48 protein-coding genes (1 of these 48 running past the window's edge) are annotated in these 56,788 nt (G+C 71.8%); 19 read left to right on the top strand and 29 right to left on the bottom strand.

The window, feature by feature from the left end; translation table 11 throughout:
• On the top strand, nt 1-1,459 hold the 3' portion of the coding sequence (locus ACIP9H_RS18990; protein WP_401959851.1) for an FtsX-like permease family protein. The gene continues 884 nt to the left of window position 1, outside the view; only the last 1,459 of its 2,343 coding nucleotides appear in the window; the start codon falls outside the window, past its left edge; it ends in the stop codon at nt 1,457-1,459.
• Nucleotides 1,460-1,501: 42 nt separating this feature from the next.
• Here ACIP9H_RS18990 and ACIP9H_RS18985 read toward each other — a convergent pair whose 3' ends face one another.
• Entirely contained in the window at nt 1,502-2,530 is a 1,029-nt protein-coding gene (locus ACIP9H_RS18985) for an alpha/beta fold hydrolase (RefSeq protein WP_401959849.1), read from the bottom strand.
• Between the two features lie 239 nt (nt 2,531-2,769).
• On the opposite strand from ACIP9H_RS18985, the gene ACIP9H_RS18980 reads away from it, so the two are divergent.
• On the top strand, nt 2,770-3,453 hold the full coding sequence (locus ACIP9H_RS18980) for a histone-like nucleoid-structuring protein Lsr2 (protein ID WP_401587073.1): 684 nt from the start codon (nt 2,770-2,772) through the stop codon (nt 3,451-3,453).
• Here the strand turns inward: ACIP9H_RS18980 and ACIP9H_RS18975 are convergent.
• From ACIP9H_RS18975 to ACIP9H_RS18940, 8 genes are all read right to left on the bottom strand, one after another.
• A complete protein-coding gene (locus tag ACIP9H_RS18975; RefSeq protein WP_401959847.1) occupies nt 3,432-3,713 on the bottom strand; it encodes a hypothetical protein in 282 nt (93 codons plus the stop codon). The genes ACIP9H_RS18980 and ACIP9H_RS18975 overlap by 22 nt on opposite strands.
• A 43-nt stretch (nt 3,714-3,756) precedes the next feature.
• Nucleotides 3,757-4,767 carry a LacI family DNA-binding transcriptional regulator gene (locus ACIP9H_RS18970; RefSeq protein ID WP_401959845.1) on the bottom strand — a complete coding sequence of 337 codons (1,011 nt, stop codon included), beginning with the start codon at nt 4,765-4,767 and terminating at the stop codon, nt 3,757-3,759.
• A 39-nt stretch (nt 4,768-4,806) separates the two neighbouring features.
• Nucleotides 4,807-7,083, bottom strand: a complete 2,277-nt coding sequence (yicI, locus tag ACIP9H_RS18965; protein WP_401959843.1) for an alpha-xylosidase — start codon at nt 7,081-7,083, stop codon at nt 4,807-4,809.
• Between the two features lie 173 nt (nt 7,084-7,256).
• Nucleotides 7,257-8,021, bottom strand: a complete 765-nt coding sequence (locus ACIP9H_RS18960) for a carbohydrate ABC transporter permease (RefSeq protein WP_360904035.1) — start codon at nt 8,019-8,021, stop codon at nt 7,257-7,259.
• A gap of 53 nt (nt 8,022-8,074) precedes the next feature.
• On the bottom strand, nt 8,075-8,977 hold the full coding sequence (locus tag ACIP9H_RS18955; protein ID WP_401587063.1) for a carbohydrate ABC transporter permease: 903 nt from the start codon (nt 8,975-8,977) through the stop codon (nt 8,075-8,077).
• On the bottom strand, nt 8,974-10,269 hold the full coding sequence (locus ACIP9H_RS18950; protein ID WP_401587061.1) for an extracellular solute-binding protein: 1,296 nt from the start codon (nt 10,267-10,269) through the stop codon (nt 8,974-8,976). The genes ACIP9H_RS18955 and ACIP9H_RS18950 overlap by 4 nt, the downstream gene beginning before the upstream one ends.
• A 1,544-nt stretch (nt 10,270-11,813) precedes the next feature.
• Nucleotides 11,814-12,914 (bottom strand): NADH:flavin oxidoreductase/NADH oxidase, encoded by a 1,101-nt coding sequence (locus tag ACIP9H_RS18945; protein ID WP_401959840.1) that lies wholly within the window; start codon nt 12,912-12,914, stop codon nt 11,814-11,816.
• A gap of 184 nt (nt 12,915-13,098) precedes the next feature.
• Nucleotides 13,099-13,713, bottom strand: coding sequence for a TetR/AcrR family transcriptional regulator (locus tag ACIP9H_RS18940; protein WP_401587055.1), 615 nt, complete (start codon nt 13,711-13,713; stop codon nt 13,099-13,101).
• A gap of 128 nt (nt 13,714-13,841) precedes the next feature.
• Here ACIP9H_RS18940 and ACIP9H_RS18935 point away from each other — a divergent pair, with 128 nt between their 5' ends.
• From ACIP9H_RS18935 to ACIP9H_RS18920, 4 genes are all read left to right on the top strand, one after another.
• Nucleotides 13,842-14,426 carry an ester cyclase gene (locus ACIP9H_RS18935; protein WP_401959838.1) on the top strand — a complete coding sequence of 195 codons (585 nt, stop codon included), beginning with the start codon at nt 13,842-13,844 and terminating at the stop codon, nt 14,424-14,426.
• 85 nt (nt 14,427-14,511) lie between these two features.
• On the top strand, nt 14,512-14,976 hold the full coding sequence (locus ACIP9H_RS18930) for a MarR family winged helix-turn-helix transcriptional regulator (RefSeq protein WP_401587050.1): 465 nt from the start codon (nt 14,512-14,514) through the stop codon (nt 14,974-14,976).
• Between the two features lie 163 nt (nt 14,977-15,139).
• Complete coding sequence (locus ACIP9H_RS18925) at nt 15,140-16,159, top strand: aldo/keto reductase (RefSeq protein ID WP_401959836.1); 1,020 nt, start codon at nt 15,140-15,142, stop codon at nt 16,157-16,159.
• Nucleotides 16,160-16,230: 71 nt separating this feature from the next.
• Nucleotides 16,231-16,650, top strand: coding sequence for an SRPBCC family protein (locus ACIP9H_RS18920; RefSeq protein WP_401587045.1), 420 nt, complete (start codon nt 16,231-16,233; stop codon nt 16,648-16,650).
• Between the two features lie 80 nt (nt 16,651-16,730).
• Here ACIP9H_RS18920 and ACIP9H_RS18915 read toward each other — a convergent pair whose 3' ends face one another.
• Together ACIP9H_RS18915 and ACIP9H_RS18910 are read right to left on the bottom strand one after the other, a co-directional pair.
• Nucleotides 16,731-17,738 (bottom strand): aldo/keto reductase, encoded by a 1,008-nt coding sequence (locus tag ACIP9H_RS18915; protein WP_401587042.1) that lies wholly within the window; start codon nt 17,736-17,738, stop codon nt 16,731-16,733.
• A 63-nt stretch (nt 17,739-17,801) separates the two neighbouring features.
• Nucleotides 17,802-19,028: an MFS transporter gene (locus ACIP9H_RS18910; protein WP_401587040.1), complete on the bottom strand. Its 1,227-nt coding sequence runs from the start codon at nt 19,026-19,028 to the stop codon at nt 17,802-17,804.
• A 290-nt stretch (nt 19,029-19,318) separates the two neighbouring features.
• Between ACIP9H_RS18910 and ACIP9H_RS18905 the strand changes: the two genes are divergently transcribed.
• Complete coding sequence (locus tag ACIP9H_RS18905) at nt 19,319-20,146, top strand: aldo/keto reductase (RefSeq protein WP_401587038.1); 828 nt, start codon at nt 19,319-19,321, stop codon at nt 20,144-20,146.
• A 113-nt stretch (nt 20,147-20,259) separates the two neighbouring features.
• Here ACIP9H_RS18905 and ACIP9H_RS18900 read toward each other — a convergent pair whose 3' ends face one another.
• On the bottom strand, nt 20,260-20,529 hold the full coding sequence (locus ACIP9H_RS18900) for a hypothetical protein (RefSeq protein ID WP_401587035.1): 270 nt from the start codon (nt 20,527-20,529) through the stop codon (nt 20,260-20,262).
• 201 nt (nt 20,530-20,730) lie between these two features.
• Here ACIP9H_RS18900 and ACIP9H_RS18895 point away from each other — a divergent pair, with 201 nt between their 5' ends.
• Nucleotides 20,731-21,687: a YihY/virulence factor BrkB family protein gene (locus ACIP9H_RS18895; protein WP_401959833.1), complete on the top strand. Its 957-nt coding sequence runs from the start codon at nt 20,731-20,733 to the stop codon at nt 21,685-21,687.
• Here the strand turns inward: ACIP9H_RS18895 and ACIP9H_RS18890 are convergent.
• Entirely contained in the window at nt 21,602-22,054 is a 453-nt protein-coding gene (locus tag ACIP9H_RS18890; protein WP_401587029.1) for a DUF3662 domain-containing protein, read from the bottom strand. The two genes, ACIP9H_RS18895 and ACIP9H_RS18890, sit on opposite strands and share 86 nt — an antisense overlap.
• Before the next feature lie 116 nt (nt 22,055-22,170).
• Nucleotides 22,171-23,307 carry a PP2C family protein-serine/threonine phosphatase gene (locus ACIP9H_RS18885; RefSeq protein WP_401587026.1) on the bottom strand — a complete coding sequence of 379 codons (1,137 nt, stop codon included), beginning with the start codon at nt 23,305-23,307 and terminating at the stop codon, nt 22,171-22,173.
• A gap of 156 nt (nt 23,308-23,463) precedes the next feature.
• On the opposite strand from ACIP9H_RS18885, the gene ACIP9H_RS18880 reads away from it, so the two are divergent.
• Nucleotides 23,464-24,132 carry a response regulator gene (locus tag ACIP9H_RS18880; RefSeq protein WP_401587023.1) on the top strand — a complete coding sequence of 223 codons (669 nt, stop codon included), beginning with the start codon at nt 23,464-23,466 and terminating at the stop codon, nt 24,130-24,132.
• Between the two features lie 16 nt (nt 24,133-24,148).
• Here ACIP9H_RS18880 and ACIP9H_RS18875 read toward each other — a convergent pair whose 3' ends face one another.
• Complete coding sequence (locus tag ACIP9H_RS18875) at nt 24,149-25,420, bottom strand: DUF418 domain-containing protein (RefSeq protein ID WP_401959831.1); 1,272 nt, start codon at nt 25,418-25,420, stop codon at nt 24,149-24,151.
• A 144-nt stretch (nt 25,421-25,564) separates the two neighbouring features.
• Between ACIP9H_RS18875 and ACIP9H_RS18870 the strand changes: the two genes are divergently transcribed.
• A complete protein-coding gene (locus ACIP9H_RS18870; RefSeq protein WP_401587017.1) occupies nt 25,565-26,341 on the top strand; it encodes an MBL fold metallo-hydrolase in 777 nt (258 codons plus the stop codon).
• 202 nt (nt 26,342-26,543) lie between these two features.
• Here ACIP9H_RS18870 and ACIP9H_RS18865 read toward each other — a convergent pair whose 3' ends face one another.
• From ACIP9H_RS18865 to ACIP9H_RS18855, 3 genes are all read right to left on the bottom strand, one after another.
• Nucleotides 26,544-26,810 carry a DUF4235 domain-containing protein gene (locus ACIP9H_RS18865; protein WP_401587014.1) on the bottom strand — a complete coding sequence of 89 codons (267 nt, stop codon included), beginning with the start codon at nt 26,808-26,810 and terminating at the stop codon, nt 26,544-26,546.
• 9 nt (nt 26,811-26,819) lie between these two features.
• The gene (locus tag ACIP9H_RS18860; protein ID WP_401587011.1) at nt 26,820-27,161 is read right to left on the bottom strand and encodes a hypothetical protein; all 342 of its coding nucleotides are present in this window, start codon (nt 27,159-27,161) and stop codon (nt 26,820-26,822) included.
• A gap of 157 nt (nt 27,162-27,318) precedes the next feature.
• Nucleotides 27,319-27,567 carry a hypothetical protein gene (locus ACIP9H_RS18855; protein WP_401587008.1) on the bottom strand — a complete coding sequence of 83 codons (249 nt, stop codon included), beginning with the start codon at nt 27,565-27,567 and terminating at the stop codon, nt 27,319-27,321.
• Nucleotides 27,568-27,707: 140 nt separating this feature from the next.
• Between ACIP9H_RS18855 and ACIP9H_RS18850 the strand changes: the two genes are divergently transcribed.
• Nucleotides 27,708-28,994, top strand: a complete 1,287-nt coding sequence (locus tag ACIP9H_RS18850; RefSeq protein WP_401587006.1) for a M48 family metallopeptidase — start codon at nt 27,708-27,710, stop codon at nt 28,992-28,994.
• Between the two features lie 98 nt (nt 28,995-29,092).
• Nucleotides 29,093-30,778, top strand: a complete 1,686-nt coding sequence (locus ACIP9H_RS18845; RefSeq protein ID WP_401587003.1) for a glycosyltransferase family 39 protein — start codon at nt 29,093-29,095, stop codon at nt 30,776-30,778.
• 51 nt (nt 30,779-30,829) lie between these two features.
• On the opposite strand, the gene ACIP9H_RS18840 is transcribed toward ACIP9H_RS18845, so the two are convergent.
• From ACIP9H_RS18840 to ACIP9H_RS18815, 6 genes are all read right to left on the bottom strand, one after another.
• The gene (locus tag ACIP9H_RS18840) at nt 30,830-31,753 is read right to left on the bottom strand and encodes an SAM-dependent methyltransferase (protein WP_401587001.1); all 924 of its coding nucleotides are present in this window, start codon (nt 31,751-31,753) and stop codon (nt 30,830-30,832) included.
• Between the two features lie 55 nt (nt 31,754-31,808).
• Nucleotides 31,809-32,813, bottom strand: coding sequence for a MerR family transcriptional regulator (locus tag ACIP9H_RS18835; RefSeq protein ID WP_401586998.1), 1,005 nt, complete (start codon nt 32,811-32,813; stop codon nt 31,809-31,811).
• A gap of 33 nt (nt 32,814-32,846) precedes the next feature.
• Nucleotides 32,847-33,383, bottom strand: coding sequence for a GNAT family N-acetyltransferase (locus ACIP9H_RS18830; protein WP_401587332.1), 537 nt, complete (start codon nt 33,381-33,383; stop codon nt 32,847-32,849).
• An 877-nt stretch (nt 33,384-34,260) separates the two neighbouring features.
• Complete coding sequence (locus tag ACIP9H_RS18825) at nt 34,261-35,913, bottom strand: FAD-dependent oxidoreductase (RefSeq protein WP_401586995.1); 1,653 nt, start codon at nt 35,911-35,913, stop codon at nt 34,261-34,263.
• Nucleotides 35,910-36,470 (bottom strand): DUF5987 family protein, encoded by a 561-nt coding sequence (locus tag ACIP9H_RS18820; RefSeq protein WP_401587329.1) that lies wholly within the window; start codon nt 36,468-36,470, stop codon nt 35,910-35,912. The genes ACIP9H_RS18825 and ACIP9H_RS18820 overlap by 4 nt, the downstream gene beginning before the upstream one ends.
• A gap of 113 nt (nt 36,471-36,583) precedes the next feature.
• Nucleotides 36,584-37,162 (bottom strand): hypothetical protein, encoded by a 579-nt coding sequence (locus ACIP9H_RS18815; RefSeq protein ID WP_401586992.1) that lies wholly within the window; start codon nt 37,160-37,162, stop codon nt 36,584-36,586.
• A 207-nt stretch (nt 37,163-37,369) separates the two neighbouring features.
• On the opposite strand from ACIP9H_RS18815, the gene ACIP9H_RS18810 reads away from it, so the two are divergent.
• From ACIP9H_RS18810 to ACIP9H_RS18795, 4 genes are all read left to right on the top strand, one after another.
• Nucleotides 37,370-38,062 (top strand): FadR/GntR family transcriptional regulator, encoded by a 693-nt coding sequence (locus ACIP9H_RS18810; protein ID WP_401586989.1) that lies wholly within the window; start codon nt 37,370-37,372, stop codon nt 38,060-38,062.
• A gap of 58 nt (nt 38,063-38,120) precedes the next feature.
• Complete coding sequence (locus ACIP9H_RS18805) at nt 38,121-39,008, top strand: DUF3626 domain-containing protein (RefSeq protein ID WP_401586987.1); 888 nt, start codon at nt 38,121-38,123, stop codon at nt 39,006-39,008.
• Between the two features lie 119 nt (nt 39,009-39,127).
• Nucleotides 39,128-39,598 carry a VOC family protein gene (locus ACIP9H_RS18800; RefSeq protein WP_401586985.1) on the top strand — a complete coding sequence of 157 codons (471 nt, stop codon included), beginning with the start codon at nt 39,128-39,130 and terminating at the stop codon, nt 39,596-39,598.
• A 195-nt stretch (nt 39,599-39,793) separates the two neighbouring features.
• A complete protein-coding gene (locus ACIP9H_RS18795) occupies nt 39,794-39,988 on the top strand; it encodes a DUF4236 domain-containing protein (RefSeq protein ID WP_401586983.1) in 195 nt (64 codons plus the stop codon).
• 5 nt (nt 39,989-39,993) lie between these two features.
• Here the strand turns inward: ACIP9H_RS18795 and ACIP9H_RS18790 are convergent, their stop codons facing one another.
• Nucleotides 39,994-40,596 (bottom strand): GNAT family N-acetyltransferase, encoded by a 603-nt coding sequence (locus tag ACIP9H_RS18790; protein ID WP_401586981.1) that lies wholly within the window; start codon nt 40,594-40,596, stop codon nt 39,994-39,996.
• Nucleotides 40,597-40,748: 152 nt separating this feature from the next.
• Between ACIP9H_RS18790 and ACIP9H_RS18785 the strand changes: the two genes are divergently transcribed.
• Both ACIP9H_RS18785 and ACIP9H_RS18780 read left to right on the top strand, forming a co-directional pair.
• Nucleotides 40,749-41,492 (top strand): HAD family hydrolase, encoded by a 744-nt coding sequence (locus tag ACIP9H_RS18785; RefSeq protein WP_401586978.1) that lies wholly within the window; start codon nt 40,749-40,751, stop codon nt 41,490-41,492.
• Nucleotides 41,489-43,831, top strand: a complete 2,343-nt coding sequence (locus ACIP9H_RS18780; protein ID WP_401586975.1) for a glycoside hydrolase family 65 protein — start codon at nt 41,489-41,491, stop codon at nt 43,829-43,831. Before ACIP9H_RS18785 ends, ACIP9H_RS18780 begins: the two co-directional genes overlap by 4 nt.
• A 15-nt stretch (nt 43,832-43,846) precedes the next feature.
• On the opposite strand, the gene map is transcribed toward ACIP9H_RS18780, so the two are convergent.
• The gene (gene map / locus ACIP9H_RS18775) at nt 43,847-44,614 is read right to left on the bottom strand and encodes a type I methionyl aminopeptidase (RefSeq protein ID WP_401586972.1); all 768 of its coding nucleotides are present in this window, start codon (nt 44,612-44,614) and stop codon (nt 43,847-43,849) included.
• 66 nt (nt 44,615-44,680) lie between these two features.
• On the opposite strand from map, the gene ACIP9H_RS18770 reads away from it, so the two are divergent.
• Nucleotides 44,681-44,965 carry a helix-turn-helix domain-containing protein gene (locus ACIP9H_RS18770; RefSeq protein ID WP_401586970.1) on the top strand — a complete coding sequence of 95 codons (285 nt, stop codon included), beginning with the start codon at nt 44,681-44,683 and terminating at the stop codon, nt 44,963-44,965.
• A gap of 398 nt (nt 44,966-45,363) precedes the next feature.
• On the opposite strand, the gene ACIP9H_RS18765 is transcribed toward ACIP9H_RS18770, so the two are convergent.
• The 3 genes from ACIP9H_RS18765 to ACIP9H_RS18755 form a co-directional block, all read right to left on the bottom strand.
• Nucleotides 45,364-45,921 carry a hypothetical protein gene (locus ACIP9H_RS18765; RefSeq protein WP_401586968.1) on the bottom strand — a complete coding sequence of 186 codons (558 nt, stop codon included), beginning with the start codon at nt 45,919-45,921 and terminating at the stop codon, nt 45,364-45,366.
• Nucleotides 45,922-52,047, bottom strand: coding sequence for an RHS repeat-associated core domain-containing protein (locus tag ACIP9H_RS18760; RefSeq protein WP_401586965.1), 6,126 nt, complete (start codon nt 52,045-52,047; stop codon nt 45,922-45,924).
• A 359-nt stretch (nt 52,048-52,406) separates the two neighbouring features.
• On the bottom strand, nt 52,407-56,651 hold the full coding sequence (locus ACIP9H_RS18755) for a LamG-like jellyroll fold domain-containing protein (protein WP_401959825.1): 4,245 nt from the start codon (nt 56,649-56,651) through the stop codon (nt 52,407-52,409).
• Nucleotides 56,652-56,788: the final 137 nt, after the last annotated feature.

The following is a 56,788-nucleotide window of genomic DNA, read 5'->3' as shown; positions in this document are numbered from 1 at the left end:
TCCCGTACCCGCCCTCGCCGGCCTGGTGGTGGTCGCCGTTCCCGTGGCCGCGGTCGTGGTGACGCTGTCGGCCCTGCGCGGCGTCGTGGTGGAACCCCTGGGTGTCGTCCGCACCGCGAGGCCGCCGCGGCGCCGGCTGTGGTGGCGGCTGCTGATGCCACTGGGCGGTCTCGGCCTGCTCGCCCCCATGATGGGTCAGGGGCGGAACAACGGGGACTTCAACCAGGCCATGGTCATCGGCGGCACCGTGCTGCTGCTGGTCGGAGTCACAGCCCTGCTCCCCTGGATCGTGGAGGCCGTCGTCCCCCGCCTGGGCGCGGGCTCTCCGTCCTGGCAACTCGCAGTGCGCAGACTCCAGTTGAGCAGCGGCACCGCGGCACGCACGGTCAACGGCATCGCGGTGGCGGTCGCGGGCGCCATCGCGTTGCAGATGCTGTTCGCGGGCGTCCAGGCCGACTACACCCGGCACACCGGCAACGACCTGACGCGCGCCCAGATGGCGGTCGCCCTGCCCGCCGCCGTTCCCGTGGCCGACGCGACACGCACCCTGGAGTCCACCCGGGGCGTACGGGGTGCGACCGGGCTCTCCGAGGGCGTACTCGGCGAACGGGCCACCGCCGCGCAGCGCTACGTCGAACTCACCGTCGGCGGCTGCGCCGCGCTCCGCGAGGTCGCCACGCTGCCCTCCTGCCGGGACGGGGACACCTTCGTGATCGGGAACCGGGAGTACGACCGGGACACGGCCGCTCTCGCCCGCCCCGGCAGAACCGTGTACGTGGACCCCGGCTACGGCGAGGACGCCGCCGCACTGCGCGTCCCCTGGCGGCTGCCGCGCACCCTGAAGGCGGCGTCGCTGCGCAGCGACCCCTCGGGATACGAGCGCGGCGGCGTGCTCGTCACCCCCGGCGCCTTTCCCGCCGCGGCCGGAGCGGCGCTCACCGGCAAGGTGTACGTCTCCCTCGACCCGGCCGTGCCCGACGCCCGGGACCTGCTGCGCAACGCCGCCGCCCGGATCGACCCCCTGGCGTTCCCGGCGGCCTTCGCCGCCACCGAGCAGAACCGGCGCTTCTCCACCATCCGCACCGGCCTGCTGGTCGGCGCCACGTGCGTGCTGCTGCTGATCGGGGCCAGTCTGCTCGTCTCCCAGCTGGAGCAACTGCGCGAGCGCCGCAGGCTGCTGTCGACGCTCGTCGCCTTCGGCACCCGGCGCAGCACACTGAGTCTGTCCGTCCTGTGGCAGACGGCCCTGCCCGTCGCCCTCGGCCTCGCGCTGGCCACAGCGGTGGGCATCGGCCTGGGCGCGGTCCTGCTCCGCATGGTCGACGCCGCGGTCGGCGTCGACTGGCCGGGCGTCGCCGCGATGGCCGGCATCGCGGCGGGCGTCGTCCTGCTGGTGACCGCGCTCAGCCTGCCGGCGCTGGTGCGGATGATGCGGCCGGACGGACTGCGCACCGAATAGCCCGGCGGCCGGGCCGCCCCCTCGCGGGCGGCCCGGCCGGGACTACTTCTGCAGGAAGGACTTCAGCAGGTTCGTCACGTCCTGGGGCTGCTCCTCGGTCACCCAGTGGCCCGAGCCCTTGACGACCCGGCCCTCGACGTCCACCGCGTAGGTGCGCCACTGGTCGGCGATCCTGCCGCCGAACGACGACTGGCCGCCCACCGCCAGGACCGGCATCCTCAGCTTGCCCTGGGCCAGGAACTTCTTGTTCTGCTCGACGTCCCCGCGCAACTCGCGGTACATCTTCATCCAGGCCACCGTACGGCCCGGTTCCTTCAGGTAGTGGGCGTAGAAGTCGTAGTCGGACGGCGTGAACGCGGACTTGTTCTGCAGCAGCTCCCCGACGAAGCCCTCGACGAAGACACGCTCGTGACCGGCGATCAGGCGCTCGGCGAGGGGCAGCTGGAACAGACCGAAGTGCCACATGGACGGGACCTTCGGGTTGGCGTTCAGGGCCGGGAAGCTGTACATGCCGTCGTCCGGGACGGGCGCTTCCATCACGGCCATCCGGCGCACCTCCCGCGGCCACTGGGCCGCGTAGGCGTAGCTGACCCACAGACCGACGTCGTGCCCGACGACCTGCACGCCGTTGTTCAGCTTCAGCTGCTTCAGCAGCTCGTGCACGTCCCGGGCCATCTGCGCCTTCGCGTAACCGCCCTTGGTGACCTCGGAGTTGCCGGCGCCGCGCAGGTCGACCGCGATCACCGTGTGGTTCTTGGACAACGGGCCCATCTGGTCCCGCCACTCGGCCCACGACTGCGGGAACCCGTGGATCAGGACGACCGGTGAGCCCCTGCCGCCCCGCAAGTAGTGCATGCGAAAGCCGTTCACTTCCGCGTACTTGGACGTGAACCCGGCAGGCGGCCGCCCCTGCGGGAAGGACTGCGGCGACGGGGACTGCTCCGCCGCCGTGCCCCGCCCGCGGCTGTCGCCCCTGGCTCCGGTGCCCGCGCTGAAGGAGACCAGCAGGACGACCGCCAGCGCTGCCACGAGCGCGACGAGCCTGCCGGCCCTGCCTGCGGAGGTGTCCATGATTCACCTGCCTGACGTGATACGTCTGCGGGAGCCGCCGGTGCACGCGGACGAGGCGGCCTGTGTGCCCTGGTCGCCCCCCATGGGCAGCGTGCGCTCGCGGGCACGGCTGAGCGGCGTCCCTATCGCACCATCATGGGCACAGCACGCGGGGCTGCGCCATCGGGAGGACGACCCGGCGGACCTTGTACGGGCTGCCGAAGCCCTGGTCTGTCAGTGGGCCCGCGTACGGTCACACCATGGACGATCAACGGACGTCACCCCCGACGCAGGGGACGGCAGACGTACGCGAGGCGTGGGGCCGGGTGACGGCGTGGATGCGGCGGCACGATCCCGCGGGTTTTGCCGCCCTCGGCGGTCCCGGGAGCGAGGCGGCCATCAGCCGTGCCGAACGGCGCATGGGTCTGGAGCTGCCAAGGGACATGCGGCAGTGGCTTCTGGCGAACGACTTCGACACGTGCGACGCGGTCTTCCCCGACGGCCGTCTCCTGCTCGGCCTGAAGGACATCGAGTGGGTCTACCAGAGCCGGATGGGCATGGCGGACGCCTGTCCGTCCGAGGATCCCGACGACCAGTTGTGGCGCCGTGAGTGGGTGCCCATCGCCGCGGAGACGGACGGTCACTACGGGACGTTCCTCGACACGGTCGACGGAACCATCGGCACGTGGAGCGAAGCCGAATTTCCCCATGAGGACGAGTACGCCTCGTTGTCCGCCTTCTTCCACGAGGCGGCGGACCGCCTGGAAGGGGTCTCCTCGGGAGAGTGGAGAGGCCCTGGCGGGCTTGCCCGGGCCCGCGCGCTCGAACCCCGTCCACAGGACGTGCCGGTACGCCTCTGGGCCCACGCCAACGGCTACCTCGTCAATGAGCGTGGGCGTGTCCCCGCAGCCATCCGCGAGGCCTACGAGGCGTCACGGAGGTAGTCGCGCAGGGCGGCGCGCCTGGTCGGGATCTTCCACCGGCGCATGCCCTCCTCGACTCCGAGCGGCCAGGGAGAATCGCGCTTGCCCTGGTGCACGATGTGGTGCGCGAGCTGCCCGATCGGCGGGTACTGGCCCTCCCACACCCCGTCCCCCCGCATCGCCCGGAGGTGTCCGGGGACGTCGTCCGCCGTGCCGTAGGAGTGCCGCAACCGGGCCCAGGGCACCTCGTCCAGGCCGGCCGGCGGGTCATGATCCGTCACGACGGCAGTTCCTGGCACACCAGGACGCCGGCCTGCGGCCGGACTACCCGGCGGGTGGCGGTGCCGTGGTGGCCCGAGGGGTGAGGTGGGCGGGGAGGACCGTGATCTCCGGGGTCTCCTCGCCCGTGAGCTTGGCGATGAGCAGGTTCACGGCGCGCGTGCCGATCTCCGCCGTCGGGAGGGACACGGACGTGATGGGCAGCGGGGTCTGCTCGGCGATCTCGTCGGGGCAGATCGCGGTGACGGAGATGTCCTCGGGCACCCGCAGTCCCATGGCGGTGAAGGCGTCGATGAGCGGCTGGGTGATGGGTTCGTTGTGGACCACAACGCCTGTCAACGACGGCTGTTCCCGGAGCAGTTGCTCGGCCATCGCCCGGGCCGCGGCCGGTGTCTCCGGGCACGGGTGCACGCAGGAGCGCAGGCCCAGCCGGTCGGCGGCGGCCGTGAAGCCGGCCGCGACCCGGCGGGCGAAGCCGGTGCCGCGGACGTAGACCTCGGGGGGCGAGCCGACCAGCGCCACCGTGCGGTGGCCCAGCGAGGCCAGGTGCTCCACGCAGGCCTCGCCGGCCCCGGTGAAGTCCAGGTCGACGCAGGTGAGTCCGGCCGGGTCGGACGGGAAGCCGATGAGCACCGACGGGCGGTCCATGGTCCGCAGCAGCGGGAGCCTGCGGTCCTCCAGTTCGACGTCCATGATGATGAACGCGTCGGCCATGGCGCTCTCGGCGACCCGGATGATCCCCTCCTCACCCTCGCTCTGGGTGAGGAGGAGGACATCGTGGTCGTGCTCGCGGGCGGCGGTGAGCACGGAGGTCGCGAACTGCATCACCACGGGCACGTGGATGCCCTTGCGCAGGGGCAGGACGAGACCCAGCACCCGTGACCTGCTGCTGGCCAGCGACCGGGCACCGGCGTGCGGCCGGTAGCCCAGTTCACGGATGCTGTTCTCGATGCGCTCGCGGGTCTCGGGCGAGATCGGCCGTTTGCCGCTCAGCGCGTAGCTGACGGTGCTCGGTGACACCTGCGCATGCCGCGCGACATCGGTGATCTTGACCATGAGACTCCCTTGCCCCTTCTCCCCCTGTCCCCTGTCCGGCTAGACGGACAGGTCCAGCGTGAGCACCGTCGTGCCCGCGGCCGCGCGGGCGGCCGGCCCGCCCGCGACCTCGACGCCCCACGGGTGGCGGGCGTCGGAGGTCTCCGCCCGCAGGGTGGCGCCGTCGCGCACGATGGTGATCTCGGCGGCGGCCGGGCCGTCCTGGCCGGGGACCCGGACGGTGGTTCGGGAGCCGTCGGCGGGCTCGAAGACCCGGACGGTCACGTCGTCCGCCCACACGTAGTCGGGGCGGTCGTCGACCGCGCCGACGGCGATGGCGGAGCCGGGCCGGGCCAGCAGCGGCATGCTCAGGTAGTCGTGCGTCTCGCGCACCCACCTCGGTCCGGTGACCCGCTCGCCGGTGGTGAAGTGCGTCCAGGTGCCCTCGGGCACGTAGTACGACACCTCGCCGTCCTCCGAGAACACCGGCGCCACCAGCAGGTCGCCGCCGAGCATGTACTGGCGGTCCAGCGGCGCGCAGCCCGGGTCGTCGGGGAACTCCAGCACCATGGCCCGCATCACCGGGACGCCCTCGGTGTGCGCCTGGTGGGCGGCGCCGTAGAGGTAGGGCATCAGGCTCAGCTTGAGCTTGGTGAAGTGCCGCAGGACGTCGACCGCCTCCTCGTCGAACAACCACGGCACGCGGTAGGACGAGGAGCCGTGCAGCCGGCTGTGCGAGGAGAGCATGCCGAACGCGGTCCAGCGCTTGAACAGCCCGGCGTCGGGCAGGCCTTCGAAGCCGCCGATGTCGTGGCTCCAGTAGCCGAAGCCGGACAGGCCGAGCGACAGGCCGCCGCGCAGCGACTCGGCCATCGACTCGTACGTGGACTCGCAGTCGCCGCCCCAGTGCACCGGGAACTGCTGGCCGCCGGCCGTCGCCGAGCGGGCGAAGACCACGGCCTCGCCCTCGCCGCGGTGCTTGCGCAGCACGTCGAAGACGGTCTGGTTGTACAGCTGGGGGTAGTAGTTGTGCATGCGCTCGGGGTCGGAACCGTCGAAGTACGCGACGTCGGTGGGCACGCGCTCGCCGAAGTCGGTCTTGAAGCAGTCCACGCCCATCTCCAGGAGCCCTTCGAGCTTGGAGGCGTACCAGGCGCGGGCGTCGGGGTTGGTGAAGTCGACCAGGGCCATGCCGGGCTGCCACAGGTCCCACTGCCAGACACTGCCGTCGGGGCGCCTGAGCAGGTAGCCGGCGGCCCTGCCCTCCGCGAACAGCGGGGAGCGCTGCGCGATGTAGGGGTTGATCCACACACAGATGTGCAGGTCGCGCTCCTTGAGCCGGCGGAGCATCCCCTCGGGGTCGGGGAAGACCCGCGGGTCCCACTCGAAGTCGCACCAGTTGTACTCGCGCATCCAGAAGCAGTCGAAGTGGAAGGCCGACAGCGGCAGGTCGCGCTCGGCCATGCCCTCGACGAATCCGGTGACGGTCTGCTCGTCGTAGGAGGTGGTGAACGAGGTGGTCAGCCAGAGACCGAAGGACCAGGCGGGCGGCAGGGCCGGCCGGCCGGTGAGCGCGGTGTACTTGCGCAGGATCTCCTTCGGCGAGGGGCCGTGGATGACGTAGTACTGCAACTGCTGGCGCTCGGCGCTGAACTGGACGCGCGAGACCTGCTCCGAGGCGACCTCGAAGGAGACCTTGCCGGGGTCGTCGACGAAGACGCCGTACCCGGCGTCGGTCAGGTAGAAGGGGACGTTCTTGTAGCTCTGCTCGCTGCTGGTGCCGCCGTCTGCGTTCCAGATGTCCACGGTCTGGCCGTTCTTGACCAGCGGCCCGAAGCGCTCGCCGAGGCCGTACACGGAGGTGCCGACGCCCAGGCGCAGCTGCTCGCGGACGTGGTGGCCGCCGTCGGCGGTGCTCATCAGCGCCATCGCCTTGACGTCGCTGCTGGTAATCGTGCGGCCGTCGGCGTCGCGGAACTCCATCCGCCAGTCGCCGTCGCGGGCGAAGCGCACGCTCAACTCGCCGGAGCTGAGGACGGCCTCCTTGTCGTCGACGGTCACGACGGGCTCGTGCGGCTGCTCGTGCAGGGCGAAGTGCGGGCCGGCGTCGACACCGCCCTCGAAGTGGGTGATGCGCACGCCGATGACGCCGGGCATCGGCGCGGTGCAGTCGACGGTGACGACCGGGCCCTTGAGGGTGTCGCCGCGGTGCCGGATGTGCTGGGTGGGTGCGTAGATCCGCAGCGTGCCGTTTCCGGGGACGGCATCGAGGACCTCTGCCGGATACGCCGCCGTGACGCCTTCGCGCAGCAGCCAGTACCCGTCGGTGAACTTCATGGCGATGCCTTTCCCGGTGGATGCCCACCGGCGTTCTCGGTACGTGTGGGAAGCATGGGGGGCTCTGCCTCCGGCCCGGGGAGGCGGGGCGGGAGGCAGAGCGGCGGGGGGCCCGCGGGGCGGTCAGCCGCCCCGCGGGCGGGCGGTGGTGGCGGAACCGGCCGGCGGCCGGGTCACTTCACCGCGCCCACGGCGATGCCGCGGGTCAGGGTCCGCTGGAAGACCAGGAAGAAGACGATGGCGGGCAGTGCGCCGAGCAGGCCGGCCGCGTTGGTCATCGTCGCGTCCATCAGCCGCTGGCCCTGGAGGACGCCGAGCGCGACCGAGACGGTCTGGTTGTCGTTCGACGGCAGCATGACGAGGGGCAGCAGGAACTCGTTCCAGGTCCAGATGAAGAAGAACACCATCAGGACGCCGAGGGTGGGCCGGCTCATCGGGACCACCATCCGCCACAGGACCTGCCAGCTGTTCGCGCCGTCGATCCGGGCGGCCTCGATGACCTCCTTGGGGAAGGCCCCGAGCACCGAGGAGAGCAGATAGGTGCCGAACGCCGCCTGGATGACGCTGAACACGATGATCAGGCTGACCCGGGTGTCGTACAGCCCGACCTGCTTGGACAGGTAGTACAGCGGGTAGACCAGGGCCTCCTGCGGCAGCACGTTGGCCAGCACGAAGAAGCCGAGGATCCACGCGCGTCCCTTGATCCGGCCGATGCCGATCGCGTACGCGTTGAGCACCGAGAGGATCACGCCGAACACCGCCACCAGGCCGGAGATCAGTACCGAGTTCAGCAGCATCTGCCCGAAGTCGACCCGCGTCCAGAAGTCGGAGATGGCGTCGAAGTGCAGGCCGTGGGGCAGGGCGAGCGGGCCGTGCGCGGAGTAGTCGGCGGGCGACTTCAGCGCGTTGTTGAGCACGATCAGGAGCGGCAGCACCATGAAGATCGCGCCGAGGATGATCGCCACCAGTACGGGGTAGCGCTTTGCCGCGGTCACTGGGCGTCCTCCGCGCGGGTCTGGAAGCGCAGGCCGACCATGGTCAGCGCCAGGATGAGCAGGGTGAGCACCGTCGCGATCGTCGAGCCGTAGCCGACGTCGGTCTTCTCGAAGAACGTCGCGAACGAGAAGTACGACGGGACGATGGTCGCGTCGGCCGGTCCGCCCTTGGTGAGGACGTACACGGCGCCGAAGACCTTGAGCGCGGCGATGGTGCACCAGAGCATCACCACATAGATCTCGGGGCGGATCTGGGGCAGCGTCACGTGCCAGAAACGCTGCCACCAGTTCGTCCCGTCCAGCTCGGCCGCCTCGTACAGCGCCGGATCGGCCCGCTGGAGCCCCGCCATGAAGATCACGACGGGGAAGCCCAGCTGCACCCACACCATCACGGCCATCACGCTCCACAGCGCGAACTTCGGGTCGCCCAGCCAGTCCTGCTGGAGCGAGCCCAGGCCGACCGCCTTCAGCACCTCGTTGAGGGAGCCGTTCTCGGGAGCGAGGATCCAGCTCCAGACGATGCCGGCGACGGTGATGGGCAGGACCTGGGGCAGGTAGAAGCAGGCGCGCAGCACGCTGGCCAGCTTCGATCCGAAGTGCTTGCCGATGAAGTCGAACAGGGCCGCGGCGACGACGAGGCCGATGGCGGTCGGGACCACCGCCATCGCCACGACCATGGCGAGGCTGTGCCGGAAGGACTCCCAGAAGCGCTCGTCCTTCATCAGTTCCCGGTAGTTGGCCAGGCCCGCCCACTGCGGGGAGCCGACGCCCTGCCAGTGCGTGAAGCTGAACCAGATGTTCATCACGAACGGCACGACGATGACCGCCAGGAAGGCGATGACACCGGGGATCAGGTAGAGCGCGTAGGGGTTGCGCAGCCGAAGCGGTCGGGCACTCATGACGTGGGCGCACCCGCGTCATAGGCCTTCTGGAGGTCGTCGAGCACGTCGTTGGGGCTCGCGCTGCCGGTGATCAGCTTCTGGGTCTCGGTGACCAGGACGTCGTAGAAGCCGGGGACCGGCCAGTCCGGGTAGAAGGCCAGACCGTCCTGGGACGAGACCTTGTTGAAGTTCTCGATCAGCTCCTTGGAGCTGGGGTCGGTGATCGCCGTGGGCTCGGCCGCGACGGGCACACCGCCGTTGTTGCCGAGGGTGTTCTGGATCCCCTTCTTCATCGTGATGTCGATGAAGTCGTAGGCCAGCTGCTTGTTCTTGGCGTTCTTCGGGACGACCCAGAGGTTGCCGCCGGAGCCGAGGGTGAGCTTGGAGCCGGGGAAGAGGAACGAGCCCCACTGGAACTTGTTCTCGTCACGGAAGCGGCCGTACCACCAGCTGCCGGAGAAGAAGATCGGGGACTTGCCGCTGATGAAGGAGACACCGGCGTCCTCGGCCTTGGCGCCGCTGCTCGTCTTGGCTATGTAGCCCTTCTTCACCCAGTCCGAGAGGGTGTTGGCGGCGTACGTCCAGGCGGCGTCGTGGAAGTCGGCCTTGCCCTTGTAGAGCTCGAAGGCGTCGACCCAGCTGCGGTCGGCCTTGGTCAGCGCCAGCTGGTACAGGTACTGGTGGGCCGGGTACTCCGCGCCTCCGTTGGCGAGCGGGGTGATGCCCTTGGCCTTGAAGGCGGCCAGTGCCTGCTCGAACTCCTCGAACGTGGTGGGGACCTGGACGCCGTTCTTCTGGAACAGGTCCTTGTTGTAGTACACCATCGTGTACTCGCCGAAGTTGGGGACGCCGTACCAGTTCCCGGAGCCCATGACGCCCTTGGCGTCGTAGCGGCTGGTGGTGGTCACGCTGGGGCTGAGCAGCTTGTCCCAGCCGTGCTTGGTGACCTCCGGCGTGAGGTCGGTGAGCAGGCCCTGCTTGGCCAGCAGGCCGGCGGTGGCGTTGCCCTTGTTGTACTCCATGAGGTCAGGGGCGTTGCTGGAGTTGAGCACCATCGAGGCGGTCTTCTGGACCTGCTCGAAGCCCTTGGCCTCGAACTCCACCTTGACTCCGGGGTGCGACTTCTTGAACTCCGCTATCGCCTGGTCCCAGGCGACACCCATCGCGCTGTTCGGGGCCTCGTAGTGCCAGAGCTTGAGGGTCTTGCCGTCGCCTTCCTCACTGCCGCCGGAACTGCCGCACGACGTGATGAGCAGGACGCCCGCCAGGGCAGCTGCCGCGAGAGCTGCCGGTCTGCGCACCTTCAACATTGAAGTGACCTCCACCTGGGCTGTACGAACGGAGAGACGCCTCATCGAATGGATTCGATGCGACGCGTCGAAGCGCTTCGACGCAGGACCGTATGAGGGGGCGGGTCATATGTCAATGGTGTTAACAAATGAACGACCAGTGCTTGCCGGCGGGCAGCCGGAAGCAGGTGAACGGCCTTGCCGGCATCGGGGCCGCCCGTGGGGAGCGCCGTGCGACGCGCTCCCCGGCGGCGGCGAAGCGCTTGCCGTCCGGCGCGGCACGGGGGCACGGGCGCACCCCTGAGTGGGCGGCGAGGCCGCCGATCGGCCCAACGCGATGGTCCGGCCGGGTAGTTGGGGGCCCTCCGGCGGCGCCACCGAGAGGCCGCCCGGACCGTTTCGCTGCGCGCGGGCCAATCCTTCCCGGCGGAGCCGTACGGGGTCCTCGCCATGGGCCGACTTCCCGCCGGAACGGCAGTGGGGAGCCGGCGCCGACGCGAGCAAGGCCGCGATGCCTCATGGACCGCGACGCCGCGCGCCGGCCGACCTTTCCGACGCAGCCGCGCAGGGTCCACAGGGGGCGGCCCGGAGGAGCAGTCGGCGGCCGTCGGCGCTACCTGCTGGTCAGCCTTCGTGCCGGCATCTGCCCGAGCCGGGCAAGGGTCGCAGGCTCGCCGCCGGGACCGGCTTCACGTCGACTCGGTGATCTGGGCAGCCCCACGCGGCAGGCGGGCGCCGAGGAGTGCGTGCGGACAGTCGGCAAAGACCGCCCCCAGGGCGTGCCGTCCGCAGTCCCCGCCGGAACGGCCGGCGGGCCGAGGCCCGTGCCGGCAACAGCACGCGGCAGGCGGGCGCCGCTTCCCGGAGCGGCAGTTGTGGCCCGGCGCCGACGTCGTCGCGGGCGAGGGCACGGCGCCCCACGGGCCTGCGGCGCTGTGGCCCGGCCAACCTCTCCGAGCGGAGCCGTACGGGGTCCACGAGTTCACCGTGGGCGGCCCGGACCGGCGCCCGGCTGCCCGGAGGAGCAGTTGGAGCCGGCGACGTTCCGAGCAAGACGCAACGCCCAACGGGCCGGCGGCCACGCTGCGTGCCGGTCAACTTCTTCCGGCGCAGCCGCGCGAGGCCCACGGTCCCGCCCTCGGCCGCAGACTCACCCCCGAAGCAAGCCGGACGCAGTCCGCGCCACAACGGCCCACGGGGCCGAGGCCCGTACCGGCGACGGCACACGGCGCGACCCACTGGGCGCAGCACACGACAGACCATGCACCTCCTCCGGCGCAACCGCGCAACGCCCACGGACCACCGGAACCACCCCCCGGGGCAAACCGGACGCAGTCCACGCCACAACAGCCGGCGGGGGCCGAGGCCCGTACCAGCGACGGCACACGACAGACCATGCACCTCCTCCGGCGCAACCGCGCAACGCCCACGGACCACCGGAACCGCCCCCCGGAGCAAACCGGACGCAGTCCCCGCCGCAACGGCCGACAGGGCCGAGGCCCGTACCGGCGACGGCATGGGTGGGGGGCGGAGCGTATCCCGCGCTCCGCCCCTCGCACGGCGACCTACGCCCGGTGGTACTGCACGGGCGTGGCGACCTCGCCACCGAGCTTTCGCGCGGCGTGGCGGGCCCAGTACGGGTCGCGCAGCAGTTCCCGGCCGAGGAGCACGGCGTCCGCGCGGCCCGAGGCGACGATGGCCTGCGCCTGCTCGGGATCGGTGATCAGGCCGACGGCCGCGACCGGCATGCCGGTCGCCGTGCGCACCTGCTCGGCGTAGGGCACCTGGTAGTCGGGGGCGGCCTCGATCCTGGCGTCCGGGACGTTGCCGCCCGTGGAGACGTCCAGCAGGTCCACACCGCGGGCGTGCAGTTCCTTGGCGAAGCGGACGGTGTCCTCGCCGGTCCAGCCCTCGCGGTCGTCGTCCGCGTTCTCGGCGAGCCAGTCGGTCGCGGAGGTCCGGAAGAAGACCGGCAGTTCCTCGGGCCACACGGACCGGACCGCGTCGACGACCTCCAGGGCGAAGCGCGTGCGGCCCTCGAACGAGCCGCCGTAGGCGTCGGTGCGGCGGTTGCTGTAGGGCGAGAGGAACTGGTGGATCAGATAGCCGTGGGCTCCGTGGATCTCGGCGACCTGGAAGCCGGCGGCCAGCGCCCTGCGGGCCCCGTCGGCGAACTGCCGGACGATTTCGGCGATCTCATCGGTCGTCAGCTCCGCCGGGGTGGTCGAGCTCTCGGCGAAGGGAACGGGGCTCGGACCCACGGGCGTCCAGCCGTGTCCCTCGCCGGGCGGGATCGGCGCGCCCCGGTCGACCCAGGTGCGCTCGGTCGAGGCCTTGCGGCCCGCGTGGGCGAGCTGGATGCCGGGGACGGTGCCCTGGGACTTCAGGAAGTCCGTGATGCGCCGGAACGCCGCGACCTGCGTGTCGTTCCAGATGCCGAGGTCGTAGGGGCTGATCCGCCCCTCGGCGGCGACAGCGGTGGCCTCCGTGATGATCAGGCCGGTGCCGCCGGCCGCGCGGGCCGACAGATGGGCGAAGTGCCAGTCGTTCGGCATGCCGGCCTCGGGGCCGTCCGGTGCGGCACTGTACTGGCACATGGCCGCCATCCAGACGCGGTTGGGGATGGTCAGCGACCTGAGGGTGTACGGCTCGAACAGGGTGGTCACGCGGGGTGTCTCCTCTGATGGCGTCGGGGGGCCTGGGGCATTCGGCGCGGGCGTCCAGGCCGCCACATCAGTGCAACAGCGCCTTACAAGCAGAGACAATAATTGCACGCGCCTATAAATGCAAGCGCATGATAATTGCACGCACAACCAAACCGCCCCAGCCGCCGGCGGCCGCGGCGAGCGGTCAGTAGAGGGTGGCGACGGCCGTGCGGTGCAGCATGTCCTCGGCCCGCTCCCACGGCCAGCCGTTCTCGACGACGAGGGTGCGCCAGCCGGTGGGCCCGAACCAGAACCACAGAAGGTCGGCCGTCTCCTCGACGGCGCAATGGCACGGCGGCTCGTCGAGCCCGTGCAGATGGACGGCGACGGTGCGCAGCGCTTCTCGGTACGCGGCGGTGGCCCGCTCCCACAGCGCCTCGCCGTTCTCGTGCACCGGCAGCGCCTTGCGGATGGCCTCGTGGACCCGGAACTGGCTCTCGTTGCCGGCCCGCGTGCCGTGGGCGACGGCGCGCAGCGCCTCGGCGGGAGTGCGCAGCGCGAGCACGTGGGCGACGGCGTCCCCGTACCCGGACTCGACGACGGCGGTGTCGACGATCCGGTCCAGGATGTCGCCCTTGCTCCCCACGCTGGCGAACACCGTCTTCGCCGCCACACCGGCCGCCGCGGCGATGTCCGCGACGGTCACGCGCGCGTAGCCGCGGTCGGCGAAGAGCGCGGCGGCCCGGTCGAGGATCAGTTCGCGAGTGCGTGCCGCGGCCTGCTCGCGGAGCGGTGAGACGTATGCGCGCTTCTGGGTCACGGGGATCATCCTAGTCAAAATGAGACCCGCTTTGACCTATTCATTGGGCGCTCAGTAACCTCAATATGCGCGGGCCCGCGATCACCCGCGCCACCGAACCGACCGACGCGGGCGAAAGGCACACGACAATGGCGATGGACGCCGTGGAACTGGCACACGGGCTCTTCCGGATACTCGAGACGGGCGACGCCGCGCTGGCCGCCGAGGTCGTCGGCGCGGACAACCACAACCGCGAGGCCGCGGTCGCCCCCGCGGCCTGCGCGATCCCCGGTCCCGCAGGAACCCTGGCCTCGGGCGTGTGGCTGCGGTCCGCCTTCGACGGCCTGCGCTTCCCGATCCTCGGGGTCGCGGCCAACGACCACCAGGTCTGGGTGCGGCTGCGCATGCAGGGCAGGCACACGGGCCCGTTCGTCCGCTTCAAGGACGGGACGCTCGACCAGGCCGTCCCGCCCACCGGCCGGGAGGTCGACTTCGAGCAGGTGCACCTGCTCGACATCCGCGACGGCAAGGTGGTCCGCCACGAGGCCCTGCGCGACGACCTGACGATGCTCGGCCAGCTCGGCGTCTTCCCGCCCTCGCCGGCCGTCGCGCTGCGTGTCGCGGGGTGGAAGATCTCCGGGCGTGCCGCGCGTGCCGCCGCGGAGGTCACGGCGGCGGCCGAGAGGGCGGCACGCGCCCTGGACACCGCGGGCGCCGCCGGCGGCCGGGGCTGACCAGGATGCTTGCGCCGCGGCAAGGCGACGTTCACAATAGTTGCAGACGTTGACTATTGCAGATGTAGATGACTGGGAGGCCGCGATGACCGCGACGGATCCGGCCCTGACCGCGCTCTCGCAGAGCTGGTACGCCCTCTCGGCCCTGCACGGCAGGATCGAGGCGCACATCGAGCGTGCCCTGCAGGCGGGACACGAGCTGAGCGTGCGCGAGTACTCCCTGCTGGAGGTGCTCAGCCGCCAGCACGACGGACCGGGCGGCCACCTGCAGATGAAGCAGGTGGCCGAGGCCGTCGTGCTCAGCCAGAGCGCGACGACCCGCCTGGTGACCCGCCTGGAGGACCGGGGGCTGCTCAGCCGCTACCTGTGCGTCACCGACCGCCGCGGGATCTACACCGACGTCACCGAGCCCGGCCTGGCGCTGCTCGCCGAGGCCCGGCCGACCAACGACGGCGCGCTGCGCGACGCGCTGGACGAGGCGGCGAAGAACCCCGACCTGGCCCCGCTGGTCAGGACGGTCGAGGGGCTGCACCTCCCGGCCTCCGTCTGAGCCCCGGGCAGCACGCGGGAGGCCGGTCGCGTTGCGCGACCGGCCTCAACTCACCGTGAGAAGCGCTGCCGTTCGCGGCACGATCAGGCATGAAGTCCCTTTTGCGATCGTTTGTTCAGTCGTGTCAGGCTGGAATGTCCGGACATCGCTGAAGGGACACGTCATGAGGCTTGCCTCGATCCTTCCCGACCGCATCGGCTTCGGCACCGCCCCGCTGGGCAACATGTTCCGCGCCGTACCGGACGAGGAGGCACGGGCGACCCTCCGCGCGGCCTGGGACCAGGGCATCCGCTACTACGACACGGCGCCGTTCTACGGAGCGGGCCTGGCGGAACTGCGCCTCGGTGAACTCCTGTCCCGGCAGTCCTCGGACACCTACGTGCTGTCCACCAAGGTCGGGCGCGTCGTGTTCGACGAGATGGGCGACCCCAGCGCCCGCGAGCACGAACTGGGCGACAAGGGCGGCCTGTTCGAGCACGGCCGGCCCAAGACGATGGTGACCGAGTACACCGCCGACGCCACCGAGCGCTCGCTCGACGACAGTCTCAAGCGGCTGGGCACCGACCGCATCGACATCGTGTGGGTGCACGACATCGCCCAGGACTTCCACGGCGACGCGTGGCTGGAGAAGTTCGACGAGGCGCGCACCGGCGCCTTCCGGGTGCTCACCCGCCTCCGCGACGACGGTGTCATCAAGGCGTGGGGCATCGGCACCAATCGCGTCGAACCCATCGAGCTCGCCCTGGACTTGCAGGAACCGCAGCCCGACGGCTTCCTGCTCGCGGGCCGTTACACGCTCCTGGACCACGAGCGCGCCCTGCAGCGGCTGCTGCCCACCGCCCGGGAGCAGGGCCTCGGCATGGTCGTCGGCGGACCCTACAGCTCCGGAGTGCTCGCCGGCGGCGACCACTTCGAGTACCGTCCCGCCTCCGCCGAAGTGCTCGAGAAGGTCCGGCGGATCAAGGAGATCGCCGACCGGCACGGCGTGGGGATCAAGGCGGCCGCGCTGCAGTTCCCGCTCGCCCATCCGGTCGCCTGCGCCGTCGTACCCGGGGCGACCCGGCCGAGCCGCATCGCCGAGGACATCGCGGCGGCCCGGGAGGAGATCCCGGCCGCGTTCTGGCACGACCTGCGCGAGGCGGCGCTCGTCAGCCCCTTCGCGCCCCTGCCCGGCGGCGCCTGAACCGCCCGCCCCGCCGGACGTCCCGTCCCCGTGCACCGGTGCACCCAGCCGACGACACCAGGAGAACCCCCATGGCCTCGACTTCGGTGAGCCAGGTCGTCCCCGCGTCCCCCGAGCGCGTGTGGCAACTGATCGGCGGCTTCGGCTCGCTGTCCGAGTGGAACCCCTCCATCACCGAGACCGTCCTCATGGAGGGCGGGCGGGTCCGCCGCCTCCGCACCGCCGACGGCGAGGTCGTCGTGGAGCGCATGGTGTCCTTCGACGAAGAGCAGCGGACCTACGCCTACACCTTCGTGGAGACCCCGTTCCCCGCCACCGGGTACCTGGCCACACTGCGGGTGCACGCGGTCCCCGGCGAGAAGGACGCGGCCGAGGTCCAGTGGTCCGGCCGCTTCGTCCCGCAGGGGGTCGCCGACGACGACGTGGTCGCCCTCTTCACCGGGATCTACCGCGACGGCGTGGACGCCCTCCTCAAGGCACTCCAGGGCTGACCGGCCCACGGACCACCCCGAAGCGGGGCGGGCACCGGCGGTGTGTGCCCGCCGGGGCCCGCCCCGCCGTACGCCGCCGGTCAGGCGGCGGGCAGCGGTGCGTCCTGCGCCACCAGGCCCTGCGCCCGCAGGTCCCGCCAGAAGGCGGCGGGGACCGGCTCGCGGAGCGCGGCGAGGTCCTCGGCGATGCGGCCCGGCTTCGTGGCGCCCGGGATGACCGCGGCGGTCGCCGGATTGGCGAGCGCGAACTGCAGCGCCGCGGCCTTGATGCCGATGCCGTGCCGGTCGGCGAGGTCCCTGATCCGCCCGACCCTGGCGAGGATCTCCGGGGAGGCCTCCGCGTACTCGAAGTGCCGGCCCCCGGCCAGGACGCCGGAGCTGTACGGGCCGCCGACGACGATGCCGACTCCGGCAGCCGCGGCGGCGGGCATCAGCCGCTGCAGGGCCCGTTCGTGGTCGAGCAGGGTGTAGCGGCCGGCCAGCAGGAAGGCGTCCGGGCGCGGTTCGTCGAGTTCGAGGGTGGTCTCCAGCGGCTCGACGCGGTTGACGCCGATGCCCCAGGCCTTGATCACACCCTCCTCCCGCAGCCGGGACAGGGCGCGGAAGGCGCCGGTGCGGGCCTGTTCGAACTTCTCCAGCCAGGCGTCGCCGTAGAAGTCCTGCGCGATGTCGTGGACCCACACGATGTCGACACGGTCCGTGCGCAGGCGCTTGAGGCTCTCCTCGACGGAGCGCAGCGTGGCGTCCGCGGTGTAGTCGTTGACGATCGTGTTGGGGCGGCCGTGCTCGAAGAGGTTGCCCTTCTCGCCCAGTTCACGGGCCGCCGGCTCGACCTCGTCGAGGATGATGCGGCCGACCTTGGTGCTCAGCACGTACTCATCGCGCGGCTTTCCGGCGAGGGCGTCGCCGAGCCGGATCTCGGCCAGGCCGGCACCGTACAGCGGCGCGGTGTCGTAGTAGCGGATGCCCTGGTCCCAGGCCGCCTGCACGGTGGCGGCGGCCTCGTCCTCGGGGATGGCCCGGAACATGTTGCCCAGCGGGGCGGTGCCGAAGCCGATCCGGTCGGTGAGGATGCGGGTGATGTTCATGGGGTCCTTCCGGGACGCGGTGGGGGTGCGGTGGCGCGGGCGCGGCGCCCGCGGTGGGCGGGGTCAGTGCCGGCCGGCGAGCGAGGGCCGCTCGTGGCCGTGGGAATCGGCGACGACCCCGCCGCGGGCGGCCCGGCCCTGGCCGCCGCGGCGCCGGTCGAGGCGCGCGGAGACCACGGCAAGGACCAGGGCGGAGCCGGTGAGGGCCGCGCCGACCACGTTGGGCGCGGTGTAGCCGAGCCCCGCGGCGATGACGATGCCGCCCAGCCACGCGGACAGGGCGTTGCCGAGGTTGAAGGCGCCGATGTTCACGGCCGACGCGAGGGTCGGCGCCCCGGACGCCTGGTCGAGGACGCGCTTTTGGAGCGGCGGCACGGTGGCGAAGCCCAGGGCGCCGATCAGGAAGATGGTCACGGCGGCGGCGGGCCGGCTGTGCGCGGTGAGGGTGAACAGGGCGAGCACGGCGGCCAGGGAACCGAGCGCCGAGAAGAGCATCGGCATCAGGGCCCGGTCGGCGTACCTGCCGCCGATCAGGTTGCCGACGACCATGCCCGCGCCGAACAGGACGAGCAGCCAGGTGATCGACGAGTCCGCGAAGCCGGCCACGTCGGTCATCATCGGCGCGATGTAGGTGATGGCCGCGAAGACGCCGCCGAAGCCCAGCACGGTCATGGCCATGGCCAGCACGACCTGCACGTTGCGGAAGGCGCCCAGTTCGTGCCGCAGGCTCACGCCTTCGGGCTTGGGCAGGTCGGGGACCAGCTTGGCGACGCCGGCCAGGCCGAGGACGCCGAGGGCCGCGACGAGCACGAAGGTCACCCGCCACCCGGCGCTCTGGCCGATGAACGTCCCGAGCGGCACGCCGACGACGTTCGCCACGGTCAGCCCGGTGAACATCAGTGCGATGGCGCGGGCCTTCTTCTCCGGCGCGACCAGTTCGGCGGCGACCACCGAGCCGATGCCGAAGAAGGCGCCGTGGGTGAAGGAGGCCAGGATGCGGCCGGCCAGCATGACGCCGAACACCGGGGCGAACGCGGACACCAGGTTGCCGGCGACGAACAGCGCCATGAGCAGCATGAGCATGTTCTTGCGCGACATCTTGGTGCCCAGCAGCGTCATGATCGGCGCGCCGAGCATGACCCCGAGGCCGTAGCCCGTCACCAGGAGGCCTGCGGTGGGAACGGACACGCCGAAGTCGGAGGCGACCTGCGGGAGCAGGCCCATGATCACGAATTCGGTGGTTCCGATCCCGAAGGCCCCGATGGCGAGGGCCAGGAGCGCGATGGGCATGGTGGGGACCTCTCAAAGGTTGCGATGACGCCTAGCGTGCGTCCACAATATTTGCACACGCCACATAACGTCAAGCGCGGCCCATTCATGCCGGCACGGAGGGTCCGTACGCGGACATGCGGCGTGCGCTCCCTTCACACCCTCCCACATATGCCGCGTTTGCAAATACCTTTGAACGCAAATAGCGTGAGGGGCGGAAGCGCGGAAGGTTCCCCCCTCCGCCCGGACGTTCACCCGTCCGCACTCGCCCCCACGGCCCCGCCGGGCCGTGACGCGAAAGGATCAGCGCCATGACCACACCCGTCCCCCACATCACGCTCAACAACGGCGTGACCATGCCGCAGCTCGGTTTCGGCGTCTTCCAGGTGCCCGACGACGAGACGGCCGCCGCCGTCACCACCGCCCTGGAGAGCGGCTACCGCAGCATCGACACCGCCGCGATCTACGGCAACGAGACCGGCGTCGGCCAGGCGCTCGCCGCCTCCGGCATCCCCCGCGACGAGCTCTTCGTCACCACCAAGCTGTGGAACGCCGACCAGGGGTACGACAGCACCCTGGCCGCCTTCGACGCCTCCCTCGCCCGGCTGGGCCTCGACCACGTGGACCTCTATCTGATCCACTGGCCCGCGCCCGCCCACGACCGCTACACGGACACCTGGCGCGCCTTCGAGAAGATCCGCTCCGAGGGGCGGGCGCGCGCCATCGGCGTCTCCAACTTCGAGCCCGCCCACCTGCGGCGCCTGATGGACGACAGCGGCGTCACCCCGGCGGTCAACCAGGTCGAGCTGCACCCGCGGCTGCAGCAGCGCGAACTGCGCGCCTTCCACGCACGGCACGGCATCGCGACCGAGGCCTGGAGCCCGCTCGCGCAGGGCGCGCTGCTCGGGGACCCGGCCGTCACCTCCATCGCCGGCCGCCTCGGCAGGACGCCCGCCCAGGTGATCCTGCGCTGGCACCTCCAGCTCGGCAACGTCGTCATCCCGAAGTCCGTGACGCCCGAGCGCATCCGCGAGAACCTCGACGTCTTCGGCTTCGAGCTCACCGACGCCGACATCGCCGCGATCGACGCCCTCGACGACGGCGGCCGCATCGGGCCGGACCCCGACACCTTCAACTGACCGGCGAGAGGCCCCGCACGGGGCAGCCCGAGCGCTTCCGCCACCGACGACGTGCCGCCCGACCCCGACGGCGGGCGGCCGTCGTTCCGGCGCCGCAGGGTGCGCGGCTGCGGTCACCAGCGCAGCGCGTCCTGTCCGCCGACGTGTCCGACGCGACGCTGGTGCGGGATCTGATCAGGACGCCGGGCCCGCCGCGCGGGGCGGCGGCGCGACCCGCCGGCCCCGTGCGAAGGGGCGACGCCGGCGACCGCGGTGGCGGCACAGAGCAGCGCGGCGGAGAAGGTGTTGACCAGGCCGCCCGTCAACACGGCGCCGATGAGGGCACCGAGCGCACCGCCGGTCAGTGCCGCGCCGAAAACGATCCCGCGAGTCTTCAATTGCACGAAGAATCACTCCCTTTCGCTTTCGTCACCACATTTGCCCCGCTCTGACACCGGTTATTCCAAGGATCGTCTCCCCGGGTGAACCGGTGGGCGACGCCCGTCGAACGGGGGAAACGGCGCATGCCGCACCCCGGCCAGGGCAGACGCGTCACGCGGGACGGGCCCGCCCGGAGCCCCGGAACACAGCGGACGGGAAACGCGATGGCGGAGCAGCGGACGGTGACGGGCGGCGGCCTCCCCGGAAGCCGGGGCCCGCGGCCGGCGGACGGCCGGTACAGGGCGGCGGAGTTGCTGGTCGTCGCACGCCGCGCCGCCGTGGCACTGTGGGACGAGGACGCCTCGGAGAAGGCAGCCGCCCTCACGTACTACGGCGTGCTGACGCTCTTCCCCGGCATGCTGCTGACGGTGTCGGTCATCGGCCTGGCCGACGCGTCGGCCACGGGCGACCTCATCGCGCGGGTGAGCGCCCTCGCCCCCGCCGGGTCCGGGGAGATGCTGGCGCACACGATGCGGGACGTGGCGCGGGAGCGGTCGGCGGCCTGGGTGCTCGCGATCGCCGGCGCGGCGGCCGCGTTGTGGTCCGCGGTGAGCTATCTCGCCGTGTTCCGGCGGGCGTTGCACGCGATGAACCGGGTGCGGGACCACCGGCCGTCCTGGCGCACGGCACCGCGCATCGCGGTGACCGCCTCGGTGCTGCTGGCCCTGCTGGCGCTGGGCCCGCTGACCCTCATGCTCACCGGGCGGCTGGCCCGGCGGTCCGGGGAACTGCTCGGGGTGTCCGGGATGGCGGTGACGGCGTGGAACGTCCTCAAGTGGCCGCTGCTGCTGTGCCTGACGACGCTGCTGGTGCTGGTGCTGTTCCGTTCCGGGCCGCCGCAGGTCCGGCCGGTGCGGGTCATGCTGCCCGGCGGTGTGCTCGCGGTCCTGCTGTGGCTCGCGTCGACCCCCGTGCTGACGCTGTACGTGTCGCACGTCGGAACGTACAGCCGCCTGTACGGGCCGCTGGCCGGCACGGTGGTGTTCCTGATGTGGCTGTGGGTGTCCAACCTCGCACTGCTGAGCGGCGCCCACTTCAACGCGGAGCTGCGGCGCCACCGGACGGCCGCAGCCGGGTCCGCGTCGGCGCCCCGGGACGCGGCGCGATCACGTCGGCCCTGATCTGCCGCATGGGGCTGCTGACCACGCGGTAGCGGCCGTTGGGCAGCCGGGCGGCGCGGGTGATGTGCACGGCGAGCGGGCCCGCCCACTCGTAGTCCCGGCGTTCGGCGTGCCGCTGGAGCGCGTCGGTGAGCGCCTCCCCCACCCGTTCGCGGTCCGAGCCGAGTTCCTCGTGGACGGGGGCCGCCAGTTCGACGGTGTAGACGTTGGGCACCACCACCCGGCTGGCACTGCACACCACGGCGTGCCCGTCGCACTCGCGCCGCAGCGCGTCGAGGAGTTCCACGGGCTCGTGATCGAAGACCTTGGCGTACAGCGCCTGCTCCCAGCGCTCGATCGCCCTTTCCCAGCGTCGCAGCATCCCCATGTCCTCGCGCCTGCCCGGCAGAGCGGTCCTGATGCCGCCGGCCCGCGACAGCGGCCGGAAACGGGCGGTCGTACGGAACGGGCGTCCGCGGCCGCCGGGGGGCCACGGGCGGGGCGTCAGTGCTCGCGCCGGAGGGCGACGACGGCCATGTCGTCGCCCAGCGGACCGTGGGCATGGCCCAGCAGGTCCCTGGTGACCGCCTGCACGAGGGTCGCCGGGCCGCCCGAGCAGGTCAGGCCGGCGGCGCGTTCCAGCAGCGGGTAGAAGCCGCCCTGGGCGTCGCGGGCCTCCGTGAGCCCGTCGGTGTAGAGCAGCAGCTGGTCGCCGCGGACGAAGGGGAAGGTGCTGGGGGCGTACGTGCTCTCGACCAGGGCGCCGAGGCCGAGCGGTGGGGCGGGATCCTCGACGGCGAGGAGGGTCGCCCGGCCCTCGTGCAGCAGCAGCGGGGGCAGGTGGCCGCAGCTGACCACATGGACGTACGGCTCGTCGTCGGGGATCTCGACGACCGCGGCCGTCACGAACCGCTCCCCCACGTCGGCCTCGGCCGAGGCGTCGCAGAACTCCGCGAACCCCCAGCGCACGCTGCCCTCCAGCGAGGCGACGAGTTCCGGCAGCGGCTCCTGGCGGTGGGCGGCCGCGCGGAAGGCGCCGAGCACGGTCTCGGTCTCGCCCAGCAGGTTCAGCCCCTTGCCGCGCACGTCGCCGATGAGCAGGCGCGTGGCGTTCGCGGTGCGGGCGACCGCGTACAGGTCGCCGCCGACCCGGGCGCCGTCGTCGGCCGAGCGGTAGGCCGAGGCGATCGTCAGTGGTCCCGAGCGGCCGGGCAGGGGCCGCATGACGACCCGGTGGGCCGCCTCCGCGATCCGGCGTTCACCGGCCAGCTCGTGCCGTCCCCGCTCGGTCGACAGGGCGAAGACCACCAGCAGCACCGACACCATCACCAGGGACGCCAGCTGAACCAGGACGTTCTCGGTGGTCAGGGCGGACCGCTCGGCGCCGGCGGCGATCAGGGCGAGCACCGCGAGCAGCGCGGTCAGCGCGCCGCGCAGGGGCCCGGCGAAGGCGGCGACCAACGCCACCGGCACGACCAGGACGTGCGCGATGTGGATGTTCATCGGAAGGAAGAGATCGGCCACCGGTACGGCCACGATCAGCAGCGCGGCCATGACGGTGATGACGCCGTCACGGGGGCACACGACGGCGGCCTCCCCGCTCCCCGCGTCACGGGGACGGTCACGCCACCACGCGTCCATCCTGGCTCCTTCCCCGCCGGTCCGGCCCGGCCCGGACCCGGTACGACGGCACCAACCATCGTGCAGGGCATGCAACACATTGGCCAAATGTTTCTGTTCCCGGCAAAAAACACCATATCCGGCAGCCCCGGGAGCGCGGCGGGGTAGGGATCGACCGTGATCCGGGTACTGGTGGTGGACGACGAGGCACTGATCCGCACGGGTTTCCAGCACATCCTCGACGCGGCGGACGACATCGAGACGGTCGCCGCGGTGCCCGGGGGACGGGCCCTGCGGGCGGTGGACGAGCTGCGCCCGGACGTCGTGCTCCTCGACATCCGCATGCCCGACGTGGACGGGCTCACCATCCTCGCCGAGATCCGCAGGATGCCCGCGCCCCCCGTGGTGGCGATGCTGACCACCTTCGACACCGACGAGTACGTCACGGCCGCCCTCCGGGCCGGGGCGGCGGGCTTCCTGCTCAAGGACACCGACCCCGAGCAGCTGGCGTACCTGGTGCGGAACCTGGCCGCCGGCGGGGTCGTGCTCGCCTCCGAGGTCACCCGCACCGTCGTGGACGGCTACCTGGAGGGCGAGGAGCAGACCACCGCGGCGCACGCGGTGGCCGGGCTGACCGACCGGGAGCGCGATGTGCTCGTGCTGGTCGCCGAAGGGCTGTCCAACGCCGACATCGGCAACCGGGTCCACCTGAGCACCGGCACGGTGAAGGACCATGTCAGCGCGATCCTGACCAAGCTGGGGGTGGGCAGCCGTGTGCAGGCAGCCCTGCTGGCCGAGCGCGCGGGACTGCTGCGCCACCGGCACGGGGAAGGGCGCACACCGTGAATCAGACTGCCGGCACTCAGGCCACGTAGCGGCTGATGCGGGTCGCCCCGTGCAGGGCGTACTCCAGGGGCCCCCGCCGGAAGAAGGACGACCAGACCACGGCCAGCAGCATGGCCGCGACGGCGAACGCCAGCAGGACGGCCATCGGCGGGCCGGGAAGGTCGCCGAGGTCCAGGCCCAGTGCCTTGACGACGAGGATGTGCAGAACGTAGACCGTCAGCGGCATCGAGCCGACCGCGATCACCGGCATCGCCACCCGCCGAACGGCGCGCCACCGGGCGACGGCGTCCGTGCAGACGACGAGCACCAGCAGGGCGACACCCGTGCCGGCGATCACCGAGAGCGTGGTCTCGCTGTGCGGGGAGGCGGCCCACAGCCACGACGCGCTGTCCCCGTCGCCGCTCGGGAAGCCCGCGGCGTCCGACCACCAGGCCGACCGCGCGCCGCCGCGCACCGCGTCCTGCCCGAACATGGAGATTCCCGGCACCACGCCGGGAATCAGGTGCAGCGCCAGCCATGATCCGCCGTAGCCGACCAGGGCCAGCGCTCCACCTGCCATCGCCAGCCGCGCACGAACGGCCGCCGACCTGAGGTCGAGACGGGCAACCGCCATGCCGGCGATGAGGAACGGCACCCACGCGAGGACGGGATAGTCACCGGTGAACATCAGCCCGATGACACCGTCCGTGCCGCCGACGTGGGCCAGGGGGTCGTGCCGCGTGACCGCCTCGGCCCACGAGCCCTGATCGATCGAGCGCTGCACCACGAAGAGCACCTGGGGCAGCACCAGCACACTGCCCGCCGCGATCGCCGCGAGAGCGGCGGGGCGCAGCCGGTACAGCGGGAGAACGAGCAGGAAGCACACGCCGTAGTACGCCAGGATCACCTCGATCGAGGTGCCGAGCATCGTCAGCGCGGTGCCCAGGGCCACCAGGACCACCGCGCGGATCACCACCCGGACGACCGCCTGCCGGCCGGCCCTGCCGGTCGCGGGGGTCCGCCGTCCGGTGAGGAGGACGATCGAGAGACCTGCCAGGAAAGCGAAGAGGGCCGACGACCGGCCCTGCGCCAGTTCCATCAGCCAACCCCGGAATCCGCCGATCTCGGGATCCGGGCCCACATGGGCCGCGTACATTCCGAGGACCGCGAGTCCACGCGCGAGGTCCACCCCCACCATGCGCCCCACCGGAACGTTCCGGGAGATGGCTTCCGGGGCGCCGGTGGGAGCCGCCCGCTCCGCTACCGGTCGCCCCGGGGCCGACACGGTGAAGAGAACATCGTGCGCCATGTCTCGATGGTCCCCGGGCGGGACCGCCGGCCGGTATCCGGCAGGCGTCCGGTCCTGCCCCGCCGGGCGGAGGGTGCGGGCCCCCCGCCGCCTGGCGGGACCCCGCGGCGGGGGCCGGGCGCACGCCGGGCAGAATGGCCGCGCATGAGCCCCTGGTTCGAGCAACAGCCGTACGGGGACGGCCTGATCCGCCTCACCGAACCGCATGTCCACGAGATCCTCAAGGCCAATGTGTGGTGGCTCCGGGGCACGGACCGCGATGTCGTGGTGGACACCGGGCTGGGCGTCGTCACGCTGCGTGAGGAAGTGCCCGCGCTCTTCGCACGCGACCCGCTGGCCGTTCTCAGCCACGCGCACCTGGACCACGTCGGCGGGGCGCACGAGTTCCGCGAGCGGGCCGGGCACCCCGCCGATGCCGCCGCCCTGGCGGCGGGCGTCCCGGCGAGCCTGGACGGGCCGGAGCTGGCCCGCCTGCTCGGCGCCGGCGAGGTGGGGGCGGACTTCCCCGGCCGGATGATCGACGCCCTCCCCGGGCCGGGGTACGACCCGGCGGCGTACCGCGTCGCCCCGGTGACGCTGACCCGCCCGGTCGAGGACGGGGACCGCATCGACCTCGGCGGCCGGTCGCTCACCGTCCTGCACCTGCCGGGGCACACCCCCGGGTCCGTCGCGCTGCTGGAGGAGCACACCGGGGCGCTGTACCCCGGTGACGTCGTCTACGACGGGTACCTGGTCGACGATCTGCCCGGGTCCGACGTGGCCGCCTACCGGCGCAGCATGGAGTTCCTGTGCGGGCTGGACGTGTCCGTGGTGCACCCGGGGCACGGCCGCAGCTTCGACCGGGCGCGGCTGCACGACATCGCGCGGACGTACCTGCGCCGGACGGCCGGGGACGGCGAACAGCCCCTGACCGCGCGGTAGGCCGTGTCCTCACTCCCCCAGCTACCGCTGGGAGGTGCCCCCACCCCAGCTACCGCTGGGAGGTGCCCCCACCCCAGCTACCGCTGGGAGGTGCCCGTGCCGCACCGTGCGCGCGGCCGGACGACCGCGAGACGGCTCTGCGTCCTGCGATGCACCCCCGCTGGGGGCAGCCCGGAGCTCCTGTGCCGGCACGGCCTCACCGTCACCCGGGCCAGGTCCCTGTGAGCCGCCGCACGCCCGCCGCGCCGGCCCGGTCGACGGCGGCCTTGACCGTGGCGAAGATCGCGCCGTGCAGGGCGGCGGCGATCAGGATTTCCCGCCATCGGCGGTCCTCGTCGGTGGGCTTGGGCGCCTCGGTCTCGTCGCCGAGGAGCTTCCACGCCCTCGTGAACAGCGCGCCGGCGACTGCGCCGCCGAGCGCGCCGAGGGCGAGGCCCACCGGCCGGTACAGCATCCGGGACGCCCTCATGGCCGGGGTTCACCGCCTGGTGCGGCGCACGGCCAGGTAGATCAGCACGATGCCCGAGACGACGGCGAGAATCTGGTCGCGGTTGCGGCCCGCGACCACGGCGGCCTTCCGGGCCCGCTGCCGGACGGGGGCCGGGGTGCGCTCGTGCACGTGCTCCAGTCCACGTGCGGCCGTGTCCTTGGCCTGCGCCGTCCGTGCGCCGATCCGCTGCCGCGCGGCGGCGGCCCGTTCCCGCGGGTGCACCCTCGCCTCGGTACGAGCCGCGAACCGGGCGACCGCGCCGCCGAGTTCCCGCCGGGCCCGCGCCGCGTCCGTGCGCCACTGCCCGGGCGCCTCTTCCCTGTCCGGCATCGCTCCGCCCTTCCCGTGATCCCGGCCGAACCGGCCCTCGCACCGCGGACTGCACGGTGCTGACGGATCGCCGGCGGAGATTCCCCGCCCCTCGGCCCTCACTGCCCGGCTACCCCTGGCCGGGCACGGCATGCGGGGGGGGCGGCGGAAGCGCCGGTTACGGGCGCAGCTCCGGCGGCTCCTTCTCCCGGCCGAGGTCGGTCTCCACGTCGTAGCCGACCGGCCCGTGCCCCGCGCCGGGGTGGGCGATGTCCGCGCCGAGGTCGAACGCGGCCTCGTCGACCGTCTCCGTCAACTCGTCCTCCTCGTGCTTCCGCACGGCCTCCCAGTGGTGCTCGGCGATCCGCGCGACGAGGCCGCGGACCCCTTCGTGGTGTCCGTCGGCGGGGCGTTCGTCATGGCTCATGCCCCCATGTTCCGTTGCGGCGCCGGAGCGGAACAACCAATCCCGGGTGAACCTCCCTTCCGCGCCCGTCCCTTGCGCGCGCGGCGCCGGTGGCGTGGCCTACGCTCACCACGCAGAGATGATCAAGGGGAGGGCCAGGGGTGGGGAACGACGTGAGCGGGCGGTGCCCGCAGTGCGGGGCGGTACTGCCGTCCGACGACCGGTTCGTGACGTGGTGCGTGGAGTGCGCCTGGAACGTGCGGGGCGGCGCCGACGAGTCCACGGACGACGCCGGCCGCATCGACAGGTTCCGGCGGCGACTTTCGCGGACCTACGGCGAGGAGTTGTTCGGCCGGATGACGTCGGCGCACCCGCCGCGCCCAGGACGAGGCGCCACGTACGCCGCGGCACTCGCGCTGGCGGGGTCGGTGCACCTGCTGACGCTCGCGATCGCGGTGTGTGGCGTGTGGCTCGCCCTGACGGGCTGGGAGGCGGTCGTCCCGGGCGTGGTGGGGATCCTGCTGCTGGTCCTCGCGTGGCTGATGCGCCCGCGGCTGTACTCGGTGCCGCGGGAGGGCGTGCGGGTGGAACGCGCCGACGCGCCCGCGCTGTACGGGCTCCTGGACGAGGTCGCCGACACGCTGGGGGCGCCACGGGCCCATGTGGTCGTGGTGGACGAAGGGGTGGGCGCCTCCGTCGGGGTGGCGGGCCTGCGCCGCCGCACCGTACTGAGCATCGGGCTCGGGCTGTGGGAGGCGCTCACCCCGCAGCAGCGCGTCGCCGTGCTCGGCCACGAGTTCGGCCACCTGGTCAACGGGGACGCCCGGCAAGGGCTGTTCGTGGGCTCCGCGGGCCGCGCGCTCGCCCAGTGGTACGTGTTGCTGCGCCCCTCGGACGACACCCGGGGGCTGGGCCCGGTCGAGACCGTCGCACGGCTGCTGATGTTCCCCCCGGCGTACGTCGCGCTCCTGCTTCTTCGTGTGCTGGAGCACCTGACGCTGCGCGCCTCCCAGCAGGCCGAGTACCTCGCCGACGACCTCGCGGCGCGCATCGGTTCGTCGGCGGCGGCCGTGGAGGTCATGGACTTCCTGCTGCTGGCCGACGCCGCCTCGTTCTGGCTGCACCAGCAGGGCGTCTCGTCCAGGACCCTGCACCGCGGCAGGGGCGGTACCCAGGACCAGGGGTCCGGCGAGGCGGTCTGGGAACGGCTGTGGGAGTACACGGCCTCGATCCCCCCGCACGAGGTCGAGCGGCGCCGCCGGGTGTCGGTCCTGACCGCCCACGCCCAGAACAGCACGCACCCGCCGACCCACCTGCGCAGGGCCGCGCTGGCGGCCCGCTCGACCCGGGAGGCCGGTGTCGTCGCGGACGTCGCGCGGGCCAAGGAGATCGACGCGGGGCTCGCTCCGGCGCGCCGGGAGCTCGGCCGGAAGGTGCTGCGCGGCTGAGAAGGCGGGGCGCGGCCGGAACCCGTGCCATGATGCGGGGCGGAAAGGCACAGGGACGGCCCTGTGCGGCGCGCGGCATTGCACGGGGTGCGGACATCATGGGACCAGGGCCGGCACGACGACAGCCCCTGGCGGCCCCGGACGCGGCCGCGCCCCCCGCCGCCGCACCGGAGCCCGGCCGGACGCGGCGCCCGTGGGACCGGAGGCGATGGCGGCAGTGGCTGTTCGTCCTGGCCGTGGTCGCGCTGCTGGCGCAGATGGCCTTCGCCATGGTGACGACCGCCGTGCAGCAGACCCCCACGATCGACGAGCCGGTGTACGTGGGCACGGCCGAGGTCTACCTGCACGAGCACAGCCTGCGCTTCAACCCCGAGCACCCGCCGCTCGGCAAGCTCGTCGTGGCGAGCGGGCTGGCGTTCACCGACGTGCACTTCGACCGCGGATTCACCGGGAACCAGACGCAGTTGGGACGCCATGTCCTGTACGAGTCGGGCAACGACCCGTGGCGGGTGATGCTCGCGGCGCGCCTGCCGGTGATCGTGCTGACGCTGCTGTTCGGACTGGTGGTCATGGCGTTCGCACGGGACCTGTTCGGCCCTGCGGGAGCGCTGCTCGCCGTGGCGCTGTACGCCTTCTCGCCCGACGTCGTCGCGCACGGCTCGCTGGCCACCCTGGACGTGCCCGCGGCCGGTTTCGTCCTGACGGCGGCGTGGTGCCTGTGGCGCGCCCGCGAACGGCCGCGCCTGTGGCTGCCGTTCGCCGGTGCGGCGCTCGGTGCGGCCCTCGCCACCAAGATGAACATGCTGGCCGTGGTACCGGTGGTGCTGCTCCTGGCCGCCGTCGACCAGGCAAGGAAGGGGCGCTGGGCACGCGGTCTCGCGGCGGCGGCAGGCGTCGCCCTGGTCGCGGTGGCGGTGGTGTGGGCCACCTATCTCGCCGTGGACCCGCGGCTGCGGTGGACGACGCCGGACGGGGTGCCCGCGGTCCACGGACTGCGCGGGCTGGTGACGTCGCTGCTGCCGTTCCCCGAGGCCTACCGGGACGGCATGCGCCTCCAGTTCGGCTTCGAGAACGCGACTTGGGACGGCTTCCTCTTCGGCCGGCACTATCGCGGGGCACTGTGGTACTACCTGCCGGCGGCGCTGCTGGTGAAGACGCCGCTCGGGATGCTGGCCCTGTGGGCGGCCGGTGCGGGCGTGCTGCTCGCCGTGCACCGGCTGCGGCCCGCGGCGGCCTACGTGCTGCTGCCACCGCTGGTGCTGCTGGCCGCGGCGATGACCGGGTCGCGGGACCTGGGTGTCCGCTACGCGGTGTTCGTTCCGGTGTTCGGGGCGGTGGCGGCCGCGGGGGTCACGGCCGTACGGCGGCGGTGGGTCCGGGCGGCGGCCGTCGCGCTGGCCGCCTTCGCCGCGGTCAGCTCGCTGCGGACGTTCCCCTTCTACCTGCCGTACTCCAACGAGGCGTTCGGCGGTCCTGCGGCGACACATCGGCGCCTGCACGACTCCAACGTCGACTGGGGCCAGGACCTCGGGCGGCTCGCGGACCGGCTGAGGGAGCGCTATCCGGGCGAGCGGGTCTGGCTGGTCTACAAGGGCAGCGGCGTGCCGTCGTACTACGGCATCACGTCACGGTACGCGTTGTCCGTGCCCGCTGACGACGTGCACGGCCTGCTCGTCGTGTCCGACTCCGCGGCCGCCAAGGCCGAGGGGCCGCTCGCCGCGCTCCTGGAGAGTGCCGTTCCGGTCGACGAGGTCGGGCACTCCATCACGATCTACCGGCGCTGAACGCCGGGCCGTGGGCCCGGCGTCCGACGTCCGGTTTCGGGGCCGCTCGGCTCAGGGCTTGCGGGCCACCATGCCGTAGACGTTGATGTCGGCGTCCGTCACGTCGTTGATGTCGTTGTAGCGGATCCTGTCGATGTCCTCCATGCCCTCGATGAACGCCGGGTCCATGTCCGCGGTGGAGGCACCGGTGTCCGGGGAGTGGTCCGGACGCCAGTGGTGGACGGGGACGAGCCCGGGCTCGATCAGTTCGAGGCCGTTGTCGCTCACGAAGCGCAGGACCTCGGCGTGCGGCCGGAGCACGAAGGAGAAGCCCCGGTCCTGGTAGGTCTTGGCCACCTTGGCGATCTGCTCGGCGTTCAGGTCGGAGGTGAGGTGGGTCAGGACCACATGGCTGCCCGAGGGCAGGGCGTCCACGAGGTGCTTGACGACTCCGTACGCCTCGTCGTCCTCGACGAAGTGCAGCACGGCCACCAGCACCAGGGCGATCGGCTGGTCGAAGTCGAGGGTTCGGGCGGCCTGTTCGAGGATGGTGGCCGGGTCGCGGAGGTCCGCGTCGATGTAGTCGGTCCGGCCCTCGGGGCTGGAGGCGAGCAGGGCGCGGGCGTGCGCGAGGACGACGGGGTCGTTGTCGACGTACACCACGCGGGCGTCGGGGCTGATCCGCTGGGCGATCTGGTGGACGTTCTCCTGGGTCGGCAGACCCGTGCCGATGTCCAGGAACTGGCGGATGCCCACCTCGCCCGCGATGTGGTTCACCGCGCGGCGCAGCAGGTCCCGGTTGTGCCGGACGTCGAGGTAGCCGCGCGGGTTGGCGGCGAGGGCGGCCGCGGCGGCGTCGCGGTCGACGGGGTAATTGTCCTTGCCCCCGAGGAACACGTCGTAGACGCGGGCCGGGTGGGCCCGCGTGGTGTCGATGCGCTTGCGGAGCTGCTCGGCGGACTCGTAGGCGGTGGAGGCCTCGCTGTCGTTGCCCATGGGACCATCCCCTGAAACTCGAGAAATCGAAAAACCGATCCGATCAATGGACAACTTACCGGGTCCGGCCGCGAGTTGGTGCCCCGCCTCCCCCACTGGTCACAGCGGTGCCCGCCCGATCCGCGGCACCGGCACGACGGGCGGCGAGGGCCTTCAGCGACCAGGCCAGTTCCGGGGCGGCGGACTCCGGTGCCGGCCAGCCGTTGACCGTCGCCAGCAGCACGGCGTAGCGCTCGCGGCGCGGGTCGTCCGCGGCCGCCAGCAGGGCGGGCAGCCGGCCGCTCAGGACGTCGTCGTCCGCCGTGCCCAGCGCCTCGGCGCAGCCGGCGGTCAGCGCCGCCACGACCGGCTCCGCACCCGCGGACAGCGGATCGACTCCGGCCGCGACCGCCGCGCCCACCCGGTCCCGGACCACCGCGACCAGGTCGCGGCGCGGCAGCCCGTCGCCGTCGCGGGCACGCCGGGCCGTCAGGTCCTCGGCCAGGGCGCGCAGACGCGTACGGAAGGCCTCGTCCTCGGCGAGTTCGGCCAGTTCCACCCACGCGCGGAGCTGCTCCGGAGCGGGGTCTTCGGGCAGTTCGGGCGTCAGCGTGCGGCGGATGCCGGGAACCGCGGGGTCGGTCAGGCCGCCGAGCACGGCGTCCAGGAAGCCCTCGATCACCCGGCGCCGCTCCTCGGCGGTCAGCATGGCCAGTCGGTTCAAGCGATCCATCTCCTCGGGTGTGGCGCCGCGTTCGGCGACCGCCGTCAGTACGGCACGCCGCAGCTGCAGCACGCGGATCCGGGCCGCCAGCGCCTCGGCGTGGGCCGCCGCCACCTCGGGAAGCGTGAGTTCGCGGTCCACGACCTTGCGGATCGTGGCGAGGTCCAGTCCGAGGTCCCGCAGGGTCCGCACCAGCTCCAGGCGGGCGAGGGCCCGAGCGTCGTACAGCCGGTACCCGGCCGCGCTGCGGCCGGCGGGGACCACGATCCCGCGGTCGGACCAGGACCGGACGGTCTTGACCGTCAGCCCCGCATGCCGGGCGAGGTCGCCGATGGAATGGAGCGTGCCGTCGTGCATGCCCCCACCCTCGCGTCTCCCCCCGGGGGAGACTCAAGCGGTTTCCGGGACACCGTCCGGCACGTCGCGCTGCCAGCGGCGCTCACCGTCCTGCCAGTGTCCGGTCGGGGCGAGGCCGCAGGCGCGGGCGACGGACGCGGAGGCGCGGTGGTCGGGGTGGATGTGCGCGACGACCGTGCGCACGCCCCGGGAGTCCAGCCAACCGGTCAGGGCGCGGGCCGCTTCCCCGGCCAGGCCGCGGCCCTGCCAGGGGGTGCCGACGACCCAGGCGATCTCGGCCTCGGGGCCCGCGGCTCCCGGGGAGAGCGTCGCCTGCACGTAACCGGTCAGGCACCCCTCGTCGCGCAGCCGGAGCACCCAGGTGAGCCAGGAGACGGCCGGGTCGGGGGAACCGGCGAGCACGCGCCGGTAGCGGGCGCGCAGTTCGTCGAGCGTCTCCGGCCTGCCGCCGATGAAGGCGTGCAGGGCGGGGTCGGACAGGACGCGGGCCATCTCGTCGGCATGGCCGGCGCGCAGCGGCAGCAGGTCGAGGCGGGCGGAGCGCGGGACGCCGTCGACGGCCACGCACACGCCGACGACGCACTCGCCGTCCGCCCACTCACCGCCGCCGAGCCGCACGCGGCGGCCGTCGGCGTCGCCGTCCACGGCGGTCACCAGGTGCAGGCCGTGGACGCCGGCGTCCCTGGCGAGGACGATGTCCCCGGCCGCGACCCGCGCGGGATCGGCCGGGGCCACGACCACCCGCTCCCCGCCGTGCAGCAGCGGCGGCACGGCCCCGACAGCACAGCCGAACTCCACGGTGTGCCCGGCGGCGACCCGCTCCTTGACGTCCTCCAACGTGCCCATGACCCCGATCATGCCCGGTCCCCGCAGGCTCGCGCGGCGGCACCGCGCGGGGCAGGCGGGTCGCCCGCCGGACCGCCACCTCCCGGCACGGATGAGCCCCCCGTCATGTGCGCACGACCCGGACGGCCGACTCCCCCGCCGCAACGCCACCGCCCTGAGCCCGCCCCGCCAGCGGAGCCACACTCGCCGGACAGGCCCATCCCGGCCGCGCACGGCCCGGCCCACTGGCTCCCACGGCGGCACCGCGCCCAGCCGGGCGAATTGCTCGGAGTGCGGTCCCGCACAACGGGCCACAGCCGCCGGACGGACGCCTTCTGGCAGGCCGGCACGGCACGAGCGGCCAACTCCCCCGCCCCGAGGGTGACCGCATCGCCCGGGGCAACCCGGCAGACGAATCACCCGGGGCACATCGGGCCGCGATCGCCCGACCGGCACATCCCGTACGGCGGAGCCCCCCGTCATGTGCGCACGACCCGGACGGCCGACTCCCCCGCCCCGACGGCGACAGCAACGGCACCGCACACCCGCCCTCACATGCGCGGCCCGACACGGCGGCCCACGACCGTCCGAAAGGCACGTCCCGCCACCGCGGAACCGCCCGTCATCCGCGCGCGGCACGGGCCGCCAACTCCCGTGCCGCGACGGCCACCGCACCCCCCTGGGCCCGCCCCGTCAGCGGGTCGCTCGGGGTGTAGTCCAGCGCGACGCCCGCCTGGGCGCAGCGGGCCGCGATCGCCGGGCAGGCGCGTTCGGCGAGGGCGGCGATGGTGAGCGAGGGGTTGACGGTCAGGGAGGTCGGCACGGCGGAGCCGTCGGTGACGAAAATGCCGGGATGGGAACGGAGTTCGTGCAGGTCGTCGAGGGCGGACAGGGCGGCCGAGTCGCCGGTGCGGCACGACGCGAGGGGGTGCGCGGTCACCGTCCCCGTGACGTGCTCGTCCCAGGGGCGTACGGTCGCCAGCCCGTCCTTCTCGAGCACGGACCGCAGATGGGCGTCGGCCGCGTCCCAGCCGCGGCGCGTGCCCGCGCCGGGGGCGAAGCGCATGGTGCCCAGCCCGATCCCGTTGGCCAGTCGCGTGAAGCTGCCGGTGAGGGGCGGGGCGCCGAAGCGGCCCTCGGTCTCGTCCTCCGTCATCGCGAGCACGGTCAGCCAGGAGCGCCACCGCGCCCGCATCCGCTTCTTGTCCACGCCGGACCACAGCCCCGCGGCGGTCTGCGCGAGGGTGTTGGTGACGGTGGGGAAGTAGATCTGCTGGAGGGTGAAGCGGGTGAACTCAGGGGCGGCGGCGTCCAGTCGGTCGTAGGAGGCGGAGGTGATCGGCATGCCGATGGGCAGACCCTCGTACGCCACGGTGGAGCTGCGTGCCAGTCCGAGCAGCGAGCGGACCTTGCCCTCGTCGAGTTCCGCGACGCTGACACGGTCGCCGTTGCCGGAGAACCAGCCGCCGACGGCGGCCGGGACACCGCCGAGCAACGGTGCCGAGCGCTGGAGCAGGACCGGGGTGCCCACGGCGCCCGCGGCCAGTACCAGGGTCCTGGCGTGGATGGTGCCCACCCCGGTGGGGCACGTGTAGTCGTCGGCGTCGAGCGTCGTCCAGTCGACCGCGTAGCGGTAGCCGGGCTCGGTCGACGGCCGTACGAGCTGGACCTCGTGCAGCGGCCTGATCTCCGCGCCGTGCGCCTCGGCGGCGGGCAGGTAGTTGAGCAGCATGGAGCGTTTGGCGCCGAACCGGCAGCCGGACAGCATCCAGTTGCAGTCGGTGCAGCGCGCGCGGTCGACGGCGACCGGCACCGGGTTGCAGGTGTGCCCTGCGCGGTCGCACGCGGCGGCCAGGACTCCGCCCGCATAGGACACGTCGGGCCAGTCCAGCCGGGTCACCGGCAGGGCCTGCTCCACCTGGTCGTACCAGGGGTCGAGGGTGGCCCGGGTGATCGTCGCGGGCCACAGCCGGCGCCCTGCGGGGTCGCGTCGTCCGAAGACGAAGGACGGCGCGCGCAGTGACGCGGCGAAGTACACGACGCTGCCGCCGCCCACGCAGTTGCCGGCCACGACCGAGATGCCGTCGCCCTTGATGACGTCCACGATCCGCGGGTAGGCCCCGAGGTTGAGGTCGTGGGTGAAGTCCTCGGTGGCCAGGCGGGGTCCGCGTTCCAGCACGGTGACCCGGGCACCGGCGGCGGCCAGGTGGTAGGCGGGGATGGCGCCGCCGAAGCCGCTGCCGACGACGAGGACATCGGTGGTCTGCGGGCTCATGCGGGGCTCCCGGAGCGCGTGGTGGCGGGGTGGGGCGCGGCCAGGGCCCTGCCGTACGAGTGGTCGGGGAAGCGCCACAGGCCGTCCGGGCCGGGCGGCGGGAAGCCGATCCACGTCAGCCCGGGGTGGCCGTCGGCCAGGGCCTGCGCGGTGTGCAGGTGGGCGGCGGTGTCGAAGGCGAGCCCGACGAGGAAGGACAGCAACTGCCAGACCGGCCGGTCGGGGTCGTCGGACTGGAACAGCCCCGCGACCACGGCGGTGCGGTGCGGGAAGGCCAGTCCGACGAAGGGCGGCCGGTCCAGGGGCAGCAGGATCAGATGGGTGACGGCGTACGAGGTGGCCCGGGCGTCCAGCAGTGTGGCGATGCCCGGCAGCAGCGGGGCCAGGGGGAGTTCGGGCGCCGTCAGCAGCGTGACGGCGCCCGCCTGGACGGCACCGGGGCCCGCCGCGGCACCCGCGACGGCCCGGTCGGAGGGACCGCGCCGCTCGCCGGGCACCAAGGTATCGGCGAAGGCCTCCAGTGTGGAGACCGGCCAGGAGCCGTATGCCGATGTCACGGCCGTGGCCGCGGCGGCCGCCGTTGCCGCCCCGGTGCCCAGGACCGGCAGGGCGGCGACGGCGGCGGCGAGTCCGCGCAGCAGGGCGCGGCGGTCGATGCCCGCGTCCACCGCTACCGCGCCGGGCAGAACAGGCTGTAGGGCAGCGATATGGCCAGGCCGGTCTCGCCGGCCTCGTCGCCGTAGGCCGCGAGGACGTCCGCGACCTCGGGCAGCCGGGGCCGCAGTGCGGTCACGACGTCGCCGATGCCGACGCTGACGCCGTCGACGCGGAAGTCCGTCAGCCGCATCGCGGCGCGCCGCGCACGCTTGTCGAACCAGTAGCGGCCGTTCCACGTCACGTACGGGACGGCGCCGGTCGTCGCCTGCACGCTCCAGTGGTCGCGCTGGTAGTAGCGGCAGACGGGCAGCGCGAGGGCGAAGCGCGAGGGTTCGGCGAGCAGGAAGCGGATGGCGCCGCCGTTGTCGAGGGTGATGTCGCGCTTGGAGTACTCGACGCACACCGGGTCGGTGAGCCACAGCCAGGGGTCGGGCGTCTCGCCCTCGCCGTAGGAGTGCCAGGCGCACGCATCGGTGAACCCGGGCTCGGTGTACGGCTCCGTGGCCGCGGCGGGGCCGGCGGCGACGGTGAGGGCGACGAGGGCGGCGGCGACCGCCGTCAGCAGGCGGGCGGGGCGGGGGAACGGGGACACGGGCACACTCCGGTGGTCAGTGGGGACGGGCCGGGGGCACCACCGAAGAATGCTCCTGACGTGACGTCAGGGCAAGAGGTTGTACAGAGACTCATTGAATCAGTGGCTCAGCCACTGTCCCTGTATGTTGACGCGCCGCCCCCGGGACGGCTGGGCTGGGACCGCACACCCGCACACGCGGTACGCCTGCTCGAGAGGACGGCCCCGGTGGACCCACTGACCCGCGAGACCCTCGTCGACGTCCTGGAGCGCCGCCTCCAGGACGACATCCTGGGCGGGGTGCACCCCGCAGGCGCCCTCCTGCCGCCCGAGCAGCGCCTCGCCGAGGGCTACGGCGTCACCCGCACCACCGTGAAGCACGCCTTCGGGCGGCTCACCCAGGCCGGGCTGCTGGAGACGCGGCACGGCGTCGGCACCCGCGTGCGCGACTACCTCCGCCTGGGCGGCGCCGACCTGCTGCCGATGCTCGTCCGCCACAACCCCGGCTGGCTGGCCGACATCTTCGAGGTCCGCGCCGGCGTCGGGGCGCTCATCGCCGAGCGCGCCTCCGTCGCCGCGACGGCGGTCCAACGCGTCCGGCTGCGCGAGCTGTTGGACGCGGTCGCTGACGCCCCCGGCCCGGACGCGGCGCAACTCGCCGACGCCGAGGTGCACCGGGCGCTGGCCCACGCCACGGGCAACCGCGTCTACGTCCTGCTCACCAATACCCTCTTCGCGGCCTACCTCCCCCTGCGGGCGCGGCTCGTCGCACCCTTCCGCGACCCCGCCGAGGCCGCAGCCCGCCTCGAACCCCTGGTCGCCGCCGTGGAGTCGGGGGACGCCGCGGCCGCGCGGACGGCGGCGCGGACGTATCTGGACGAGACCCGCCGGATCATGCTGGCGGCGCTCGACCCTGCCTGACCGGCCGCCGCGGAAAACCCCGGTGCGGCGCGATCCGGCGCCCGGGCAGACTGGCTCGATGAACGCCCGTGCCGCCGCCCGCACACCGCAGGAGCACGCCCTGCGCCACGTCGCCGCGCGCTCCTCGGGCGGCCCGCTCGACCCGCGCCTCCCCGTCACCTTGAACTTCCACCCCGACCGGGACGCGGGCGGCGTGCCGACACTGGCGAGGATCGCCCAGGACGGCGTCTACCGCTCGCAGTTCGTGACGGGCACCAGCAACGGGGGCCTGACCGCCCACCCCGGCGGCGACCGCTGGCGCTGGGAGAGCCGCATCTTCGGCGGCGCCTACGACCGGGCCGCCGCCCACGAGCGCCCGGTGTACGGGGCACTGAACCACCGGCGCGACCCCGTCGGCGGCGCGCCGCGCTTCGGCTCCTGCCATTTCCGGCTCGCCCCGCCGACCCTGGCCCGGACCACGTTCTGTTATCCGGACAGCTCCACCGAACCGGAACTGTTCGCGGTGGCGGCCCGCTTCTCCCTGCTGGAACCGGCGGCGGCCGACGGCCTCGACACCCTGGACGGCCACATCGAGGCCCAGGTGCACGGTCCGGTCGTGCTCGACGGCGACGTGGAGGCGCTGGTGCTGGACCCCTCCTTCCGCGGCACCGACGTCGAGACCGCCGCCCGGCGCCTGCCCTGCCGCGTCGAGTGGCACGGCGGTTTCCGGCTGACCGCGGAGCACCTGCTGCGCCATGCGGACTACCGCGGCCGGGAATACACGGACCTGGGCGCGGCCCTGTCCTCCGGCGGGATGCTGGTTCCGCGGACGATCGGGGACGCCGCCCGCTCCGGCCGCCACGACCCGCAGGCGCTCAAGCGGCTCTGGCACGTGCTCGCGCGCTTCGGGGCCCCGGAGGGTGCCGGCGGCGAGGCCGCCGCGTGCGCGTCCTGCCGGGCGGCGTGAGCACGCGGCGCCCCGCGCGGGGAGCGACCCGGCGCCCGGCCGGATAGCGTGGACAGGGCACCGGCCGCGGCTCCGCGACCGGCCGCCGTTCCGTACGGGCCGATGAGACGGGAACCCCGATGACGCCTTCGTCGCCGCACACGGGCACCCCCGCGTCCTCCGGTGGCCAGGACCCCGCGGACGGGAGGCCGCGGCTGTCGGCGCTCGTGATCTACGTACGCGACCTGGACCAGTCGGCCGCGTTCTACGGCGACCTGCTGCGGATGGTGATCGCGACCCGGGACACCACGGCCCTGCTGCTGACGGACGCCGGGGGCTCGATGGTGGTGCTGCGGGCGATGCCGCGCGGCGAGCACTCGCTCGGCGGTGTCGGTGTCCAGGCGACGGTGTGGACCGCGCGGGACGCCGAGGACCTGGGCCGGTGCGAGCGCCTGCTCAGGGAGCGCGACGCGCATGTGGAGACCACCTCGGTCGACGGGCGCACCGTGGTGGAGGGACGCGACCCGAACGGCCTCACGGTGCTGGTCGCGTATCCGCGGCTCGAACCCGTCGTCGCCCAGTTGATCATGAACCGCGCCTACGGGTGGTGACGGTCCCGGTCCGGCCGCGGCACCACGCCCCGGCGGGACGCCGCCGGCGCACGCGCGGCGGGACCCGCCGCGGCCTCCCCACCGGCGGCGCAACGGAAGTGATCTGACGGGTCGTCGGTCATGAAAGTGCCTCCGGGGGGCAGGCGGTCACCAGACGACAACGTCACCGTCCGTACTGCCGTGAGGAGAGCTCGCATGCCCTTGAACTTCCGGAAGTCCTTCCGGATCCTTCCCGGCGTCCGCCTCAACATCAACAAGAAGTCGCTGTCGATCACGACCGGCGGTCCGCACGCGCACCACACCGTGAACACGCACGGGGACCGCACCGAGTCCATGGACCTGCCGGGCCCGTTCTCCTGGCGGCGCACCACGCGCCGCAAGCGGCGGTGACCGCGCTACTCCAGAATCCACCCGGACATCCACCGCTCCTTCACCGCGGGCCACTCGGCGGCCACGAGGGAGTAGTAGACGGTGTCGCGCCATGTGCCGTCGACGCGCCGGCAGTGGCGGCGCAGCACTCCCTCGCGGATGCCGCCGATCCTGGTGACGGCGTCCTGCGTGGGCCGGTCGAGGCCGTCCAGCCGCCACTGCACGCGCCCGAAGCCGAGGTCCTCGAAGGCGTAGTAGACCAGCATGAAGTGGGTCTCCAGGTGCACGGGGGTGTCCCAGAGCGCGGGGTCGAGCCAGCTCCAGCCGATGTCGACGCGCTCGTCGGCGGGCGCGATGCCCACGTAGGCGGCCCAGCCCGAGGGGCGGTCGGTCGAGCGGGGCACCACGGAGAAGGCGACCGCCTCGCCGGCCGCCGCCTGGGCGAGCCGCTGGTCGACCACGGCGCCCATCTCGGCGTTCGAGCGCGGCGGGGTGGTCGACAGCCAGCGCCACACCTCCTCGTCGCCCCGGGCCGCCTGGTACAGGTCGGGGACGTGGCTGCGCGACAGCGGTACCAGCCGTGCGTACCGGCCGTCGATGGTGACGGAAGCAGGGAAGCGTACTGCCATGCCCGAACGCTAAACCGAACGGGCCCGCGGCGGCACCCGGTCGCCGATTCCGGCGCGTCCTACCGCCGGTACGGCCGACCGGCGCTCCCGCGTCCGGCTGGTAGAGGGCCCCGGCAGGCATGCCGGGGTGTCCGGGCGGGGAGGCGGGTTGCATGACGAAGACCGGTCTCCCGGAGGGCATCCGGGCCTGCCTTTTCGATCTCGACGGTGTGCTGACGAAGACCGCGCTGGTCCACGCCGCCGCCTGGAAAGAGACGTTCGACGACTTCCTGCGCCGCCGCGACGGCGCGGACTTCCGCCCCTTCGACAAGGTGGCCGACTACGACGAGTACGTCGACGGCCGCCCGCGCGCCGACGGCGTGCGCACCTTCCTCGCCTCCCGCGGCATCGAGCTGCCCGAGGGCACGCCCGACGACCCGCCCGACCGCGACACGGTGAACGGGGTCGGCAACCGCAAGAACGTCATCCTCCTGGAGAAGATCCGCACCGACGGCGTGGAGGCCTACGAGGGCTCGGTCCGCTATGTGCACGCCGTGCGCGCGGCGGGGCTGCGTACCGCCGTGGTCTCCTCCAGCGCCAACTGCCGCGACGTGCTGGTCGCGGTCGGTATCGAGGACCTGTTCGACGTCCGGATCGACGGGATCGTGGCCGCCGAGCGCAAGCTGCCCGGCAAGCCGCGCCCCGACACCTTCCTGGAGGCGGCGCGCGACCTCGGTGTCGAGGCGGCCGCCGCGGTCGTCTACGAGGACGCGCTCGCCGGGATGGACGCGGGCCGCGCCGGGCGGTTCGGGTACGTGGTGGGGGTGGACCGGGTCGGCCAGGCGGACGCGCTGCGCGAGCACGGGGCCGACATCGTGGTGCAGGACCTCGCGGAGCTGCTGGAGGACCACGCGTGATCACCCATTCCGCGTTCTCGGTCGAGCCGTGGACGCTGCGCGAGACCGGGCTCGACTTCGACGTGCTGGCGCAGAGCGAGTCCGTCTTCGCGCTGTCCAACGGCCATGTCGGCTGGCGCGGCAACCTCGACGAGGGCGAGCCGCACGGACTGCCCGGCTCCTACCTCAACGGCGTGCACGAACGCCATCCGCTGCCGTACGCCGAGGCCGGCTACGGCTACCCGGAGGCCGGGCAGACGGTCATCAACGTCACCAACGGCAAGCTCATCCGGCTGCTGGTCAACGACGAGCCCTTCGACGTCCGCTACGGGCGGCTGCGCTCCCACGAGCGCGAGCTCGATCTGCGCACCGGACTGCTGAAACGTACCTGCGAGTGGACCTCACCGGCCGGCTGCACCGTGCGCGTCCGCTCCACCCGCATGGTCTCCCTGACCCAGCGGGCCATCGCCGCGGTGCTGTACGAGGTGGAGGCCGTCGAGTCCACGGTCCGGCTGGTCGTCCAGTCCGAGCTGGTCGCCAACGAGCAGCTGCCCCAGGTCTCCGGCGACCCGCGCGTCTCCGCCGTGCTGGAGTCACCTCTGGTGCCCGAGGAGAACGTGGCGGTCAACACCCGGCTGCGGCTGGTGCACCGCACCGCCGTGACCGGGCTGCGGGTCGCAGCCGCCGCGGACCACAGGGTGGAGGGGCCGGAGTCCACGGAGAGCTTCAGCGAGAGCAACGAGGAGACCAGCCGGCTCACCATCACCTGCGACCTGTCCCCCGGCGAGACGCTGCGCATGGAGAAGATCGTCTCCTACGGCTGGTCCGGGGTGCGCTCGCTCCCCGCGGTCCGGGACCAGGTGGAGGCCGCGCTCGCCGGCGCCCGCTCCACCGGCTGGCAGGGCCTGGTGGACGAACAGCGCGCGTACCTGGACTCGTTCTGGTCCCGCGCCGACGTCGAGATCGACGGCGACGCCGAGATCCAGCAGGCCGTGCGCTTTGCCCTCTTCCACGTCCTGCAGGCCGGCGCCCGCGCCGAGCAGCGCGCGATCCCGTCCAAGGGCCTGACCGGGTCGGGGTACGACGGCCACTCGTTCTGGGACACCGAGAGCTTCGTGCTGCCGCTGCTCACCTACACCTCCCCCAACGCCGTCGCCGAGGCGCTGCAATGGCGGCAGGCGACCCTGCCCGCCGCCCGGGAGCGGGCCGCGCAACTCGGTCTGAAGGGCGCCGCGTTCCCCTGGCGGACCATCGACGGCTCCGAGGGGTCGAGCTACTGGCCCGCCGGCACCGCGGCCTTCCACATCAACGCGGACATCGCCGACGCGGTGGTGCGCTATGTCGCCGTCACCGGCGACGAGGTCTTCGAGCGCGAGACCGGTGTGGAACTGCTCGTCGAAACGGCCCGGTTGTGGCTCTCGCTCGGCCACCACGACCACCACGGCCGCTTCCACATCGACGGGGTCACCGGCCCGGACGAGTACAGCGCGATCGCCGACGACAACACGTACACCAACCTCATGGCCCAGTCGAACCTGCGCCACGCCGCCGACGCGGTCGAGCGCCACACGGAACAGGGCGCGGCCCTGGGCGTCGACGACGAGGAGACCGCCGCCTGGCGGGACGCCGCCGAGGCCATGACCGTGCCCTACGAGAGCTCCCTGGGCGTCCACGAGCAGTCGTCCGGCTTCACCCGGCACCAGGTGTGGGACTTCTCCTCGACCCGCCCCGACCAGTACCCGCTGATGCTGCACTTCCCGTACTTCGACCTGTACCGCAAGCAGGTCATCAAGCAGGCGGACCTGGTGCTGGCGATGTTCGTGCGGGGCGACTGCTTCGACGACCGGCAGAAGGCGCGCAACTTCGCCTACTACGAACCGCTCACCGTCCGGGACTCCTCGCTGTCGGCGTGCGTGCAGGCGATCATCGCGGCCGAGGTGGGCCATCTGCGCCTGGCGTACGACTACCTCGGCGAGGCCGCGCTGATGGACCTCAAGGACCTGGAGAACAACACGCGCGACGGGCTGCACATCGCCTCGCTCGCCGGCACGTGGATGGCCCTGGTCGCGGGGTTCGGCGGGATGAGGCGGCACGCGAGCGGGGTCCGCTTCGCCCCGCGGCTGCCGGAGAAGGTGCGCCGGCTGGCCTTCACGGTGCAGGTGCTGGGGCGGCGGCTGCGCGTCGCGATCACCGACTCGGTGGCCACGTACACGCTGCTGGAGGGCGACCCGCTGGAGATCCGGCACTTCGACGAGTCGCTGACGGTGTCCAGTACCGCTCCGGAGAGCCGCCCCGTACCGGCGGTGACCGCGCGCCCCGAGCCGGAGCAGCCGCCGGGCCGCCGGCCGGCGAGGCGCTGAGACCGGCAAGGCGGTTCAGAGCGCGGTGAGGATGCGGGGGCCCTCCTCGGTGATGGCGACGGTGTGCTCGATGTGGGCGGCCCGGCTGCCGTCGTCGGTGCGCAGGGTCCAGCCGTCGGGGGCGGCGTGGTAGCCGTCGTGACCGCCGGCCATCAGCATCGGCTCGATGGCCAGGGTCAGGCCGTGGCGCAGGGGGAAGCCACGGCCCGGCCGCCCGTGGTTGGGCAGGTGGGGGTCCTCGTGCATGCGGCGGCCGATGCCGTGGCCGCCGAAGTCCTGGGGCATGCCGCACCGGGCGCCGCGGACCACGCGGCTGATGGCGTGCGAGATGTCGCCGATGCGGTTGCCCACGGTGGCCGCGGCGATCCCGGCGTCCAGCGCGCGCTGCGTGGCGTCGATCAGCTCGGCGTCGCCGGGGCGCGGGGTGCCGACGGTGAAGCTGATCGCCGCGTCCCCGGTCCAGCCGTCGAGTTCCGCGCCGCAGTCGATGCTGACCAGGTCGCCGTCGCGCAGGCGGTAGCCGTCCGGGATGCCGTGCACGATGGCGTCGTTCACGGATGCGCAGATCACCGCGGGGAACGGTGTCGGCGCGAACGACGGGCGGTACCCGAGGAACGGGGACCGGGCGCCCGCCTCGTCGAGGACGGCCCGCGCCGCCTCGTCCAGCTCGCGCAGCGACACCCCGACGCGGGCCGCCTCGCGTACGGCGGCCAGCGCATGGGCCACCACGCGGCCGGCCTCCCGCATGGCCTCCAGGGCCGCATCGGTCTTGATCTCCACCATGTGCCGTGTCCTCTTCTCGGGGGGTCGACGTGACCCAATACTTATACCGGTATTAGTATCACGGTCATGGTGAGAACGCCCCTGACCCCATGGGAACGCGAACGCGGCGAGCGCTTCGGCGCGCTGCTGCGGGAGGCCCGCGGCGACCGCAGCATGGTGGACGTCGCCGCGGCGGCGGGGGTCTCCGCGGAGACCCTGCGCAAGATCGAGACCGGCCGCGCCCCGACCCCGGCCTTCTTCACGGTCGCGGCCCTGGCCGCGGCCCTCGGCATCTCCCTGGACGTCCTGGTCGCCGCGTGCGCGGCCACCGACCCGGGCGCGGGGGATTCGGGGGCGGCGCTGTCGGCCTGAGGGGCTCCGCGGAGGCGGGGCAGAGGCGGATTGCGGGGGCGAGGGCACGTGTCCGCCACGGTACTGCTGGGATTACCCAGCACCTCGATGAGCGCCGGGCGGGGACACCCCCCCCGAAGGACGACCGTCGGGGCCAGGGACTCAGAACCGCCCTACTCCCGCCGCCTCGTCGACATCGGCAACGACAGGATTTCCACTTCGTCACCGCGGGGCGAGCACCGACTGATGTCGGCCGACACCTGACGGCGCACGCCGTCGTCACACGAACGGCAAATCCGCATTGCGCCGCCATGTACGCGAGGCAGAGATCCCCCCGGAACGCCACCCGCAACGCCAAGGGCCCCACCGGTGGCATTACCGGTGGAGCCCCTTGACGTCGGACGATCAGGGAAGATCGGTCAGGGCGACGCCACAGACCCACTTCGAAGGTCGACGCGTACGTCCGGCCGATCCATCTGCGAGATCAACGCGCTCTCACCCTCCCAGCGCACATCCGTGACGACATCGAGACTCACCCGCCAATCAATGTCGCCATTACCGCACACAGCGAGCAGTCCGGCTTCGGCGAGAACGAGCAGCCTGTCCAGTCGAGAAATGAACCTGAGGCTGTCGAATCTTGACTCGAGGTCGATCTCACGATCAACGGTCATGCCAGGCATGATTCGATAGAGGTGCGAGTTGCAGCCAATCCAACGCGCCCCACCCCACTCATCACCGAAGATCGTGGGGGACTCAAATTCTGAATCCATTTGAATCCCCACAGCCGATCCCCGGCCCCCCCGCCCGCCACCATCCGCCGACGAGAAAACATACACGGGACCTGAGCCGGATCCGTATTCATTCGCAATGTCCAGATCGGCGGACAATCCGGCACGCGCCTCACCGGAACTCGACCAGACCGAACATTCCATTGAGTCGCTACCGAACGAGATCGCGAACATCGGCACGATCACCACCTACTTTCGGTACCTCGAATTAGATCCGTACAGCTGCCCGGTGATCAATCGATTTCCTTCCCACACCGTCTCTGTCTTGAGCATTCCATCGGGCCCCTTAAGGAAGCCTTCTCGCACTACGCGCCCATTCTCCTGAATCCGCACCAGAGAGTTGGGGTCACTGAAGACCTCCTCAAGATGCTCAGTGAACAGCGCACGCCCTCTGACATTGTCCGCGATCCCGATCCGGTTCAACTGGCTGGCCATGTCGCCACTGCGCTGGATGTTGTGGGCATTCCCTGTGGCGTTCCCGAAGAAGTATTCCAGCTTAGTACCGATTTCGGGACCACATTTTGCACCGCTGCACATGACCCCGCCGACCTTGCTCATCGCGCGGAGGAAGCGGGCGGCACCGACCTCGACGCCGCCGGCGTCGACGGTCGACATGGCCAGGCCCAGGGTGTCGCACTTGTCCTGGTTGTGATTGAACGTGCACTGATACCAGGGCTCGATCATCGTCATGTCGCCGAAGGCGGACGCGACGGTCTTCAGGAGTTGCGTGTCGGAGTCGATCTCCGCCTGGGTTTCACAGACCGTGTACCGGTTGAGCCCCATCGGGTCACCGAAGCACTTCTTCGGCTTGAAGAAGTAGTCGTAGAGCTTCTTCGCTTCCTTCTTCTTCTTGTTCTCGAAGTACTCGTGAGTGCGCCTGTTGGCCTCGTCGACCTTCTTCTTGTTGGCCTTCACACAGGCCGCGTCGCAACTGTTGTCGTGGTGCCCGCACAGTTCCGGCTCGGCGTCGCACTTGGTGCGGCCGGTGGGGTCGCTGAAGGTGACCGGGTTGTTCTCCGTGTAGGCGTAACCGTTCATCTGCTGCGGGTCACCCGTGTCCATGACGGGGTCGACGCTGAGGAAGCGGCCGGTGGCCTGATCGTATTCACGGGCGCCGAGGTGGGTGAGCCCGGTGGTGGGGTCGTCGGTGCCGCCGACGAAGCCCTTCTCGCCCGGCCAGCCGGCCGGGGCGTCGCCGCGGGCACCGCCGAAGGGCGTGGCACGGCGTTGCTGCATGGTCAGGTCGGTGGCGTTGACGGCGAGTTCGGAGGTGCCGTGGTGGTCGCCGAGGAGGAAGGAGAGCTTGCCGTCATCGGTGCGGATGGCCTGGTTGCCGCCGCCGAGGTCGTAGTAGCGGGTCGCCTTCGCGACCGAGGCGCCCTTGGTAAGGGTGAGTTCGGTGGAGCCGAGGTAGAGGGTCGTCTCGTTGTCGGTGCGGCGGATCAGGCGGTTGCCGTCGGCGTCGTAGACGTACGAGGTGGTCTTGGTGCCTTCGGTGACCTTGGCCAGGCGGCCTTCGGCGTCCCAGTCCAGGGTCTGCTGGTCGCCGCCGATGGTGCGGGTATGGGTGTTGCCGACGGTGTCGTAGGAGTACGAATCGATGGCGCTGCCGGTGGGGCCGTCCGTGGTGACCTGGGTCAGGCCGTGCGGCCGGGGGGCCTTGGCGGGCGGGTAGTCGTAGGTGCGCGTGACGTCCTGCGCTGCGTTGCCCGCCGGGTCGTGCTGCGTTTCGGTGCGTCGGTTGCCCGTGGCGTCATAGGCGTAGGACTGCCAGTACGGAGCCGGGCCGCCGAGCAGCGAACCGGCCGACGACGAACAACCGCCGCTGCCCTGGGCCCAGGCCTCGGTGAGACGGCCCAGGTGGTCGTAGCGGAAGCACTGGTTGTCGGTGCCGTCGCGCGAGACGTCGGAGATGGAGGTGATGTCGCCGGCCTGGTCGTACCCGTAGGTGGCGTACTTGTCGACCCCGGGCACACCCTCACGGTCCACCCGTGAGGTGTCCACACGCTGGGTGCCCCACTGGTAGGTGTTGGTGACCTGGGTCTTCTTGCCGCCGCTCTGGTACGTGAACTGCAGCGGCTTGCCGGTCAGGCTGTAAGCGGTGTCCGTGAGGTAGGTGACGCCTCCGGTGCCGGTGAGCTTGATCGGCCGCAGCACGTCGTCGTAGGTCGGGGTCAGTACATCGGAGGCGAGGGAACCGGCCGCCGGGTAACTGGACGACTGGACGGTACCGTCAGGGTTGTACTTCGTGTTGACCTGGTAGGCGCCGGCCAGCGCGCCCTCCGACGCCGGGATCGTGGTGGTGACACGGTTCGGCCGGTACAGCGTGTCGTACACGTTGTAGGTCGTGGTGAACGCCTGCCCGGACGCGCCGCCGATGTAGCGGGTGGCCGCGGCGAGCTGGCCCTCGGCACCGGACGGGTCCCAGACGTGCTTGGTCAGCAGCGGACCGCTCACCGTGCCGTCATGGGTCTCCAGCTCACGGCCCAGCCCGTCGTAGACATAGCTGATGGTCTGCTTCGGGCTGCGCGAATCCGTGCTGGAGGTCAGCAGGTTGCGGTCGTCGTAGGCGTAATCGGTATGGCCCTTGTCCGGGTCGTCATCCGTGACCTTGTTGCCGCGCTGGTCGTAGCCGTACTTCCACTGGTTGCCGACCGTGTCGGTGACGCCGGTCAGGTGCCCGGCCGGGTCGTATCCGTAGTGCGTGGTGACCGGCGTACCGGTCGCGGTGGCGGCGTCGTACTGCATCAGGTCCGTGGTGCGGCCGCGTGCGTCGGTGACCGTCGTGGACGGGGTGCCCCCGTCAGGCGGGGTCACCGTCGTGCGGTCACCGCCGTACACCGTGCTGGTGGTCGCCAGCACCGTGCCACCGTCGCTGTTGCCCGCCACCTGCTGGGATTTCACCACGCGGCCCATGCCGTCGTAGGTGTTCCACGTCTGGGACTCCACAGCCAGCGCGTCATCGAGCTTCAGCAGCTCGGTGGAGGGCGCGGCCGTGTTGTAGTACGGGGCGAAGGCCTTCGCTGTCAGGCCACGTTCGTCGTAGAAGGTGTCGCTGACCAGCCGACCGCCGTTCGGGCCGGGGGCCTGGGCCTGGCGAGGCCGCAGGAAGCCGTCGTACAGGGTGTACGAGGTGCGCTGGCCGCCGTCGTTCTTCACTGTCTTGGAGGCCACGGCCACCGGCTTGCCGTCGGTGATCGTGTACGCGAACTCGTAGTTCGGGGTCTCGTTGTTGGCCTGTGAACGGTTGGGCAGCCACACCTTGAGATTGCGGCCCAGCGCGTCGTACGTGGTGTCGGTACGCTTGTTGTTGGTGTCCAGCACCGTGATCGCCAGACCGCGCGCCGTGTCGTAGGTCGTCGTCGCGGACTGAGCGGTCGCCGCGTTGCCAGGGGTGGCCGGTGGGCCGGTGACGGTCATCGTGGTCGGGAAGCCGGTCGTCGGCGCGTAGACCGTGGTCGTCGTGCGACCGTCGGACCGGTTGGTGCGCGACGGGGTGCCGGTGTCGGTGGCGGTGACCGTTCCGGTGATGTCCGTGCTGGTGAGCATGCGGCCGTACGTCGGGTCGTAACTGGCCCCGGCCTCCAGGTAGGTGGCCGTGGTTCCGTTGTGCGACGTCAGGTTCGCGACGTGGGTGGGGTCGCCCTTGGCCGGAGCGGCGTTGTAGGCCAACCCGTCGTAGGCGGTGCGGACGTCGGAGATGACATCCTTCTTGCGGTCCGGAGTCGCGTCGCACTTCACCGCGACCGTCTCCACCCGGGACGGCTTGGTCAGGATCCAGGCCGTGGTGTTGTCCACGTAGGTCGTTCGGGTGCACCGGTCGTCCGCGGCCGTGCTCGTGTCACCGAAGTCATCGCTGAGGGTGACCCGGCCGGCCGTGTTCTCATGCGTGCTGGTCTGGTAGGTCTGGCGCCAGTCGGTGCCCACGCCGTCGTCGAGCGATGTCCAGGTCCGCTCCGAGGCAGTGCCGGTCAGGTTGGCCGTCGTGGTGCCCCAGGAACGTATGCGCGTGGCGGTGGTGTAGTGCCACGGCGTGCTGACGGTCTTGTTCAGCACCCGGCCGCTCGGCCCGCTGTAGTCCTCGGTCTTGTACTCGAACCCGGCCGCGGAGTCGTGGTCGGTGATCGTGCCGCCGCTGTCGTCGGACACCGTCACGGACTTGGTGCCGTCATCGATGGAGGTGCCCTTGCGGTCGCCGTCCATGCCACGCAGGAACCAGTGGTCGGTCTGCGACTTCATCGCGTCCTGGCCGCCGGTCAGCTCCCGCACGTGGCCATAGCCGCGCCACTGCGACCAGGTCTTGTACTTCTCCTTGGTCAGCCCGTCGTCGTCGGCAAAGTGCCACGCTCCGCCGTCGAGGTACTGGTAGCGGGTGACCATGTCCGGCGAGGAGTTGGTCCGGTCGGTCTCGGTCACCGAGTCGACCACGTATTTGTTGAACCACTGCATCGACGGATCCGCATCACCGGACTTGGTGAAGTACACGGGGTAGCAGCGGGTGGTGTTCGTCTGCGGCGTCGGCAGGTGGTCCGCATCGCATTCGGCCGCCGAATAGTTCACATCGATCTGCCCGCCCGCCTCGTCCGCGACGGTCGACAGGCGCTCCTTGATGAACGGCGCGGTGTCGTCACCGGGGATGTCCAGGCGGTTGGCGGCCTGGCTGTAGCCGAACGTGACCTTCGGAAGGGTGATCGCCGGCGTCGCGGACTTGCCGGTGTGCTGGACCGAGTCCAGCAGCAACTGGTAGTCGATGTCCGCCATGCCCCAGCGCTGCCCCAGCGTCCAGGTGTCGATGGGCGTGTAGGTGCCGTCGGACTTCAGCACCTGCGTCGTGACACCCGTCAGCCGCTTGCGGGTCCAGAAGCTCGGGGAGGCGGACTTGGTGCAGTCCTCACCGGACTTGCAGTTCAGATCCCACGGCGTGTCGTACCAGTAGAACTTCTTGTCCTCGATCGTCGAGGCGTCGCAGGTGACACCGGTCTCCGGCAGACACCGCTCGGCGTTGGCGAACGTCACCTGCCCCAGCGCCTTCGCCGAGTACACGGAGTTGCTGCGCAGCCCGTAATCGATGTGATCGACGTAGCCGCCACGGTCGTAGACCGTCTCGTCCGCGGCCTTCAGGTTCCGGGCGTAGTAGTTGGATTCCTTCTTGTAGTAGTACGCGATCGCGTTGCCGTGCACGTCGACCGCGTAGTCCAGGTTCCAGCGGTACGCCTGCTGGCACCAGGAATCCGCGAAGGCGGACTGGTGGCAGGGCTCGCCCGCGTCGTCGCCGAAGACCGGGGCCGTCCACGTGGAATCGGTGGTGGCCTTGCCCGACGCCCAGCCCGGCAGGCGGTTGTAACCGAAGAAGTACTGGGTGCCGTCGGTCGTGGTCACCTTCCAGTACTCGTCGTTGCGCGCACCATTGCCCCGCACGTCACTGGTCGAGCCGTACACGCGCTGCACCTTGGTGCCGTCGTCGCCCTTGACGCGGAAGGTGTCGGTACCGTCCGGGATCAGCTCACCCGCGTGACCGTCGAAGGAGATCGTGGCGTTGTCGTACGCCCAGCACATGTCGCCCGGCTTGTTGCCGTCCGCGTTCTTCACATCGTCGTCGGCGCAGGGCTTGTAGCTCCGGTCGATGGAACCCGGCCACAGGCTGAAGCCGTCACCGACCCATGAGGACTGGTTGTTGGACGAGGACGTACGGCCGTCAATCGCCCCGGAGGAGTACGACAGGCCCACCTTCGGGGCGAACTTGCCCGGCACACCCGGCACCGGCATGTCATAGGACCAGGAGAAGCTGCCCGAGTTGAGACTCGTCGACCACGTCGCCGACGCGGACAGCGAACTGGCCGTGTAGTCGCCGTGGTCGCTCGACGTGCCGCCCGCGGCGGCCGTCGTCGCCGCGAACAGCGCAGGGCCCGTGGCGGAAAGAGTCGTGGTGGCGGACAGCTTGCCGCCGTCGTTGCGTGTCGCGACCGGCTGACCCGCACGGCACTGCGCGAGTTCCGGCGTCGTCGCCGCGCACGCCGGCAGCCGCACCAGCTTCAGGCGCGCCGCGTACGCACCGCCGTAGCTCTGCGCGAACGCGGACGTGTCCACGTCCACACCCACCCGGCCGGCCGTCGCGCCCGGCTCACGACCGACCGAGAACAGCAGGCCGTCCACGCCGGCCTTCCGCGTGGCGGCGGCGTCCAGCACCCGCACCGTCGCCCGCCCGTCGACCACCCCGGACGACTTGCCGGCCACAAGCGTTGCGGGCGTCGTCAGCGACACCGGCAGCGAACCCGCCCGCCGCGTCACCGCCTTCGCACCCGCATGCAGCGTCACCGTCGCCGACCCGGCCTTCGGCAGCGCATGCCGCGGCGCACCCGCGGGCATCCTGCGCTGACCGTCCGTGCCACGCGGCGACGACTTCACGCCGTGCCCGCTCAGCGGTTTCTCCGAAGCCGGAATCCCCGGCATGTCGTCGGCCACCGCCGTCGGCGACGCCACACCCTGCAGCACCGTCCCGACCAACACTCCGGCGACGGCCACCGCGATTCTGCGGCGCAACCGAAGCCTTGACTGCCTGCGCATTCCCTACCCGTCCTGTCGAATCCGTGCATGCCGAAGAAGCCCCCACACGCGGGGGCGACCCAGTGGGTTCGCCCCCGCGCGGGGAGGATGCTGCTGGTGGTGCCGGGTTGTTACGGCCCGGGGACCGTGGCCAGGTCCTCGCCGTTGGCGAGGCGGGCGATCTGGTCGTCGGAGGCGACGCCCTGGAACGTCCACACGTCGTCGATCACACCGGGCCAGTACTCGCCCCAGGTGCCGTCGGTCCTGCCGCGGCCGAGCTGGAGCCCGGCGGTGGCGTTGAACGGCAGCACGTTGGAGTTCCAGGACACCGCGTCCGTGCAGCCGGGCACGTCGGGGTCGCCGTCCTGGTCGTCGTCGGCGCACACGACCTGCTCCAGGTTGCCGTCGACGTACAGCCGCATCTGGTCGGCGAAGGCGTCGTAGACCACGGCCAGGTGGTTCCAACTCGTGTTGTTCATGAAGTTGGGGTGCTCGGCCGTCGCCACCGTGGCGCCCTTCACGTCCGAACCCGGCATCGCCAGCTGCCATCGCCCGGCGTTCGCCGGATCGGTGGCACTCGGTACGTAGCGCACCGAGAAGCCGCTGTTGACCGAGCCGGCCTGGGAGAACACCGTGACGGGGTGATCGGGGCGGGCCGCGGTGCTGACCCATGCCGCCGCCGTGAAGCTGGTGCCCGTGGACACCGGCGAGGTGGCGGTGGACGCGTAGTCGCCGTCACCGTCCAGCGACAGGCCGCCCGTGCCGACCCAGTTCGAGTTGCCGGAGGTGTCGATGACGGCGTTGCCGCCGAGCGTCAGTGTGCGCTTGCCCGAGGAGTCGTCCGGGGACGTGACCGGCGTTCCGGTGCCCGTGTCGAGCTTCCAGCGGCCCTGGACCACCGGGCGTGCCTTGTTGAGGTCCTTGACCTCGTCGTCGGACAGTGCCCGGTCGAAGACCCGCACGTCGTCGAGGTCGCCCTTGAAGAAGCCCTGGGCACCGCCGGTCTCCTTGTAGCCGAGCGTCATGTGCGACACCGCCAGCCACGGAGTGGTGAACGGCTGGGTGTCCTTGAGCACGCCGTCGACGTAGAGCCGGATCTGCGCGGCGTCGAGGTCGTACACGCCGACCACGTGGGTCCATTCGCCGAGCCGGGCGGCCGCGCAGTTCACGTTCGGGTCGCAGGCGTTCTCCTGGGCCCGGATGAGACCCGCGGTCGTCGTGTCCTCCTTGGCCCGCATGAACACCCAGCCGCCCAGCGCGGAGGAGTGGTAGAGCTCGAAGCCCGCGGTGTTGAGGGAGCCCTGGGTGGCCACGGTCATGGCCTTCTGGGCCTTGTCCTTGGGCAACCGCGCCCACAGGGAGATCGCGAAGCTCTGGTACGTGTCCAGTACCGGCTGCCCGGTGACGATGCCGTCGTCGACCCCGTCGAAGGTGGCCGCCGTGCCGTCCACGCCGGCGGTGCCGAGCAGAGCCCCGCCGTTGACGGTGGCGTTGACCTGCTGGGCCCGGCCCACGACCGAGGTCGCGCCCGCGTCCTCGTCCAGCGGCCAGACCAGCTTGGCCGGACGCGCGGTGTTGACGGGCTGCTTGGCGTAGAGCTTGGCGATCTGGCTGTCGGTCAGCTGGTAGTCGAAGAGCTGGGCCTCGTCCAGGTCGCCGGTGAACCAGTTGCTCACCACGCCGTAGTGCTGCGCGGCGCCGATGATCGTGCGGCCGCGGGCGTCCCAAGGATTGGGGAAGCTCGCGGTGCCGACCTGGGCACCGTTGACGTACAGCTTCAGCTCCTTGGTGGTGTTGTTGAAGACACCCACGACATGCGTCCAGGTGCCCAGGCGGGACGCGGCGCAGGCGGTGTCACCGGCCGGGCACGGCGGCTGGGAGGCCCGAACGGCGGTCGTGCCCTGGGCGTCCTGGACGTGCCGCAGGAGCTGCCAGCCGCCCAGCGCGGTGGAGTAGTAGATCTCGAAGCCGCTGGTGTTGGCGCCGGCCTCGGAGATGGCGACCGGGGCTCCGCCGGGGTAGTCGGCGGGCAGCTTCGCCCAGATCGACACGGAGAAGCTCTTGCCGGTGTTCAGGACGGGCGAGGCGGTGGCCGCGTAGCCGTCGACGCCGTCGACGTGCAGGCCGTGACCGGAGACTCCGTCGCCGCCCGTCGTCGCGCCGCCGTACAGCTGGGCCGGCCACTCGCCGCCGGAGCCGCTGACCGTGGTCGCGCCGGCGGACTCGTTGAGCTTCATGTTCAGCCGGTCCGGCTGGCCGGCGTTGACCCGGAACTGGTAGGTGCGGATCTCACTGCCGTTGCCGGCGCCGTCGAAGGCCTGCGCGGTGATGAAGTTGACGCCGGACTTCGTCGGCATGAACTTGGTGGTCTGCGCCGCGCCCGCGGTCGTCGTGAGCGTGTGGGCGCTGGTGGGGTCGCCGTTGATGCCGAACCAGTACTTCACCACGTCCGTCGCGCTGGAGTCGATGGTGAAGGTGCCGTAGCGGCCGACGCCGTCCAGCCAGGGGTCGTTGGGGTCCTCCGGGTCGGAGGCCGGGTACTGGGTCGAGGTGATGGAGGGACCGGCGGGGGCGTTCGGGTCGTAGTAGACCAGGCAGTCGGTCGCGGACCCCGAGTAGCTCCACGGCGACCACTGGGCGCTGTCGTACGAGCGCGCGTGCCAGCCGATCTTCTTGCTCTTGGGGAGCGTCGAGGGCAGCTTGATCGAGAAGTCGGAACCCGACTTCTTGTACGTCGTCATCGCCGACGTCCAGCGCGCCGTGTAGCCCTTGCCGTCACCGGTGTCCCACGAGGCCTGGAACTGCACCGCGACGTTGTCGCCGTCCGGGTCGGTGACGTCGTTGGCACGGATCGTCGGCAGGCTCCTGACCTGCTTCATCGTCGAGGAGCACGCGCCGCCCGGGTCCTGGGTCAGCTGCGACATGCGGATCTGCGTCGGCGGACGGTTGTACTCCACCCGCAGCCACGCGTCGTCGGAGAACCGCTTCCAGCCCGAGGAGGAGTTCTCGTCCTTCGCCCTGAGGCCGAACGTCGTGGTCGACCACCCGTTGGCCGCGGCCTGCTGGACCGCGCGTCCCGCCCAGAACTCCACCGTGCCGCCGGGGCAGTTGCTGCCCCAGCCCTTGGCCTCGCTCAGCGTCTGCTGGAGGTCGATCCAGAAGCTGTCGTTGTTCTGCGTGTTCCACGTCGTCGAGGAGCTGACGCCCTTGGTGCGCCACAGCTGCACGTCGGACTTGGTGCAGCTGTCCGAGTACGTCTCGTTGGCCACGAAGGTCGCCGACAGGATCGACTTCCCGGAGAACTTGGACGTCGGGATCGTGTAGAAGATCCGCTTCACGTCCTCGGGGGCGCACCGCACGTCACCCGCGCAGTACCCCATGCCGGAGTCGGAGTTGCCGTTGAACTTCCACTGCGGGGAGGAAGCCCAGAAGCGGGACACGAAGGTCCAGTTGGACGCCTTCGGGGAGTACCACTGCGGGTCGATGAAGACCGGGAACGTGGCGTTCTTCAGCAGGCCCTGGTCGGGCCGCAGCACGAGCCGGTCGTCGGCCGCGGGCACGCTCACCGCGATCGGGGCGACGTTCGCGGAGGCGTCCGGGCCGTCGGCGGGGTTGGCGGGGCTGACGGGGGCGTCGGCCACGGCCGCCTTCGCCGACCGCGCGGCGGAGGCCGGGGCGGCGGGGGTCGTCGCGGAGTCCCACATCACGGGCCGCGGCGCCACGAAGACGGGGCCGCCCGCGCCCTTGTCGACGGCCGCGAGGCCGCCGTCGGCGGTGGTGCGCACGTCCATGCCGTCCGCGTCCATCGCGAGCTTCAGCTCGGCCAGCTTCGGGTCGGCCGCCGCCTGCGGGGTCTTGACGACCAGCACCTCCGAGGCGCCGTCGACGCTCGCCCTCACCTGGAGGTCGACGTCCTTGAGCACCGACCGGTAGGTCGCGGTGCTGCCGTCGATGACCGGCTCCGGCAGGGCCGTCGGCCAGGACAGCGACAGCGTCCGTCCCACCCGGCCCAGGGTGATCAGCGGCTGCTTGTCGCCGCCGCCGGAGAAGGCGATGTCCATCGTGGCCACCTTCGGCCCGACGGAACCGTCCGCGCGCTTCTCCAGGCCGGTGTCGACCGGCTTCCACGCGCCGTCCACCCGGGCGCGGACCGGACGCACATGCTCGATCGCCTCGAAGTTGCCGTTCGGCAGCGCGTACGTCTCACTCGTCTCACCCCGCAGGGAGGCGATCTCGACCTTCTTGCCGGAGCGCTTCGCCTGGCTGAAGGCGGCGTGCTCGGACGCCGTCCCCACCACCGGGGTCTTCGCCGGCGCGGCGGCGTGCGCGGCCGGGGCGGAGAACCCCAGGGCCGGCAGCGCGGCGAGAAGCGCCAATGACGTAGCGGCAGATGTCCAACGTTTCGCCGTACCCGGCTTCACGCCGTCAGCACGGCGTGACCTGTCCCACTTCATAGCCCCCACCATGGACTCACAAGATCTACACAGCAGCGGCTGATCAAACCCTGGGCCTC

The sequence above is a fragment of the Streptomyces sp. NPDC088732 genome, from assembly GCF_044751205.1.
GTDB lineage: Bacteria > Actinomycetota > Actinomycetes > Streptomycetales > Streptomycetaceae > Actinacidiphila.
Note: the sequence above shows the minus strand (reverse complement) of the source record. Positions and strands in the feature narration are given on the sequence as shown.

Excerpts from the sequence above, each read along its gene's own strand:
- ACIP9H_RS18795 (WP_401586983.1), top strand. The coding sequence starts at position 39,794 with ATGCCCTTGAACTTCCGGAAGTCCTTCCGGATCCTTCCCGGCGTCCGC.
- ACIP9H_RS18875 (WP_401959831.1), bottom strand. The coding sequence starts at position 25,420 with ATGGCGCACGATGTTCTCTTCACCGTGTCGGCCCCGGGGCGACCGGTA.
- ACIP9H_RS18980 (WP_401587073.1), top strand. The coding sequence starts at position 2,770 with ATGGACGATCAACGGACGTCACCCCCGACGCAGGGGACGGCAGACGTA.
- map (WP_401586972.1), bottom strand. The coding sequence starts at position 44,614 with ATGGTGGAGATCAAGACCGATGCGGCCCTGGAGGCCATGCGGGAGGCC.
- ACIP9H_RS18790 (WP_401586981.1), bottom strand. The coding sequence starts at position 40,596 with ATGGCAGTACGCTTCCCTGCTTCCGTCACCATCGACGGCCGGTACGCA.
- ACIP9H_RS18890 (WP_401587029.1), bottom strand. The coding sequence starts at position 22,054 with ATGGGGATGCTGCGACGCTGGGAAAGGGCGATCGAGCGCTGGGAGCAG.
- ACIP9H_RS18920 (WP_401587045.1), top strand. The coding sequence starts at position 16,231 with ATGGCCTCGACTTCGGTGAGCCAGGTCGTCCCCGCGTCCCCCGAGCGC.
- ACIP9H_RS18805 (WP_401586987.1), top strand. The coding sequence starts at position 38,121 with ATGAACGCCCGTGCCGCCGCCCGCACACCGCAGGAGCACGCCCTGCGC.
- ACIP9H_RS18885 (WP_401587026.1), bottom strand. The coding sequence starts at position 23,307 with ATGGACGCGTGGTGGCGTGACCGTCCCCGTGACGCGGGGAGCGGGGAG.
- ACIP9H_RS18770 (WP_401586970.1), top strand. The coding sequence starts at position 44,681 with ATGGTGAGAACGCCCCTGACCCCATGGGAACGCGAACGCGGCGAGCGC.
- ACIP9H_RS18870 (WP_401587017.1), top strand. The coding sequence starts at position 25,565 with ATGAGCCCCTGGTTCGAGCAACAGCCGTACGGGGACGGCCTGATCCGC.
- ACIP9H_RS18950 (WP_401587061.1), bottom strand. The coding sequence starts at position 10,269 with ATGTTGAAGGTGCGCAGACCGGCAGCTCTCGCGGCAGCTGCCCTGGCG.
- ACIP9H_RS18860 (WP_401587011.1), bottom strand. The coding sequence starts at position 27,161 with ATGCCGGACAGGGAAGAGGCGCCCGGGCAGTGGCGCACGGACGCGGCG.
- ACIP9H_RS18785 (WP_401586978.1), top strand. The coding sequence starts at position 40,749 with ATGACGAAGACCGGTCTCCCGGAGGGCATCCGGGCCTGCCTTTTCGAT.
- ACIP9H_RS18825 (WP_401586995.1), bottom strand. The coding sequence starts at position 35,913 with ATGAGCCCGCAGACCACCGATGTCCTCGTCGTCGGCAGCGGCTTCGGC.
- ACIP9H_RS18960 (WP_360904035.1), bottom strand. The coding sequence starts at position 8,021 with ATGGTGCTGCCGCTCCTGATCGTGCTCAACAACGCGCTGAAGTCGCCC.
- ACIP9H_RS18865 (WP_401587014.1), bottom strand. The coding sequence starts at position 26,810 with ATGAGGGCGTCCCGGATGCTGTACCGGCCGGTGGGCCTCGCCCTCGGC.
- ACIP9H_RS18835 (WP_401586998.1), bottom strand. The coding sequence starts at position 32,813 with ATGCACGACGGCACGCTCCATTCCATCGGCGACCTCGCCCGGCATGCG.
- ACIP9H_RS18855 (WP_401587008.1), bottom strand. The coding sequence starts at position 27,567 with ATGAGCCATGACGAACGCCCCGCCGACGGACACCACGAAGGGGTCCGC.
- ACIP9H_RS18895 (WP_401959833.1), top strand. The coding sequence starts at position 20,731 with ATGGCGGAGCAGCGGACGGTGACGGGCGGCGGCCTCCCCGGAAGCCGG.
- ACIP9H_RS18840 (WP_401587001.1), bottom strand. The coding sequence starts at position 31,753 with ATGGGCAACGACAGCGAGGCCTCCACCGCCTACGAGTCCGCCGAGCAG.
- ACIP9H_RS18935 (WP_401959838.1), top strand. The coding sequence starts at position 13,842 with ATGGCGATGGACGCCGTGGAACTGGCACACGGGCTCTTCCGGATACTC.
- ACIP9H_RS18925 (WP_401959836.1), top strand. The coding sequence starts at position 15,140 with ATGAGGCTTGCCTCGATCCTTCCCGACCGCATCGGCTTCGGCACCGCC.
- ACIP9H_RS18905 (WP_401587038.1), top strand. The coding sequence starts at position 19,319 with ATGACCACACCCGTCCCCCACATCACGCTCAACAACGGCGTGACCATG.
- yicI (WP_401959843.1), bottom strand. The coding sequence starts at position 7,083 with ATGAAGTTCACCGACGGGTACTGGCTGCTGCGCGAAGGCGTCACGGCG.
- ACIP9H_RS18845 (WP_401587003.1), top strand. The coding sequence starts at position 29,093 with ATGGGACCAGGGCCGGCACGACGACAGCCCCTGGCGGCCCCGGACGCG.
- ACIP9H_RS18955 (WP_401587063.1), bottom strand. The coding sequence starts at position 8,977 with ATGAGTGCCCGACCGCTTCGGCTGCGCAACCCCTACGCGCTCTACCTG.
- ACIP9H_RS18910 (WP_401587040.1), bottom strand. The coding sequence starts at position 19,028 with ATGCCCATCGCGCTCCTGGCCCTCGCCATCGGGGCCTTCGGGATCGGA.
- ACIP9H_RS18800 (WP_401586985.1), top strand. The coding sequence starts at position 39,128 with ATGACGCCTTCGTCGCCGCACACGGGCACCCCCGCGTCCTCCGGTGGC.
- ACIP9H_RS18970 (WP_401959845.1), bottom strand. The coding sequence starts at position 4,767 with ATGGTCAAGATCACCGATGTCGCGCGGCATGCGCAGGTGTCACCGAGC.
- ACIP9H_RS18915 (WP_401587042.1), bottom strand. The coding sequence starts at position 17,738 with ATGAACATCACCCGCATCCTCACCGACCGGATCGGCTTCGGCACCGCC.
- ACIP9H_RS18985 (WP_401959849.1), bottom strand. The coding sequence starts at position 2,530 with ATGGACACCTCCGCAGGCAGGGCCGGCAGGCTCGTCGCGCTCGTGGCA.
- ACIP9H_RS18930 (WP_401587050.1), top strand. The coding sequence starts at position 14,512 with ATGACCGCGACGGATCCGGCCCTGACCGCGCTCTCGCAGAGCTGGTAC.